This is a genomic window from Pseudoalteromonas aliena SW19 (assembly GCF_014905615.1).
Taxonomy (GTDB): Bacteria; Pseudomonadota; Gammaproteobacteria; order Enterobacterales; family Alteromonadaceae; genus Pseudoalteromonas; species Pseudoalteromonas aliena.
Map to the genome: position 1 here is coordinate 1 of NZ_AQGU01000029.1, position 57,671 is coordinate 57,671.

Below are 57,671 nucleotides of genomic sequence, written 5' to 3' on the forward strand. Positions count from 1 at the left end.
TATTTAACCACCTTTAAACTTCTTTATTTATACTAAGCAATATTAATGGTGTAAAAATATTATTAGATGTCTTCTTTTTAAAATGCATGTCGCTATAAATAGTTGTTTACAGCTAATTGAATGGACATTATACTATCTGCCTAACTTTGAGGAAGGAAAGTATGTCTATCAACAATAACGCGCTAAATACCTATCGGCTTTTAAAAGCAACTGCTGAGGTTGCAGAAAAGTCACTAGAAGGACGTATTCAACATTACCGCGCTCATCTTAAATCAGAAGAGAAAGAATTAAGAACATACACCCAAAAAGCAGCTGCAGACTTACTAGGTTGTAATAATCGCACCTTAAAAAGACGTCATGATAACGGTGATTTTGACGATTTAAACATAAAGCGCGGTGCAAATGGCCATTATGCTTACACACTTGTAAATATTTTTTCCATGGCTGATATCATGGATATCAAGCCCGATCACCGTACAAATAATGATAAACTCCAAGTTATTGTCATAAATTCACTCAAAGGCGGTTGTGGTAAAACAACCAGTATGGTTAATATTGCTGCAGCGCTTGCTACAACAAATATTAAGCGTTATCGCATTGGTATTATTGATTTAGATCCACAAGGATCGTCATCAAGTTTCTTCCCATCAAGTGAACACGACCCAATTACGGTTGGCGATTTAATGCGTGATTGCATTGACTTAGAGGAAGGTGAAACATGGCCAGAATTTGTATCAAATTCATTTTTACCTACTCATATTCCTAATATTCGTGTTTTACCTTCTGGTATGGATGACTTTTATTTTGAACACGAAACTGCCACTATACTCAAAGATTCCTCAAATTATGAACAAACTCGCCATTATCATAAGTTACTCGAAAAAGTAATTGAACCGGTAAAAGACGAGTTTGACATTTTACTTATTGACACAGCTCCAACACTTAACTTTATGTTTTATAATGCATTAATGGCATCTACCGCAATGCTTATTCCAGTCCATCCAGAAGCTGTGGATTTTGATGCTAATAACAAATATTTAAAACGTTTAGGTGAAATTTATCATACCGTTGCTGCGCTTGGTCATGAAGGCTGGGACTTTATGCAGTTTTTAGTAACCAACTACGTTAAAGGTAATCATTCACAGCGCGATATTGTCAAAGATGTGCGTAGTGCATTTGGTCGCCAAGTAATGAGTTATCCTATCAACCATAGTTCAGCAATTACAGCAAGCTCTTCATCTTTTAACACTATTTTTGATCAAAAAGCATCTGATAGCTTAGCGAGTCGTGAGTCACTTATGCGTGCCCAAGAAAACATAAAAGATGTTGTTGATGAGCTTGAAATGCTGATTCGCTCCAATTGGCAATCTACACAATCAAAATTAAATACCCCTAAGTAAGGATGTTAAATAAAAATGGCTAAAAAACGTAAAAATGACACCCGCTTAGATCCTTTTGCAACAGCTGTAGGTACTAGCAGCCTCGATGCACTCCTTGAACAAGCCAGTGCTGGTGATGTGATAAGAATGCCCGCACCTAGCGATCCTACTCGGCAGATAACACTTATTTGTAAAGTGATCCCGCATGCAGATATTGAGTCTACAACAGGTGTATATGGTAAAAATCGTCGTGTACAAGCGCTTCTAAATGAAAAGTCAGTGTCGGATATTCTTCCTGCAATATCTGACGATGGCCGTAATCAGCATCCTGCTCTACTTTGGGATCAAGGTGATACAAGCTTAGTTTTAGCAGGCTCTCGACGTCGCATGGCTTGTATTTTAGGGAATGCTGATTACTTAGTACTGAGCTCAAGTGATTTTACAGAGCAAGATGCTAAAATTTTAGCTGTGTCATCAGATCAATATATTGCGCCAAGTTTATGGGAACTAGGACAAGCTTATCAACAAACCAAAAATGAATTGATTGAGCAAGGTAAAAAAGGATCTTATCGTGAAATTGCAGCGATAGAAGGTGTATCTCATACAGCTATAGCTGATGCGATTAAAGCTTATGAGCAAATTCCAGCAAATGTTATAGCACTTTACCCAACAGCTAATCACGTAGGTAGAGAAGTTGCTAAAAAGCTTGCTAATGCAAAGGAGCGCGATTGTGAGACCTTTAATCAGTTAGTGGTTGATCTAGCAAGCAATAACGAAATTAATGCGATTACAAGCGATGACAAGCGCGCTATGGAAATAACTAAATGCTTAACTGCTGAGCCGCATATGGTTGTTAAACGTGAAGCTGTACTTGAAAATGACTTTGTTTCATTGCAACGAAACCTTAAAAGTGGCGACGTCTCTATAAAAATAAATAACAAAGTGATGACTGACAAACGATTAGATCAACTTACTAAGTTATTAAGTGCTTTTAATTAGTTACTTAGTAAAATAGCGATCTGTTGGGTTTATGTAGTTAGTAAAATATTGATCTGCTATATCATTAAGTTAGTAAAAATCTGATCTATATACGTTATTAATGCGTTTATTTAGCCTATTTTATAGCGTAGATCATTTTTTTACTAACTGGCTTTCTCTTTTTTAGCTCTTCGCCACATGTTTTAAAAAATGTTAGTAAAATTCTGATCTATAAAGCCCTCTAACTATTATATAAGTTGTTTTTATTTTTTGAATTGGCTGCATTTTACAATTTATTCAACAAAATCCATTCTAAATTTAGTTATAAACCGATTTTTTACCAACCAATCAACACCTACTAGTTTATATAGCGTTAATATTGCTTTAGCTCAAAGCACATAAGGCATATACTGGCAGAATTATTTTTAAAAACTAATCCTTAGAGTGACATGTCTGCTAACTTATCAAAAAATGATTTACTGGCTATTTTTGAAGAAATTAAAAATGAGCAGGCTACCCAGTTTCCTCTTTCCGAACGCTTTATAAATAAACTGTTTAGGCCTAACGTGCTTGCTAAAGGGAAAGAGTACTACAAAAATGGAAAAATCACTTGGTTAGAGCATACTTCTAACTTTTCTGTTGTTGATTCAACGGTTCTTGGTGATAACGGTACGCCGTTTAATCAACGTATTGAGATCAGTAAATTACCAACTGGTTACTCCGTTGACACACATTGCACGTGTAATATAAAAACGAAATGCCGACACCTTGCAGCAATTTTATTAAAACTTAAGATAGAGCACTCTGGTGAATACGGTGAGGATTATTTTATTAATGATTGGTTTAGCGAGTTAAGTGCACTTAAAAGTGCAGAGCAAGCAGTGCCATCTCAGGTTTTACTATTTGTCTTAGATATCGAAAATAATAAAGTATTTCTATCGCCTAAAATAGCCAATTACGATAAAGACCAAAATTACACATTAGGCCGTAACCTTACTGATCAACAACTCAATAGTTTTATAACCCCCAATGATTTACTCGAAAGTGACTTTAGGCTTTACAGTTGGATACGTTCGCAAAATGCTGTCGGAAGTATTGAGCTTAAAGGCCAATGGGGTTTTAATGCGCTGCAGCAGTTAATTGCAACTGAGCGCCTATTTTTACAACGCTCTCGTGTTGCTATTAAACCACAAAGCGGTCAAGCACTTAGTTTTAAGTGGCAACAAGAAAAAGACTTAACTCAGCTGGGTATTAATTTAGAGCAAAGTAAAAGCTGGGCACTGCTCAAAACAACCCCACCTACTTATATCGATTTAGATCATTTAAAAATTGGTCGTATACGTACACCTTTAAGTGCTGACGAAATTTCGCATTTACAAACAATGCCAGCGCTACATAGCGCAAACTTTGATCGAATATATAAACAGTTAGCTGATAACTTTGGTGCAGGCGTAATACCACATCCAACAAATTCGCAAACAGCGCTCCCTAAAGCTGCAAGTAATGCTGTGTTAAAAGTGACTATGGGAGAGCGAGGTTTAGCGCTTTCATTGTTATTTAAGTATAAAAACAAAAACTATTTAGCTGGTGAAGCGCCCGCGAGCATAATAAATAATGCATTTGAGAATACTGTTACAAATGAACTTGTAAATTTAGGTTTTGAGTTTTGTAAAGGGGGTTTACAAAGTGAATTTGTTTTCACTAAACAATCCCCTATTCACTTGCATTGGCTTACTTATGAAGTACTTCCAAGCTTTAAAGAGCGGGGTTGGAAAGTAACAATTAGCAAAATGACAGTGGCTAATCCACAAAGCGAAGTAACACTTTATGCTAATCGAGCCGTAGGCCATCAAATGCATTGTAAAGTAATACTTGGTGATGCTAAAGCCGCGTTACTTTTCACTAACGAAGATCTCGTCTATCAATCACTGAATCGTCAAAGTGAATTATTTCATTACTATCCTGTAGGTCGTCAGTTTGGGGTTATAAATAAATCAGCGATAAATTTACTATGTGAATTTAAGCAGCGTTTCGAGTTTGTAAAAACACGAGACGAATTTAATATACCGCTTTCGTACCTCCCTGAGCTTGTAAAACATACAGCCATAAATGTTGAGCTACATGACGATTCTTTAGATCTTTACTTACAAGAGTTAAATAATACCGATCATACTATGGCGAAGGTGTCGCTTCATGGCTTAAATGATTCAGTAGAACTTAGAGAGTACCAACAACAAGGTGTCGATTGGTTAAGTTTTTTAAAACGCCACAAATTAGGTGGTATTTTAGCCGACGACATGGGGCTTGGTAAAACACTGCAAGTTATCGCATTTTTAACAAGCACCTTTAACCGTCCGCAAGCCGGGCCAACTTTAATAGTATGCCCTACAAGTCTTGTTAGTAACTGGCAAAACGAAATAACAAAGTTTGCGAAAGGATTAAAGGTAACAACTATTTTTGGCTCTCACCGAAATGAGCCATTACAGCACCTTGCCCAGTCTCAATGCATATTAACAACATATCCGCTGTTGAAGCGTGATATAGCTTATTATTCGCCGCTGTATTTCGAAAATATAATTCTCGATGAAGCGCAATATATTAAAAATGACACAGCGCAAGTCTCGCGCTTGGTTAAGCGTTTGAATGCCGAGTTTAAATTATGTTTAAGTGGTACACCAATCGAAAACAACTTGCTTGAGCTTAAATCGTTACTCGACTTTGCTATGCCATCATTACTTGGTTCACAAGCTCATTTTAAACAGCATTTTCAAACGCCTATTGAACGCGAAGCAGACATACAAAGAGCTGAGCAATTAAAAGCGCTGATCATGCCCTTTATAATGCGCCGAACTAAAGCACAAGTGGCGCAAGAACTTCCTGAAAAAACAGAGTTAACTAAAGAGTTTGAGTTTGAACCTAAGCAAAAAGAAATGTATCAGGGAATTACGCAGGCTCTTGAAGAAAAGTTAATCGACTTATTTGCAGAGCAAGGCGTACAAAAAAGTAAACTCGCTTTTTTAGAAGCATTATTGAAACTCAGACAAATTTGTTGTCACCCTAAATTAATCGAGCCCGATACGCAGGCTGGCTCAGCCAAATTAGAATGGCTAGCGACCCATTTACCATTAATGCTAAGCCTTGGCCGTAAAGTTATTATATTTAGTCAATTTACCTCGGCACTCGACTTAATAGCTAAGCGCCTAGAAGAAATAAACATAGACTTTAGCTTACTTACAGGCCAAACACGCCATCGCGATAAAGTAATTGATGAGTTTACCAGTGGTAAAACATCGGTGTTTTTAATTAGTTTAAAAGCCGGTGGTACCGGTCTTAATTTAACGCAGGCCGATACAGTTATACATTTTGATCCATGGTGGAACCCTGCGGTAGAGAAACAGGCAACTGATCGTGCTTATCGAATTGGGCAAACTAACCCTGTTTTTGTATATAAGCTCATAATGAGTAACTCAATTGAACAGAAAGTATTTAAAATGCAAGAAGATAAGCAAGCGCTTGTTGACGCATTATTTACTGATAAATCAATGAGTTTTACTCAGTTTGACGAACAACAGATGTTGTCTCTGATTAAAAATTAAATTAATTTCAGAATATTCGAATTTTTATGAACTTAATTAAAAATAGGGCGTCTACTATTATGCTTGTTGATTAATTGCAGTTAATACAAGTATTCATGTTGATTTCCCCATTTAGTTACTAATTTTAGTAATGATTAAGCCAGTTCGTTTTGAACTGGCTTTTTTTATGTCTAAAACCTACCAATGAAATATTATTTTAAAATTTTTCATTTTTTATGAACTTAATTAAAAAAGGGGCGTCTACTATTATGCTTGTTGATTAATTGCAGTTAATACAGGTTTTCATGTTGATTCCCCTATTTAGTTACTAATTTTAGTAATAATTAAGCCAGTTCGTTTTGAACTGGCTTTTTTTATGCCTAAAACTCACCATTGAAATATTATTTTAAAATTTTTCATTTTTTATGAACTTAATTAAAAATAGGGCGTCTACTATTATGCTTGTTGATTAATTGCAGTTAATACAGGTTTTCATGTTGATTCCCCATTTAATTACTAATTTTAGTAATAATTAAGCCAGTTCGTTTTGAACTGGCTTTTTTTATGCCTCAAACTCACCATTGAATTATTATTTTAAAATTTTTCATTCTTTATGAACTTAATTAAAAAAGGGGCGTCTACTATTATGCTTGTTGATTCCCCTATTTAGTTACTAATTTTAGTAATGATTAAGCCAGTTCGTTTTGAACTGGCTTTTTTTATGCCTGTATTTCTTTGCTCCCCTACTTCTATTGATAGTTATTCGCTATGATGGCATGTCACTAAATGTTATAAGTTTATTGTTATGTTTATTCAAATACTCACTAATATTGATTGGTTAAGCGCAGGCGTCGGGGTTGCTCTAGGCGTTGTACTTTACGGCGTTGTATCAGTACAGTTGCGCAAAAAATTACAGCAAAAAATAAGCGAGCAACAACAGCAGCTTTCAATTTTACAAAATCAATTTGATAATAAAGCGCTACAACACACTACCCTGTTAGAAGATCATGAGCTGCTTGAGCACACTCACCAAGAGCAGCGCGATGAGGCGCAGCATTTTAAAACCCGGTTTAGCGAACAAGAAAAACAAAGCATTCAATACAACCACTTTTGGCGTAAAGCTGAAGGTGAATTAACAGCGCTTCGCGAGCAATACAACCAACGCGATGTTGAATATAATAATATGCGCACCACGCTTGAGCAAAAACAGCAAAACTTTACCGAACAGCTAGCGCAAATTGAACAAAGTAAAAATATGCTCAAAAAAGAGTTTGAAAACCTAGCTAACAAAATTTTAGAAGAAAAATCACAAAGCTTTAAAACTCTAAACCAAGAAAGTATTGAGCAACTACTAAAACCTGTACAAGGTGAGTTAAAAGGGTTTAGAGAGAAAATGGAATCAATACACGTTGAAGATATAAAGCAACGTACCGCACTTAAAACCGAGTTACTGCATTTACAGGCCAAAAGCCAAGCCATTACTGATCAAGCAGATAAGCTCAGTAACGCATTACAAGGGCAAAAAAAGACCCAAGGTAATTGGGGCGAGTTAATGCTTGAGAACGTGTTAGATAGCGCAGGTTTGCGCGCAGGTGTTGATTACAAGCGAGAGGTGTCGTTTAACACCGAAGATGGCCGATTGCGCCCCGATGTAGTTGTATACTTACCGCAAGGGCGGCACTTAGTTATTGATGCTAAAACATCGCTAAACGCCTATACCCGTTATGTAAATGCCGAAAACGAGTTAGATGCTAATCAAGCAATTAAAGAGCATGTAAACGCCGTTACAGCGCGTATTAATGAACTTGCTAGTAAATCATACGATCGCTTACCTGGTATTAACTCGCCAGAAGTTGTGGTTATGTTTGTGCCAATAGAATCAGCCTTTGTTGAGGCCCTTAAGTATCAAAGTGATATTTATCAACAAGCAATTGAAAAAAACATATTAGTGGCTACACCGACTACGCTGCTTACAAGTTTAAACATTGTTAAGCAGCTTTGGCGCTTTGAAGAGCAAACTAAATATTCAAAAGAGCTAGCAAATAGAGCTGAGCGTTTTTATAACAAGCTCAACGGCTTTTTAACCAGTATGGAAGGCGTAGGTAAACAGCTTGATAAAGCAAAGGAAAGCTACGATAAAGCATTTTCTCAGTTATATCGTGGCAAAGGTAACTTAATTAAACAAGCCTCTGAGTTTAAAGAACTGGGTGTATCAGTGCAAAAAGAGTTACCTAATGAGAGTGTTGAACGAGCTCAGCTAGAATTGGATTAACAATGTCAGCTTAAATGAGCCAGCACTACTAAAATCTTATTATAATTTTACTTAATATTTTACATAGCTTCTTCGCGCATATTTAATGTCTATAAGTATGCGCGAAGAAGCTCATTATAATAATTATTGATTGTCGGTAACATAAAAGCACGTAACGTTATGCAAGCTATTCATTGATAAAATTATACATATAATCCCTAAGACCTGTTTATCTTTTTAGGTTGAACTTTCAGCAGACTGTTTGGTCGTTTAGGTAACGCAGCATAAATGCCAAACATGCGCTGTTCTTGGGGTCGTTTTGGGGGCTATTTACTCTTCGTTACTTGGCTTTTACTTAGCCCGCAAAGCTTTTTGTGTTACCCGAAATATAATAGTGGCGTACTGGTTACTTTATATTTTATGCTGCTCAAATGTAATAAGTATTGCATATTGCATGCAATTTGTCGTTTAATGTAGCTATGCTTGCGATGAACGTTCTGATATTAAACGCAAACTTTGCTAAAGTAAGCACTGTTAAACATTCGTTTGTTGAACCCAATAAGCGTGTTGCATAACCCTTAAAATAATAGCAACAAGCACACACCCACTTTAGGATCTCACATGAAATTACTTAAAGCCTCAGGGCTCGTACTGTCCGTAATGGCAGGACTGTCTTTATCAGGTTGCTCTGTAACTAACAATAGCACATCGGTTGCAGCCTCAACCGAAATGAGCGCCCCACTTTCGCTAGAACAAATCTATAAAGATAAATATTTTAAAGCGCAGCGCAGCACATACTTTAAATGGTTAGACGATGGCACTGGTTACACAGTGCTTGAGGCGCGTGAAAACGAAAAAGATAAAAATAAAAAAGACGCTGCTGATAATAATAAAGCTGATGACGAAAAAGAACACGGCGTAAAAGGCAACGACATTGTTTTTTACAACGCCGATGGTACTGGCCGTAAAGTGCTGGTTAAATTTGAAAAATTATTACCAGAAGATGCAGACGAGCCATTTGCAATCGAAAGCTATCAATGGTCAAAAGACGGTAAATGGCTAATGGTATTTACCAATAGCGAGCAAGTTTGGCGCTCTCGTAGTCGTGGTGATTTTTGGCTATTAAATTTAGAAACTAACAAACTACAGCAGCTTGGCGGCGAACAACCTGAACCTAAAAAACTAATGTTTGCTAAGTTCTCCCCAGACAGCTCAAAAGTAGCGTACGTGCGCGATAACAACATTTATATGCAAGCGGTTGGCAGTAACGATGTAACTGCGCTTACAACCGATGGCAGCGCCACCATTGTTAATGGTAATTTTGATTGGGTATACGAAGAAGAGTTCACTATTGCTGATGGCTTTCGTTGGAGCCCCGATAACAAATCAATCGCTTATTGGCAGCTTGATACCAGCGACGTTAAATTTTTTACCATGATCAACAACACTGACGAGCTCTACCCTACTCTAAAAGAGTTTCCATACCCTAAAGCCGGCGAAACTAATTCAGCCGTGCGAGTGGGCGTTGTTAGCCTTGCAGATAAACAAACTCGTTGGGCTGAGCTTGAAGGCGATAACCGCGACCGTTACATTCCGCGTATTAGCTGGGCGGGCACTGGTAGTGAATTAATGATCCAAGATTTAAACCGCCTACAAAGCCACAATAAAATATGGTTATTTGATTGGCAAAAGCAGCAACTGACTAAAATTTTAGAAGACAAAGACGATGCGTTTATCGAATGGTTTTATAAAGCCAATTGGTCAAAAGACGGTAAGTTTTTTATTTGGCACAGCGAGCGCGATGGTTGGCGTCATCTTTATCGTGTATCGCGCGATGGCAAAACCATTATTGATCTAACGCCTGGCGATTACGATATTGTTGATATGCTCACTATCAATGAAGAAAAAAACGTCATGTACTTTATTGCCTCGCCAGAGAATCCTGGCCAGCGCTATTTATACAGCACACCACTTGATGGCAGCAGTAAAACTGTGCGTGTAACCCCTGCAGAGTTTGAAGGCTCAAACAGCTATTACATGTCTAAAGATGCCTCATGGGCGATGCACACGTATTCTAAATTTGGCACACCGCCAACAAAAGAAATCATTAAGGTGAGCGATCACAGCAATGTAAAAACCTTAGTTGAAAATAAAGAACTAAAAGAAAAACTGGCTGAGCAAAGCTTACCAAGCCATGAGTTTTTTAAAGTTAACGCGCAAGACGGCACTGAGCTTGACGGCTATATTATGTTTCCAGAGAACATGGATAAAAGTAAAAAATACCCGATTGTTTTTTACGTATACGGTGAACCGTGGGGCTCAACAGTACAGGACCGTTTTGAAGGAGACAGCTACTTATACAAATCGCTGCTAACGCAAAAAGGCTTTATTGTCGCATCGGTTGATAATCGGGGTACGCGTGCACCCAAAGGCCGCGATTGGCGTAAATCGATTTATAAAAAAATGGGCTCAATTACCGTGCAAGACCAAGTAGACGCCCTAGATGCTATGGCTAAACGTTGGGATGTAATAGACACCGAGCGCGTTGGCGTATGGGGACACTCAGGGGGCGGTAGTTCAACGCTTAACTTACTGTTCCGCCACGGTGATAAATACAAAGTGGGAATTGCCTCAGCACCGGTGCCAGATATACGTTTATATGACACTATTTACCAAGAGCGTTACGCGGGCAACCCAAATACCGATCCTGAGAGTTACGACAACACCTCGCCTATTACGTTTGCTAAAAACCTAACCGGTAAGCTGTTGCTTATTCACGGGACAGGTGATGATAACGTGCATTATCAAGGCTCTGAGCGTTTAATTGACGAACTCGTTAAGCACAATAAACAGTTTGAGTTTTTCTCATATCCTAACCGCTCACACAGTTTGCGTGAAGGCAAAGGCACAATTCTGCATTACCACACTATGATGGCTGACTTTTTTGAAAAGCACTTACTAGCTAAATAACCGCTTTAAAAAAGTTAAATACTAAAGCCGCACACTAATTGTTAGCGTGCGGCTTTTTTAATCAAAATGTAATGGGGGTTTACAAAGCGTAAGTTGGGTAGAGTGCAACGAAACCCGACAATAATAAAAAATGACTTATACACTCAATGTCATCTAAAATAGCGAAGGTTCACCATGTTATTAGCCAGTTTTCAATTTCGATAACATCATCACGATCAAACACCATTAAACTTGAATGAGAGCGAGCATTAAAAGTTATTTTTTTTACTAACTCATTTTGTATTGATGAAAAGTAAGCCGGGGGGGATAGAGAGTCAACATCTGAGTTAATTAACAATACAGGCTTTTTAGTCTCAGTTAATTTAGGCAATAAATTTGTTTCTTGAATGGTTACTCCTGCCTCAAACATTGCTTGGTTAACAATATTATCAATCTCGCTATGAAAAAAATGACTAAGCAAAGGCGATTTATAAGGTAAGTATTCCTTAGCTGCAACGTCAAAACTCATCATTGGGGCAAGTAAAATAGCAGCGTCAATATATTCTGATGATAATAAGTTACTTGCAGTAAGTGCTCCCATAGAATAGCCTACTACAACAGTCTGGTTATTTGTTTGATTTAAAAGTGGTTCAGCAAGCAGTTCATTTAAAATGCGGTGCTCTTTTGCTGCAAATACAAATGCTTCAGTTGATTCACCATGGCCAAAAAGATCTGGAATAATAACGTTCATACCAAGCGCTCTAAAATAGATAGCTGAAGCCATCATTGCTTCTTTACTGCTCCCATAGCCATGAAGCAATAAAGCAGTGCCTTCAAAACGATTAAATGTATCTGGTGTCATTCTGTGTGAAATTGTATTTTCTACATTATTACCAGTTGCATGAAGGTTGTAATAAACAGAGCTCCCTTGCGAAAATTCAGCTGCTTGATAAGGTTCAGCAGTCAGATATGTAATGCATTGAGTGGTACTAAAAGAGCAAAATGTATGTTTTTCAAAGCCAATGTCGCTAGGTTTTGCTTTTATAAACTCCGCTTCAGAAAGATAAATATCGGGGTTTGACATGACGTAACTTCCAATTGAAGTACAGCCAGACAAAGAAAATATATAAAGTGAAACTGCTAATAGTTTGGTGAAATTTTCCATTTTCGCTTCATTAGTTAAATTTGAATATCAATACTTCAATTAAGCAAATAACCTCCTATGGGGTGGAGGAGGTTTTAGCTTTTAGTTAGGCCGTTTTGATATTATTTTAAATTACCTTAACTTAAAAGTCTCTTTTATCCTCCTAAAAATACAAGCGCGAGATAAACTCCCGCCTACAGACATGTGATATAGGTGGTTTAATGTAGGCGGGGCTTATGCCGCGCAGAAATAGCTAATATTCTAGGTAGCAGCGGCTTTATGCCGCGTTTTTTAAAGGTGTAAGTATGAGCCGTTTTTTAAGGCTCATAATTTAACCCGAACTAAATAACCTTATCGAGTAAACATATTAATTGCCATTACAATTAGCAATCCGGCAAATATTTTTTTAATGGTTGAGACCGGTAAATAATGGGTAGCTTTAGCGCCTAGTGGTGCGGTAAACCATGAGGTGCATACAATACCCAATAAAGCGGGCAAATACACAAAGCCCGCAAATCCTTCTTTTAGGCTAAATAGTTGGATGCCTGAGCTGATATAACCCATTGAACCAAACAACGCTATCACAATGCCTGAGGCCGATGCGCAGCCTATGGCTTTTTTCATATCAACAGAAAAAAACGTCAGTAGCGGCACTAATACTGCCCCGCCACCAATGCCAATCATCGCAGACAAACCACCGGTTATAGTTGTTAAAACGCTCAGTAACCCTTTGTTTGGTAACGGGCGTGGGGCTGATGAATCACTCTTACCAGAAAAAATCATTTTGAGTGCAATTAGCACCACACTCACAGCAAACACTAAGCGCACTACATGCTCGGGTAACAATGCAGCCATAAAGCCACTAATAAGCGCACCAAAGGCAACGCCTGCCATAACCCAAGGTGCAATATCCCAGGGTACATTGCCATTTTTATGATGTGCAATAGCCGACGATGTTGAAGTAAATAAAATAGAGGCCAGCGATGTGGCAATGGCAACCACCACTACTTGAGGAGGAGGCAAGGCATTAAAGTGCAGCAATATCATGCTTAATATAGGCACAATTACCAGCCCTCCTCCTATTCCTAATAGGCCAGCTAAAAAGCCAACACCACTGCCAAGTATGGCGCAGTATATAATCAACACTATTAAATCACTCATTCCATTTGTCTCTTCTTATGTTAGGGATAGTTATGCTCTGCGGCGGTGAGTTACTTTTTAAAGAGCTTAATAAAACACCTAAGCTCACCAATGTTTTTTTGATTATATCAACAACCGTTTATGCAAATTGCACTTTAAGTACTTATCAGTATTGAATAATACTCACGTTTTGTATGAATAAATTACAACACCCGTAAAAACATCTAGAAATCTAGACTTCTAAATTTGTTTTTATGACGTATTTACTGTTAATTAGCCAAAACTATCTATTCGACCTAGTCAGAAAATGAATCTGACTCATGTTTTACCTGAAATAAAACCGTTTTTCTTCATGCTACATACCACGTATAAATTTATTAACTCTGCACAGCACCACTGCAGTTAAACCGTTCGTTCGGTTTTAACAGCCTGTAATGACTGATTGATAAAAGCAGCACATTCTTAGATTGAAAGGGTATTGCCATGAGCACTGATTTTACATTTACTATTAAGAGCACTAACTTGGATGAAAACTACCATCCATCAACCAGTACGCGTATTACCACCAATTTTGCTAATTTAGCCCGTGGTGAAAGCCGCCAACAAAACTTACGTAACACCCTAAAAATGATTAACAATCGTTTTAATGCACTCGCCAATTGGGATAACCCACAAGGGGATCGTTACACGGTTGAACTGAAAATCATCTCGGTTGATTTAGACATTGCAGGCAGTGGCGAAGCCTTTCCATCAATTGAGGTATTAAAAACCAACATTATTGACCGCCAAACTAACGAGCAAATAGAAGGTATGGTGGGTAATAACTTTTCGTCTTATGTGCGCGATTACGACTTTAGCGTATTACTGCCTGAGCATAACAAAAGCAAACCGAAATTTAGTATTCCCGATAACTTTGGCGACTTACACGGCAAGTTGTTTAAACACTTTGTAAGCTCAAAAACCTATAAAAAGCACTTTAAAAAGCCGCCAGTTATTTGTTTAAGCGTGTCTGATAACAAAACCTATCAGCAAAGTGAAAACCTGCACCCTATTTTGGGCGTTGAGTATCAGCCTAATGAGTCGTCGTTAACTGAGCAATATTTTAAAAAAATGGGCTTACAAGTGCGCTACTTTATGCCACCAAATAGCGTTGCACCGTTAGCGTTTTACTTTTTTGGTGATCTACTCAACGACTACAGCAACCTTGAACTAATTAGCACTATTAGCACTATGGAAACATTTCAAAAAATTTATCGTCCAGAAATTTATAACGCCAACGCCGCCGCTGGTAGCCGTTATAAACCGAATTTAAAAAATGACGACCATTCGTTAACGCAAATTGTGTATGACCGCGCAGAACGAGGTCAATTAGCGGTTGAGCAAGGCAAATTTACTGAGCAGCACTTTATTAAGCCTTATCAGTCAGTGCTGCAGCAGTTCTCGGCAAGTATCGCTTAATCACACAACAAAATTAAAGGCAGCATTTATTATGAAAAAACTATTACCCACATCATCAGCAGGCAGCTTGCCAAAACCGTTATGGCTTGCTGAGCCCGAAACCTTATGGTCACCATGGAAATTACAAGGCAGTGAGCTGGTTGATGGCAAACACGACGCCCTGCGTATTTCCCTGCACGAGCAACAAACTGCAGGCGTAGATATAGTCAGCGATGGCGAACAAACTCGCCAGCACTTTGTAACCACCTTTATTGAACACTTAAATGGCGTTGATTTTGAAAACCGTAAAACAGTTAAAATTCGCGACCGTTACGACGCCAGCGTACCCACAGTGGTTGGCCCTGTGTCTCGTACTAAATCGGTATTTGTTGAAGACGCCAAGTTTTTACGCCAGCAAACCAGCCAACCAATTAAATGGGCACTGCCTGGGCCAATGACCATGATCGACACCCTGTATGACGATCACTATAAAAGCCGTGAAAAACTAGCATGGGAATTTGCTAAAATACTCAACCAAGAAGCCAAAGAGCTAGAAGCCGCAGGGGTTGATATAATCCAATTTGATGAACCCGCTTTTAACGTGTTTTTTGACGACGTAAACGACTGGGGCATAGCCTGCCTAGAGCGAGCCATAGAAGGGCTAAAATGCGAAACCGCCGTGCATATTTGCTACGGCTACGGCATTAAAGCCAACACCGATTGGAAGAAAACCCTTGGCACCGAGTGGCGACAATACGAAGAAGTATTCCCTAAGCTGCAAAAATCGAATATTGATATTATTTCGCTCGAATGCCAAAACTCACATGTACCCATAGAGCTACTAGAACTCGTGCGCGGTAAAAAAATAATGGTAGGCGCAATCGATGTAGCCACCAATACTATAGAAACACCCGAAGAGGTGGCAAAAACCCTACGCGAAGCGCTTAAATATGTAGATGCTGACAAACTCTACCCCTGCACCAACTGCGGCATGGCCCCCCTACCCCGCGACATCGCAAACGGCAAACTCAACGCCCTAAGCAAAGGCGCAGAGCTAGTACGTAACGAGCTATTAGCAGCGAATGTAGCTTAACTTTTAGTTACAACTGCTGTAAAAAAAGCCACACCTAAACATAAGTTAAAGTGTGGCTTTTTTAATCAAAATGTCATGGGGGTTTACAGTTAAATTATAAGGTTAAAGGCAAAAGGTGTTAGGTTAAAGGTTTTAAGTTAGTTGAATATTGGTTGGGTAGAGTGCAACAAAACCAGCAAAAATAGTTAAATTTAACCGGGCCGCTAGGTACTATCGATTGAGTGGAAAGTGCCCCATTTGCATGCTGTCAGGATCTATAATTTCTGAAGTCAAGATTTGCCCCCTTTTGCTTAATAGTGTGGGTGAAGAGCAGGGGGCAGGTGATACTGATGGGCATATACTGCATAGCAGTAATGATGGTACTTCAAAAGACAGTAAATCTAGAGATGCCACAGAGAATGAAAAAAGCAAAATTGTTGTACGTGCTAAAGCTGAAAAAGCTAGAATAAATGATCTAGTTCAAGAGTTAAGATCTGAAACAGGTGAAAAGTATGAAACAGCAAAGAGTAATTATGGTTTTGTTGATAACAGCGAATTTAAAACTACCGCTGATCTCTTAATAAAAGATGCTGGGAAAATAGATGCAAAACTTAGTGAAATTATTAAAAACCCATCATCTATTAAAGTAATTGATACAAATGATGTAGGATTTGAAGGTACTTATAGTATAATTACTGTTGAGATATCAATGACTACAACTTATTTAAATGGTAGTTCAGTGAGTGGTCTTATACACGAGATTTCACATTCACTTGGCGGGGAGCACCCGAATGGAGGTTACCATTTTAATAAAAAGGAGATTAGTATTCGTGCTAATAATGCTCGGTATCGCCCTTTTTATACAGACACTCAGGCGTTAGACAGTCAAAGGTTAGATAGAGCTGCTCTATATAAAAATGTTTATACACTTGATTTTGTGCTCCAAAATAAGAGGTTATAAGTGATTGATAAATTAATACTGTTGGGGGGTGCTATTTTATCATCTCACACTATGTCTAGCATGGCTGCTGAACATAGTGTTGATTTGTATAATAAGGTCTATATTGATGTGACTTGTTCAGTGGTTAAAGGCATTGCTACTTTAAAGTTTCACAATATGACTGGCACCTATGTAAATATAGAAGGTGCAAATGACAAGTTCGGCATTTGGGAGTCGGATGCCATTAAAGTTGTTCAAAAGAAATCATATTCAGAGCATTACACACGTTGGGAATATGCTAGAAAGAACAAGTTTTCTAGTTATGAAGGTAATGACCCTATATCGAGTTTAGTCCTTGCTCCATATTCAAAGCGAGAGTTTGATGTTTTTTATGATAAAGAATTTGAATTAAAATCAGGCGACGAATACATGTTATACCTAACATTTTCTGCTTATATAAATAGTTATCCGCTCGACTTTAAAGTCTTTAGGTCCAACAGGCTTTTGACCTCAAGCGATAATTGCTACTGATAGAATTAAAATGAGGTGAATAGGGTCACCCATTAGAAAGTTCCGATCAAGCAGGCAGCTGTGTTTTCTTGATCTTTTTATTCAAAAAGCCAAGTGTTCTTATTATTTAAACTCAATTTAAATATGACTACGCACCTAGTAATGACGTCGACTGGTGTGAATATACACCAGTTGTAGTGGTACAGTGATTTTGGCCACCCATTAAGAAAGAAATGTTATGCTAATAAGCATACAAATTTGGGTGAAAAAATGACGAATTTAAAACGCGCAACGTATTCTGCAGCAATAAAATTAGAAACGGCTCAGCTTGTCGTTGACCAAGGTTATACGCAAGAAGAAAGTCGGACATCAAGAGAGCGGTGGTGATATCAAGTGGTCAGTGCAACATGGTTTTTAATCATATCATTAGGAGTTAAATAGTTTAATATTCTTCTTGGTCGATTATTTAGTTTATTAGCGATTTTATCTAAATAACGTTGGTCAAAGCCATGTAGGCTTGTCTTTTTGGGAAAGTACTGCCTTAATAGGCGATTTGTATTTTCATTTGTTCCCCTTTGCCACGGACTACTCGGGTCACAAAAGTAAACATCTGTATTCGTATTTTTAGTAAATCTTTTATGGTCTGCTAATTCCATTCCCCGATCCCACGTTAGTGTGTTTTTAAGTGCCTTTGGTAAACCATTAAATTTCAGAATAAGTGCATTTACTACATTTTTAGTATCCTTACCATTAACTTGTACCAAAGCTGTATACCGTGTTTTTCGATCAACCAATGTTGCTATATGTGAGTTGCTACTTCCTGATATTAAATCGCCCTCCCAGTGACCTAGAGTTTCTCGTGTTTCAATTTCATGAGGCCTTTCATGAATTGTTTTAGCATCAATAATACCTTTATAAATTCCCTTATTTGTTGAGCGTTTACCATGCCTCAACTTACGTTTTGAGCGAAGATAGCTAAGGACTGCTTTTTCGAAAATATAGCGTGATGGGATAAATAACGTTTTATAAATAGTCTCATGTGAGATATGCATTTCAGATGATGCTGGGTGTTTTATTTTTAACCAGCCAGAAATTTGCTCTGGTGACCAGTCATCTAGTAGCTTAGATTCAACCAAATCGCTAAGTGGATTACCTTTTTGCAATTTACATTGCTTTGGCCTTAATGCTCGCTCTAGCGCATTTTTATCAGCCGTAACTGCACGGTATTTGGCAATACCACCATTGCGTTTGATTTCACGGCTTACTGTTGACGCTGCCTTTTCTACATTACGAGCTATTGCCCTGATAGATAAGCCTGAAGCTAAACCTCTTGATATATCTTCTCGCTCTTCTAAAGAAAGAAACGATAATCGACGTTTTCGTTGCACTGGCGATATTCCACCTTTTAATTTAAGTACACCGAATATAGAACCAGCATGCCTATCAAGCGTCAAGCCTATTTCGCTAAGCGTTTTACCTTCACGCCATAAGAACCATGCTTTCAGCTTTTCAATATCACTTAAACCACGTTTTGATAAGTCAGTCATAACAACCTAATTAATAATCAATTATAAGGTGTTGCATTGACCTATTGAATTCACCACGCTCTCTTGATGTCCGACTCCCTGAACAATTCTCGTTAATCGAGAAGTTAAATCAACGAGAGCGTTATCCAATTAGTGTGCTATGTAGTGTATTCAATGTGCATCGCAGCAGCTATAAGTACTGGGCCATACGGGATACAACGCCGACACCTGAGCAAGTAAGGTTAGAGGCTGAAGTAAAAGCAATACATGCGATGAGTGGTGGTTCAGCAGGGGCACGGACAATCGCAGCGATAGCAACGAACAATGATTTTGAATTGAGCCGTTATCGTGCAGCTAAGCTAATGGTTAAATTAAAGCTTGAAAGCTGCCAAGTACCTCAACATTCATATAAACGCGGTGGTAATGAACACCTTGAAATTCCAAACCTGCTTGATAGACAATTTGATGTTGTTGAGCCTGATACCGTGTGGTGCGGTGATGTGACGTATATTTGGACAGGCAATCGCTGGGCTTATTTAGCCGTGGTTATTGATTTATTTGCACGCAAAGTGGTTGGCTGGGCAATGTCGTTGTCACCAGATACTAATTTAACACTAAAAGCGCTTGAACTCGCATATGAAAGCAGAGGGAAACCGACAGGACTGATGTTTCACTCTGACCAAGGTAGCCATTATACAAGTTTAAAATATCGCCAACGTTTATGGCGCTATAAAATCACACAAAGTATGAGTAGACGTGGAAATTGTTGGGATAATGCGCCAATGGAGCGATTTTTTAGAAGCTTTAAGACGGAATGGATGCCAAAGATTGGATATGGAAACTTTATAGACGCTAAATATAGCGTAAGTGATTACATAAATGGATATTACAACAATGTTAGGCCGCATCATTATAATGCTGGTTTAGCGCCAAATGAATCTGAGGTCAGGTACCAAGATTCTAAAACTGTGGCCAAATTTTATTGACCACTACACTTACCCAAAAAATAATAATCCCGTTCGATATCTTGCATTGCTCTATTAAGTTGCTCTTCATTTAACTACTTTTCATACCTAAAGCTCCAATATTTTTTAAGCTCTTGCAAATCAAAGGGTTCTTTATCTATCTCAGCCGATTCTTTGATAGCGGCATCTAGCATTCTTTTATTTTCTTTCTGATTCTTTTCCCTAATTTCCAACCATATTTTGTCTTGCGCCATACTAGATGCCCTATTAACTATATTTTTGAATTTTCACATTATAATAGACATCACTAATCTTCAATAATGTCCATTATTTTATCGTAATCTACACTGACAGGTTCAGGGTCTACTTGCTTAAAACTTAAATTACTCAGTAGAAAAGTTGAAACTGTATCATGCAGTTATTTTTATGCGTGTAATTCAGGTTTAAGAGTGATAATTGCTTATTTACTGGATGAAATAAAAGTAACGTAGTCGTAAAACATTAATTATTAACCTAAAAAGTAAATCTAATAATACAGCTTTGCTTGATGAATTAGAGTTGGTGCCTGGTTTGGCTGTGCAGGCTACTAGTGAGTGCTTGCATTCCTACTAGGTTAGCTAGACGCTTACGCAGCAAAGGCCAGCTTAATAAACTTAAAAAACATTCTTTCTTTTCCTTAAATGTGTAAAAACTAAATTTTGATCTGCTTTTTATTCGAAAGGCTTCTAATTTTATTTGCAATAGGCCTTTCAAAGAAAACGTACGATATATACGCAAAAAACACACTCAAGCTCAATGATAACAACAGCTTAAGTTCAGTATTTAAATTAAACTTATTAACCATTCCGATAATAGGCATATGCAATAAATAGAATGAATAAGACACTTTACCTAAAAAATCACCAATCTTATTTGCTAAAAAAATATTATTGTTTGGTACTAAAAAAACAACACAAAAGAATACTGTGCTCATAACAAATAGAACTTCATAACTAAGCCACATCTTTTTTTATCAGCCTCGTTAATAGGTGAAAACTCAGGATACAACAGAGGTATTAAACACAAAACTAATATAAACCAGTTGCTCTTCATATAACTTGGTACTTTAAGTGATTTGTAATGCAAACCAAATATAACGCCAATAAAAAAGTACGGGAACGTTCTTAAAGTACTAAAAAAGTTGTAAGGGATACTTTCAATTTCACCAAATAATCGAGGGAAATCAGCCAAATACCAAGACACCAAAAAGGCCACGATTAGTAAATATATATACCCTTTCCTATCGTCTACTAAAAACCAGAAAGCTACAAATATGATATAAAATTGTATTTCTGGTGGAATAGACCAAAGCACGCTTTCGCCGTGTGTAAACAAAAGGTGGCCTATTAACGAATTAAGGTCAGTTATGTTGTATAAAATGTCATAATTATTTTGAGTTAATAAATAAGAGCTAAAAACAATTACAAGGTATAAAGGTAAAACTCGTCCGGCTCTAGCTAATAGGTATTGTCCAATGTTTGCTCTGCTAAACTTGGTGTCTAAATAGAGAAGTGACATTAAAAACCCACTAAGAAGGAAAAATAACATTACGCCATAGGCTCCAGAACCACCGCCTAAGGAACCATTTAACCAATGAGTTATATCTGAAAAGTGGGTAACAAATACAATAAGGGCAGCTAAAGCTCTTAAAGAGTTTAATTTTCTAATTTCCATGAAGTTGATTTAATCCTTAGCTTATTATTTTTTAAGTTGTTCAAATTGAATTATCGGCTGTATGAGCTTAGATCTTATACAATACTACTGAGGTTTTTTACGTTTTAACCAGGCTTTAACGGGTACTATCCATTCTTTTCTGGGAATGAAAAAAGCGCCATGTTCTTTACCCGTTGAAATCGAAATTTCTTTATAAAAACTAACAGTACCAACACTCCTAGCAACTACATGGTCACACGAACCAACAGAATCAGACGTTTCAAATACTGAAAATAAATGACCATAAATATCTATTTCTGCTTTTTTAGCTAATCCGCTGGTACAAGCCGCTAAGATCACAAAGTTAATATCCATGTTTTTTAAATTGCTCGATGCAATTGCCGTAATAAAACCACCACGGGAAAAGCCAACTAAGGATATATTGCTTGCAGGTACGCCATTTTTTAGTAATTTAGTTACTTGCTTAGATAGCTGTTCAGCATATTTAAAAGGATGGGTTTTAGCAGGTCGATGAGTAGCAATTAAATGATAGCTTAAGTCAGCAAGTTCCTTTTTAATAGCTGGAAAATTATATTGCCCCCAGCGCTCATGAATAGGCGTGGGATCTGTGCCCTCTACAATAAGTCCGTGAGAATAGAAAACATATTTATCTGATGAGTTTATTTTGTCAGGGAGGCTCTCAAATACTTCACCACCATAGCTAAATGAACTAAAAAGTAAAAATAATAAAAATTTTTTTGAAACATACCATACCTTTATAAAGCTACAAGTGTGAAACTACACTATTTCAACCTTATTAAAGTATAACCCTTTAATATTATTTTCTTTTACTAATGTATATAAACTATTTTTCGCATCTGTTGTAAAATATTGAAGGCCGACTTCTCTTATTCTAAATAGCTCAGGATTATCAATAGCATTTTTTGTGAGCACCATTTTCTTAAATTTTCCTACCCTACTTGGCTTACCATTTCTTATATTGCGCATGGTGTGGTCTTCATTGAGCGCTTTGTCAAAACCGACTACATTAAATGCAAACCACTGCTCATCATTTAAATTACATTCAAGTAGCTCAATATTCTTACCAAAACCACTTAAAAATAAATGTGAAAATTTAGGTGATACAACAAAAGTTGACGCACCTAATCCAGCTACATCGGGTTTAGCTAAGTTTTGATGTGCAACACGAGGCTCAATTAACCAATCAACGCCTAAAGTTCTCCAATTATCTCTTATACTGCTACCATCAAATAGTAGAAGCTGACCTTTCTTTAACTGAATTATTGGCTCGAAGCCTGTTTCATTGAGCAGTAAAAGTTCATCAGGCTCAACGCTTACACTAAATACTTTGTTAAATTTATCTGACATCACACATTAGCCTGAGTTAAAAATTTAGTAATAGGGAATGTGCCGTTGGCAAGCTCCTCACCTATCTCTTGTAATGTTTCAATTATATCTTGCCGACCTAAGCCCTCGGCGATTGTCTCATTAAGTAAAAATCCAAAAATCGCCAGGGCCTGTTGACCTTTCGTGATTGATTTTGCAGCAGACTGTTTGATATTTAGGCAAGGCAGCGCCTATGCAGTGTGGTTATTCCCCATAAATAGGCGATAACGCAGCATAAATGCCAAACATGCGCTGCCCTTTGGGTTCTTTCTAGGGACGATTAACTCTTTGTTGCTCGGTTTTTACTTAGCCCACTAGGTTACAAACCTCGCGCCGCGATTAAATCGTCCCTAGATTGAACAAATTTCAATCCACAAAGGTCAACACGCCCTAGGGTCAAATCTTCGATTTCATACACTATAATTAATAACCGTTTTCGCTTATATCGGATGATTCAAAGTCTATCCCGAAAAGTTAAGCTAAAAAACAAAACTGACACTCACTTTAATTAATCTTTGAATGCTGTGCCACAAAATTTACTTTTAAATTAGAAGATAATCGCCAAAATAAGTTAGCTAAACAGCGATACGATTTAGGGGGACGATAATGAGCAGACATTTTATTGGGTGTTTCTTTTTTTAATTGCCATTATATTGATGGTAATTACAGAAATTTACTTAACCCTCATATTTAAAGAGTTTATATTATCTTGGTTATAAATACGGTATTTCCCTGTTCTAGAGACTTTCATTAACCCAAGTTCTTCATATAGCCTAATTGCTCTTTGAGTTGCACCAGATAGTTTAGATGCCTGATTAATAAACATTACATTTCCTTATTTTGCAGATGAGATTATGTGACACAGGTATAAAATAGGCAGCCAACTTACTCCACGATTGAGATAGACAATTACACTTTTAAAAGCTAAATAGCCAGCATCAAAATAACTATACTGTAACTATTGGTTGTAAAACTGACTAAATAAATAAAACTTACAAAGAGGCAATATTACTTTATGGATGAAAATTCAACGATTTAAAAACACCATATAGTGTGCTAACTTCAAGAATCAATTGAATAAATGGACTAATTAGTATGAAGTACAGGAATGTTTATCAGCTTATTGCGGCTTTTATTTTTGCGTCATTGTTTGCAGCTCCCGTTGTTGCTGTGCAAATAACAAATACGAGTAATGGCTATGAGCAACATACCCAAGTATTAGCCTCTAAAGCACTTGCACAAGAGCGAACTGTAACTATTCAACTCCCTAAAAGTTACCATAAAAATCCTGATAAAAAATACCCCGTAATTTATCGACTCGATGGTAAAGAAAACCTTGCTTATATGACGCCAGTTTTAGCGCATTTACATACCGCTTTTACTAAGGCCGCGCCTGAAGTGATTATTGTGGCAATTGAAAATACGGATAGGTTAAGAGACTTGTACCCAACTAAAAATGAGGAATCAGCAGGCCCCGTTGGTTTGGGCGGCGGCGCGGCAAGGTTTCTTGAATTTATTGAAACTGAGCTTATTCCATTGGTTAATGAGAAGTACCGTACTCATGATTTTAAAGTGATTTCAGGTGCGTCTGCTGCTGGCGTATTTGTACTTTATGCCTTTCAAACGAACCCAGATTTATTTCAAGCTCACATAGCTTATAGCCCCGCAGTGTGGTGGAATTACGGCGCTACGGCAAAAAGCACCAAAGCATTTTTTGCTAATAGCAAAACACTGCCTAATTATTTGTATATGAATATAGGCCAAGAGAGCGGCATAATGCGAGAACGCTACGACGATATGAATATGTTTTTAAAAGCGAATACTCCAAAGGCGCTTACTTTTATTAGTGAATCGTTTGATAACGTGCCTCATGGCCTTACATTTGCTGCGGGAGCATTTAATGCCTATCAAAAGCTGTTTTTACCGCTACAAATGCCAGTTAGTGCATACACAGGCGAAACTCATTCAATTGCTACATATTATCAGCGTTTATCTGCTCAACATGGTGAGAAAATTGCCCCTCAGGAATCAATGATCAGAGAGCTCGGCTATCATTTTGTAAATATAGGTGAATTAGATCAAGCCATAAAGATTTTTAAGTATGGGATATCTCTTTATCCAAATACAGCAGATGCTTACAATGGCTTAGCATATGGTTATGAAAGTAGCGGAATGTACCAAGAGTCTCTTGAACAAGTAAAAAAAGCATTAGCTCTTGTTGATAAAAATTACCTTGGTTACGATGTTTACCTAGCTCGTAAAAACAGACTTATTGCGCTGTTACAACAATAAATAGTGGCTAATGGTATACCAGTATAGTTTATAAATGTTCGCTTTTTGATGACGTGAGCATTTATAAATATGATTAACTCACCTTGTTTGAGCGTTTGTTCAAAATAAGTTAAGCTGCGAGTATATAAGCTAAATCTAACTTAATTTATTGCGGAGCAAACATGGCAACTACACTGGCATTTGACGTATACGGTACGCTAATAAATACTCATGGCGTACTTACGTTACTCGACGACATGATAGGCAACAACGCCCAAGTATTTTCAAATACGTGGCGAGAAAAGCAATTAGAGTACTCATTCAGACGTGGCTTAATGCAAAATTATGTTCCCTTTTCGCTATGTACAAAACACGCCCTCGATTATGCCTGCCTAGCGCATAAAACTGAACTAAGCGAGGAACAAAAAGTACAGCTGCTAGAGCGTTATAAAACCCTCCCCGCATTCGACGATGTAAAAGCGGGCCTTGAGAGCTTAAAAGCACAAGGCTATCGCTTATTTGCGTTTTCTAATGGTGCTGCCAGTGCGGTTCATACTTTGTTAGAAACAGCCGATATTAGTGATCTTTTTGAAGACGTTATCAGCGCCGATGATATTAAAACCTTTAAACCAAACCCTGGTGTGTATAGCCATTTTTTACGTGAAGCAAATTCAACGGGTGCTAATACTTGGCTTATATCAAGCAACCCGTTTGATGTAACTGGCGCAATATCGCATGGTATGCGCGCCGCGTGGATTAAGCGCTCTGACGGGGCTATTTTTGATCCATGGGAAATACAACCGACCACTATTGCAACCGACTTACTCGACTTAAAAGAAAAGCTAAAAAGCGTTAACTAACGGTAATTAGCATAAATATTTGAACTAATTTAACTCGTAAAATAAGCCCTCTGATTTAATAGATAAATAAGACTCTAGGGCGTGTTGACCTTTGTGGATTGAAATTTGTTCAATCTAGGGACGATTTAATCGCGGCGCGAGGTTTGTAACCTAGTGGGCTAAGTAAAAATCGAGCAACAAAGAGTTAATCGTCTCTAGAAAGAACCCAAAGGGCAGCGCATGTTTGGCATTTATGCTGCGTTATCGCCTATTTATGGGGAATAACCACACTACACAGGCTCTGCCTTGCCTAAATACCAAACAGTCTGCTGCAAAATAAATCACGAAAGGTCAACTCGCCCTAGTAATAACCTTTACACTTATTGTGCACGCACGATAGGTGTAAAGGGGGTTTACATACTAAATCTTTAGTAGCCCCAAATAACCTCGTATATTTAATTCTAGAAAGCTATCAATGCCATTAAAATTTAAGTTTTAGTGGTTTTTTGACAGGATTCAGACTGTTTTTTATTTTAAATAAGAGCATCAAATCATTTAAAAATAATTTTTATTTTATTTTATTTAGTTATATTTTTCATCCTCTTTATTTTTTACAAGTCACTGTTAAAAATAGATTTTATTGAAAGAGTTTAATATTTTTTAGAATATAAAAATACAGTAACTCATCCATTTTAACTATTGCAAATGAAAATTGTTACCATTAAGATCTCCGCACCCAAAATGAGTACCTTTAAGGATCGAACGTGTCCCAGTCACAAAGCCTGCAACTAAATGCAGTCGAGAACCAACCCCTTTTTGAGCAAAACGAATTACCCCCTCAGTTTAATTTAGAGCAGTTTATTAATTACCAAATAGCATCACTACAAGGGTTATCTGCAGTGCAGCAGGCTATGGCCAAAGCACAAAAGCCGTTTTCTGGAGTGTCGGTAAGTACATTGGCTAAAACACTTAACGATGTTGATTTGTCAAAACCACTTGCCGATTTTCCGGCAGTGCTTGACGAGCTAAAAAGTGTTTATTTAGATCATGCTGTGTACTTTCACCACCCTCGCTATATGGCACATTTAAATTGCCCTGTTACTTATCCTGCTGTTGTGGCTGAGCATATTATTGCTGCTATTAATACTTCGGTAGATACGTGGGATCAAAGTGCAGGGGCAACGCTGATAGAGCAAAAGCTAATAGATTGGACTTGTCAAAAAGCAGATTTTCCTAGTACCGCTGATGGTGTATTTACCAGTGGTGGCACACAATCGAATTTAATGGCAATGCTTGTTGCACGTGAGGTAGCCGTTGAACGCTATGCGCCAGGGCATGAAGTAAAACTGCAAGGGTTACCAGCAATTGCATCTCGCTTTCGTATTTATTGCTCTGAGGTGGCGCACTTTAGTATTCAAAAAGCCGCTGCGTTATTAGGGCTCGGTTACGACGCGGTTGTACCCGTTGCAACCAACAGTAAAATGCAAATGGATTTAGATGCACTTAAAACAGCGGTTTCAACTAGTAAGGCGCAAGGCGAATTACCTATTGCAGTGGTGATCACCGCTGGTACTACTGATTTTGGCTCTATAGATCCCATAAACGACATTGCACTTTTGGCTAAGCAAGAGCAGCTATGGTGTCATGTAGATGGAGCGTATGGTGGCGGATTATTAGTTAGCGAAAACCACCGAAATGCTTTAAATGGCATTGAAAAGGTCGATTCAATCACAATCGATTATCATAAATCATTTATGCAGCCAGTTAGTTGCAGTGCATTTTTATTAAGCAATAAGCGCTACTTTAGCCATATTACATTATATGCCGATTACTTAAACCCGTTGGCTGAGGCTGGTAACGGCGTGCCTAATTTGGTTGATAAAAGCTTACAAACCACCCGCCGATTTGACGCATTAAAATTATGGCTTACGCTACGAACAATAGGCGAAGCGCCTCTTGGGTATGCGTTTGATAAAGTTATCGGGCTTGCGCGCCAAACGCATATTGTATTGAACGATCATCCCGATTTTGAAGTTATTAATTATCCTGAACTTAGCGCCTTAGTATTTCGCTTTGCCCCCGCTGATTTACAAACTGACCCAGACTTACTCGATGCGTTAAATTTACACGTACGCAGCACTTTTTTAAAAACCGGCGAAGCCATGATTGCTCGCACTAAAGTTGGCGGGCGTCACTACCTTAAATTTACGTTACTTAACGCTTTATGCCAGCTTAGTGATATACGTGCCGTTATTGATCAAATAAGTGATATTGCTTGGCAGGCTTATAAACAGGAGCAAGTGTAATGAATACTGAACCTTACGATTTTATTGCTATTGGCTTGGGTCCATTTAACTTATCGCTGGCTTGTTTAAGCGAACCTCTGGGCGAAGTTAAGAGTTTGTTTTTAGAACAGCGCAGTCTATTTGATTGGCACCCAGGTATGATGCTTGAAGGGGTTACATTGCAAACGCCATTTATGTCGGATTTGGTGACGCTTGCCGATCCAACGAGCAAATATAGCTTTTTAAATTACGCTAAACTTAATCATCGCCTTTACCCGTTTTACATTCGTGAGAGCTTTTTTTTATTAAGACGTGAGTACAATTTATATTGCCAATGGGTGTGTTCTCAACTTTCAAATGTGGCTTTTGAACAAACGGTTACACAAGTACAATTTTGTGAGCAAAGTAAATGCTATACGGTAACTTGCAACACACTAAATGGCGTGCAAAGTTATGTTACTCGTCACTTGGTGCTAGGAACTGGCCCTGCGCCATATATTCCTGAGTGCGCCACGGCAAGTAACTCGGCTAATGTAATGCACAGTAGTGATTTTTGTCATCGCCTTGACGAATTAAAGCAAGCAAAGCGCGTAACAGTTGTGGGTGCAGGGCAAAGTGCCGCTGAAATTTATCAAACATTATTACAGCAAGCTGTACCCAATGGATTGCAGCTAGATTGGATTGCGCGTTCACCGCGTTACTTTCCGCTTGAATACACTAAACTGACGCTGGAAATGACCTCTCCTGAGTATGTAGATTATTTTTATAATTTAAAAACCGAGCAACGTGATTGGCTTAATCAAAGCCAAAAAAATCTGTTTAAGGGCATTAACGGCGATTTAATTAACAACATTTTTGACACGCTCTACGAGCAAAGCCTAGATGGCCCAATTACAACCACCTTTAAAACTAACAGCAAGCTCAGCGGCGTGAAAAAAATAGGTGAGCGATTACTTACAGATTTTTATCATCATGAGCTTGATCAACACTTTGAAATAGAAACCGATTATTTACTTTGTGCTACTGGGTTTAAATATTCTCGACCTGCGTTTTTAGATGGTATTTCTGAGCAGCTACCAAAAGATGCACACGGGCGCTACATTGTGAGTCGTGAGTATGCAGTTGATAAAGCGCAAAAGCAGATTTTTGTACAAAACGCAGAGCAACATACGCATGGTTTTGTAACGCCAGACTTAGGCATGGCGTGTTATCGAAACAGCATTATTTTACGTGAAATTTTGGGTTATGCGCCATACCAAGTAGAACAAAAAATTGCGTTTCAGTGCTTTGATTTAAGTGATGTTGATACTATTGAACAGCAAAAGAGTAATGCCGCATGAGTTTACGCATTGCCCTTATTTTGCTGACGCTTATTTCGGTTGTATGCGATACCTTGCTACTGCCGTTTTACCCGCAATTTTTTGCCAGCGAATTTGCTATACAAGACCCTTCCCTGATTGGTTTATTTGTAGCTAACTGCTGCGTAACAGTCATGCTTGCTTTACCTCTTTGGGCTAAAGTAGCTAAAAAATACCATGAGCTTGCCTTATGGCTAGTAACACAAGTTATTGCTGCCCTGCTTGGCGTGCTTTGCTATTTTGCAAACACGGCTTGGGAGTTTTGGCTTTACTACCAGTTAATGCTTGTTTTTAAAGCCAGTTATTTACTCATTTACCCTTTTGCACTGCGACTAGCGCAGCAGCGTCAGCATTTATCGATTATAGGTTTGTTTTCGGTTCTTATGCACTTTGGCGCTATTGGTGGCGCGTTAATTGGCGGCTATTTTTTAGGGTTAGGTGAGCCACGTTATGCGTTATTGCTAAGTGGTGCAGGCGATTTAATACAAGTACTTTTATGTGCCTATTTAATGGTTTCGTTAAAAATAGGTATACACCAACAGGCAATCGAATCTGAAAAACCGCGTACACGTACTCCTTACTTTATTTGGCAGTTTTGCTTTTTAAGTGTGGTGGTTTACTTTAGCGCATTTTTAATTCGGCCATTTTTTACAACCCATTGGCAAACATTAAGCGTGCAAAGTAGCCCATTTGAAAGCGCACTTGTTTATGCCATTCCTGCTTTTGCTGCGCTTTCTATGCTTATTTTTAATCACTTTAGACACCGTTTGCTATGGCCGACAATGAGCCGCAATTCTACGCTGTTGTGTGCAATGGCATTTGCAGCGCTTGGGCTTTACTTTCAGGCTCAGCAACAAGTGATGTTAGTTATTTTGGCTCGGGTTTTATATGGCATTGCGTTATTTCAAGTCATGGTGCTTTTAGAAGTAATGCTGTTTGCAAAAAGTGAGCCCGCGCATTATGGCAGTGACTTTTCTAAAGTACACATAGCGCAAAATGTTGGGGTTATTTTTGCCTCATTACTTGTGGGTGTAAGCGTAGAGCAGTTTTCTAGCACAGTGCCCTTTTACTTTGCAGCCATTGGCTTTACTGGGCTTGCATTACTTTTATTGTGGCGAGTTAAGTTTGCAGGTCGCACTGCACGTATTGCGTCTTAATTTTTCGGAGATTTTATGTATTTTTCATCATTTTCAACCACGCTTGAGCATACCGGCAAGGTAACCATACGTTTATTGCAGCCAACTGATATGTCAATTATTTGTACTTGGCTTAAGCAACCTTATGCGCACTTTTGGGGTATGAATAACCAAACAGAACAGCAAATGCGTAACGCCTATCAAGACATTATAAGTAATGCTCATCATCATGCATATGCTATAGAGCAAAATAATGAGTTATTAGCGCTTGTTGAGCTATACGATCCAGCGCAAGATAGTTTAATGAAAGCGGCTTACAAAGCGCAAAAACACGATGTGGGTATGCATATTTTACTCTCGCCAAATACTTCACCAAAACGCCATTTTAGTTTTGAAATGATGCAGTGCGTGCTACAGAGTATTTTTGCTAACAACGCAGCAGCGCGAGTGGTCGTAGAACCCGATATAGCGAATAATAAAATTCATACCCTAAATAAACGCTTAGGATTTGTGCATACGCAGCACATTCAGCTTGGCAAAAAGCAAGCTTATTTAGGGTTTTGCGATAAGGCTGCTTTTGACAGGCACACCCAATTATTTGCGCAAATGCTAATACCGTTAAATACTGATTATGTTAAGCATTCACATTGGCAGTGGGCTAATAGGCATTTGCAAAGCAAGGCATTAACGGAGCTTGTACATGAGCGCCTTTTAATAGCTGAGCAAATAAATCAAACGTGGCAAGTAAATGTTGAAGGAGGGTATTTTACCTTTAGTGGCCGCGCTATGGCGCTTAACCACATAGACATAGATGAACCAAGCTTATGTTTTTACAACTCAAGTAACGAGCAAAAGCCACTCGATGTACTTCGCTTTTTTAGTATGCAAGGGCCTTTACTTGGCTTAACGGGCGAGCGTTTGGCAACGTATCTTGAGGAATTGAATGCCACACTTGCCAGTGCATGCTTTAAACGTGAAAACAATACAACCAGTGCAGAGCAATTAGCGCAACAAGGTTTACAACAAATAGAATCAGCAATGAGCGAAGGGCACCCTGCTTTTATCGCTAATAATGGTCGTATTGGGTTTAGCAAAAGCGATTTTTTACGCTATGCACCAGAGGTTGGTAAGCACTTTAAAGTAATTTGGTTAGCAGCGCACAAAAGTGTGTGTACATTTGCGCATAGTAAATATTTTGCTGATTACGAGAGTCATATAAACGGTGAACTTGATTTAACTACTCGCGATCATTTTAGTGCCGCTTTAAAAAATAAAAACCTAAATTTAGACGACTATCTATTAATGCCTGCACACCCTTGGCAATGGCAAAATAAGCTAAGTGTTGTATTTGCCAACGAGCTGGCCAGTGAGCGATTAGTGTATTTAGGCCAAGGTGATGACTTGTATCAAGCGCAGCAATCTATTCGTACTTTATATAATAGCTCGCACCCGCACAAACCTTATTTAAAAGTGGCATTATCAATTTTAAATATGGGCTTTATGCGAGGGCTTTCTCGTGCGTACATGGCAGTAACGCCTCTTATTAACGATTGGGTGTTTGATAAAGTAAGTCAAGATACACAACTGAAGGCGACTAACTTTGTCGCCCTTAGAGAGTACGCTACGCTAGGCTACGCACACCACACGTTTGAGCAAAGCGCATTGGGTGATACCGCGTATCGAAAAATGTTTGCATGCCTTTGGCGTGAAAACCCAAATCATAACCTCAACAGTGATGAACAACTAACGACTATGGCGGCCTTATTACACTTAGATAATAACGGCCAAAGTATGGTCGGGGCATGGCTAGATCAAAGTGGTTTGAGTACAAACAATTGGTTACAAGCTTACTTTAATGTGTACCTTATTCCTTTAGTACATTGTTTTTACGCACATAAATTAGTGTTTATGCCGCATGGCGAAAACCTTATATTAAAGCTTAAAAACTCAGTGCCGGTAGGTGCTTACATGAAAGACATTGGCGAAGAAGTAGCACTGCTCAACAGTGATGAACAACTCCCTGAAGGCGTAAAACGTATTCATATTACTATGCCTAAAGAGCATGAGTTATTGAGTATTTTTACTGATGTGTTTGACTGCTTTTTTAGATATTTAGTGGCTATTTTAGTACGTGAAAAACGCATTACGGAGCATGAATTTTGGCAATGTGTATCGCAAAGTGTTAAAGCGTATCAGCATGCAACCCCTGCGCTAAATGAGCGATTTAAAGAGTATGACTTTTTTAGTGACGAGTTTGCTCATTCATGTTTAAACCGTTTACAGCTTGGAAATAATAAGCAAATGGTTGATTTAGCAGACCCTGCCGGTAGCTTGCAGTTTGCAGGAAGTTTAAATAACCCTGTGGCGTCTTCGCTTTATGGCTAAACACGGTACACTAGCGCACTTTTTGTTTAGTAGTAATGAGCCTGAAAATGGCCTTGTTCCTAGCTTAACATTGGTGCGTTTATTAGCTCAACGTTGTAAGGAGCACTACCCAAGTGCTCCTGATCAATTTGTAAGTCGACATTTATTTTTGCAGCTATGCTGGCAAAGTATTTACGCTTACACCTATTGGTTAACAAAAAAGCAAAGTCCCGTTATGCCCACACACACCTTAGTGCATTTACATGGCGCGTATTGTCGGGGTTTAAGTTTTAGCCATGCATCAACTGCGAATAAAAAGATGCAATTTGCTGCGCTTATCCGCTTTTTCACGCAGGTAGGGCAATGGATTAATACCGACCTAGCGCTTAGTCAAAAAGAGCAAGGGCGATTATTGCTCGACACATTAAATAACGCTATACAGCGCGCAAATAGCTTAGCTATAGCACACACCACACATATTACTTACTGCCATAAGCAATTACATTCACTTATTTGCCAAGGATTTGAACTCACTATTTTATTTGAGCCTCTACCTTTGCGTTTAACGTGTTGTCGTTATTATTTGGCTGGATATGACAAGTGCCAAACCTGTCCAAAAAAGGATTCTAAAAATAATGAACCAACGTCTTAAAACCATCGATCTTGCCCGTGGTGCGAGCGTTTTTATAATGATCATCGTGCATACCTTGTGGATGTTCGCAACACCAGATCTGCAAGGTAGCAGTCTATTTGGTACTGTTATTCATATATTAGGAAAAGGCACGGCGTCTTTCTTAGTCGCTATGGGGATCTCAATGGCGCTTTCGCGCAGGCAAGCGCCATGGCTTTTAGCAAAGCGCGGCGCTCAATTATTGTTACTTGGGTATGTTATGAACGCAGCTAAATTTTGGCTGCCTATTGAGGTGTTTAACACTATGCCTGAATCGTTTATTAATGCTTACGGATGGCAAAGCCCTTTAAATTCAGAGCAACTAAAATTTATGTTACTAACGGGTGATATTTTACAGCTTGCCGGTGTTAGTTTAGTCCTGTTTGCAGTGCTTAATATCGCGCGCTGGAAAACACATTGGATTGCCACTTTAGCTGTTGCGATTGCATTAAGTAGTGAGTTTGTTAGAGGGTCTCAATTTACGCTTTTACCCTATGTAAGTGATTTATTTTTTGCTAATAATTATCAAGTATACTTTCCGGTATTTCCATGGATAAGCGCCATATTGACGGGCTATGTTCTAGGGCGAATATATCAGCAAAAGCAAAAGGATGAGCAATACTTATACAAAGTATGTGCTTGGCTTGGTGGAGCTTTACTTATTGTTGGTGCTGCTTGGCTAGCCGTTGATTTTAAAGGTCAGTTTGGGAATTTCTTTCATTTAAACGGTGGGGGCATTAGTTATTTAATCGGTTTAAATTTATGTGCACTTGCGTTATTACAATACCTATTTGCCAATAAAAGTAGTGGACCTATTACACGTGCTCTTTTATATGCGAGCAAACATGTAACGGCTCTTTATGTTATTCAATGGGTACTTATTTGCTGGCTGATGGGAGTATTTGGTTACCATACTCTTACGCTTTGGCCAACGTTGTACTTGATGGTGCTTGTGAGTTTACTTACCTTTGCAGTACATAAACTCTATTTGCAAAGCAAACGCACTACTATAGGCGTTATGCAAAAAACTAAACGCACTGCTTAAAACTGTAAAGGGGCTTTACGGGCGCGACTTTAAGCGCCCTAGTTTGTTTTATCGATTCGATAACTGTGTGCATGCGCTTTGCCATTGGCCTATTGCGATGATGGCACACATAAATATTCTCGCTAATTGGGTTGGCTAAATGGTGCGTTTTTATAAGCGCAGGTTTATTAAATGCACTAACTGCATGAGCAGGTAAAACGGTAAAGCCTAGCCCTAAACTTACAGGTTCCAATATTAAACTTATTTGGTTAGAAAACCCCGTCTGCTTTATTTGATCAACATGTTCAAATTCACTGTAGTTTTCGCTAAGTAAAAGCTGTGCATGGTGTTTTGCATCGGGGTGGCCAATAAAGCCAAGTTCACATAAAACCTCCCACGTTGGGTTTTCAATATTTGCGGGGGTCACTAATAATAAAGCTTCTTCGCCTATTTTGTGGCTGGTAACTTCACTAAGCGTCGGCATTTGGGTTAGAAAACCTATATCGGCGCTATAGTTTGCCACGGCTTGCTCTACACTTGTGTTTGGTGCAAAGCGGTAATCAATAGTTAGCTTTGGGTGCGTAGCTTGTAGCGCTAATAACTGGCTGTAAAATTGTAGCCCACAACTCCCCGGTGATTGTATTTTTACCAGCCCGCTGTAAGGCAAATCATCTTTTAATTGTTGTTCTAAAAATTGCCATTCTTTTAATAACAAACTGCCTTGCTGATATAAGTTTTGTCCATGCACGGTGAGCGAAAACTGCTTGCCGTGGCGCTCAAGTAAAGCGCAGTTAACTTGTTGCTCTAGCTTTTTAATATGCTGGCTTACGCCAGACTGCGTCATAAATAAGCGTTCAGCCGTTTGAGTAAAGTGATTTACCTCAACCAAGGTGCAAAATGTGTTTAACCATGTCGGATTTATCATTACAAAACGTACTCAAAATGATGATTAATGATAATTTTACTTAATATTGTTCAATTCGTAAACTAACTCTATCAACTAGTCACAAGATAAGTTAAAGAGGAAGCATTATGAGTCATACATACCCACGTAGTTTTTCGCACATTGGTATTTCGGTCCCCGACGTTGAAAAAGCCGTTGAGTTTTACACTAAGGTTATGGGTTGGTACACAATAATGGAACCCACTTTAATAACCGAAGACAAAAGCCCCATTGGCGAAATGTGTACCGAAGTATTTGGTGAAAAATGGGAAAAATTCAAAATAGCGCACCTTTCAACAGGCGATCGTATTGGTGTAGAAATTTTTGAATTTAAAAACCAAGAAAACCCAAAAGATAACTTTGAATACTGGAAAACAGGCATCTTCCATTTCTGTGTTCAAGACCCTGATGTAGAAGGCTTAGCTGAGCGTATTGTAGAAGCTGGCGGTAAAAAACGTATGCAAGCCCCGCGCTATTACTACCCTGGCGAAAAGCCATACCGCATGATCTACATGGAAGACCCGTTTGGCAACATCCTTGAAATTTACAGCCACAGCTACGAGCTTATATACAGCGCAGGCGCTTATTAAGTCGCACCTAGCTTAAAAAGCATTTAGCTAAAAACAAAGGCCGCCGTATTTATTACTGCGGCCTTAGTTGTTTATTTGAATGATTTTAGTGATTAGCGCATACTTTTTCATAGAATGAAGTATCAATATGCTCTTTTAAATCAAATTGAAATTGGCTATCAAAAATATCACTGATTTGCCCCACCGCAAATAACTGTGCATGAACACTGCAATTTTTTGAAAGTATAATTCCTTCCATGCTAGCATGGAAGGTCGTTAGCTGCGTACTGCTGAGAAATTCAGGCGTATTTTCTATATCATCATGCCATCGCTTTTTAATAGGTGTTCTGTCGCCCTTGTTATTAACATAATAAAAGTGCCAATTAGGTGGGTTTTCTTCCCATACATCACTTCCCTTTGCTTGTGTTATTAAGACTCCAGATGATGGTACTTCAAAAATTGGGACACCATTTTCATACTTAGATGGCGAGCCTTTTGGCACGTTATAAATAATATAAAAAGTGCCAGTATAGCTTTCAGGTATTAGATAAATCGCAGGAGAGGATCTTTTTCGATTTGGGCAAATACTATCAAAAAACTTACCGTCTATATTCTCAATTTTTATTGCTTCGTGTATATCGAATAGGTACTTGCTGTCCGTTTGCTCTGAATCTGTTCCAACGGTAAAGTTTTGATAAATAAAATCGCACCCATATGCTGGCACTGTATGACCTAATCCTCCACCGTACATAGTTCTTATTTCTTCACCGCTTTCAGTCGAACCTCTTTTCAATGAAGAGTCTTCGCTTATAGGCGATCTCTCACCTGTATCACTCACGTAAAAATACTGTATTTGACTATTTTCAATCCAGCCCTCGTTAGCATCCATTTGTGTAACAAGGACACCCGATAGCGGTATTTTATATACGCGAGAATCGCCCTCGTATTTCGGTGGCTCTCCATTTGGTGCGTTAAATATTATGTATAAAGAGCCAACATAGTCTTCAGGTATTAAGTAAATTGCAGGTTCACTCTTTTTTACCTCAGTACAGGCTGAAAGTAACGCTATTATTAAGCTAATAAACAGTATTTTTAAAAGGTGGATATTATAAAATGATTTCATCGAGTCGCCTTTACTTAAGTAAGCCATTAAAGCAATATTCTAAACTCGCTTTTTCGAGCAGCATGCAATGGCCGCTGTTTGCTGGAATCGAAGTAAACCGATTATTCCAATCAGCTATTTTGTGAAAAGCTAATTTAGGATATCTATTTGCTTGTCTAAATAGTTCATCGCCGACAGTCCCCTTAAAACTACCATTGTTATTAAGCGGTAAACGCAGTGCGCTTGCAATCATCGGATAGTCCGCATTTAGAGATAAACTTAATGGTGGCGCGCCTTTTCGAACATGTATACCAAGTGAAATTGCTTGTCCACCTGGACCCACAATAAATGCTTCACAATTGGGAAAAGCATCGCCCGTGATATAAGTAACTATATCCATGTGACCGTTTACTGTATCAATGTCTATAATAATTTTATACTTAACATTTAAAGTTGGCACGTATGAAAAGTCTAATCTTTCTTGCATCTCTGGAGAGCCTGGCATCGCGTGATTAACACCTCCGTATTGGCCGTCTAAGCGATACTGATAAATACTATTATTAGTTAGAGGTTTGTCTTTGAGAGTAACACGCCCTTTTGGTGCTAAATTACCAGAATATATTCTTTTTTTATCTTCCCAAGGTGCTTTTGATGGATCTGATACTGTTACGGGAGTAACTGTAATTTTTTTTGTGGATAGTGTTAATTTATGCCAAATCCTTGAGGTTGTAGGTTTAATACCGCTAGGTTTAAGCGAAAACCCTCGATTATCCCCTTCAAACATTAGCCCTGACCAGCCAAAATCTTTTTCAGGGTGAAAAGAACGTATGTTAATTTCATAGTCAGCTAGCTGAATAGCCATAATCTAAATTCCATTTATAGTTAAGATAATATCCCGTTTCGAATATAGTAACATTCGTGTTGAATAAGGACAATATGATCCCCAGCACTAAAGTTGGACACAATACTAAGCAATGTTCTTTTGCTCAAAAGCTTCTTGGCTGGAATAGCCATTAGCACTATGCCTTTTGTAATAAACTTCAATGTATTTACCAGACAGCCACGCTAATTGAAGAAACAATACCGTCTCCTGATTTAAAAGCGCAAAATTTAGAGTGGGTGTCCAGTTAATTTTCGTTTTTGGTGAAAAATGGGAAAAATTCAAAATAGCGCACCTTTCAACAGGCGATCGTATTGGTGTAGAAATTTTTGAATTTAAAAACCAAGAAAACCCAAAAGATAACTTTGAATACTGGAAAACAGGCATCTTCCATTTCTGTGTTCAAGACCCTGATGTAGAAGGCTTAGCTGAGCGTATTGTAGAAGCTGGCGGTAAAAAACGTATGCAAGCCCCGCGCTATTACTACCCTGGCGAAAAGCCATACCGCATGATCTACATGGAAGACCCGTTTGGCAACATCCTTGAAATTTACAGCCACAGCTACGAGCTTATATACAGCGCAGGCGCTTATTAAAAGCATTTAGCTAAAAACAAAGGCCGCCGTATTTATTACTGCGGCCTTTTTTTCAGTTATAGCGCTTTTATTTTTACTAATCGTGAGGGTATACGGTGCCGTTTTTATTTATGATCGCGCTCCACTGCTCTATTATTTCATTTGCACTGGCAAGTTCACTTTCGCTAAGTTGCGGATACTGTCGCTGCTCAAACCACGCATAGCGATTATAAATATCATTATTATCGGTGATTTCCATAATTAATCGGTTTAGCGCGTAAGACTTTGCAAAACTTTTTTCACCAAGTTGCTGTGAATAATACACATTAGATAAAGAGATTAATGCTTTTTCACTACCATGTTGAGCAGCGTATTCTAAAAATACTATTTTTTGTTTATTAAAATTATCCCTTTTTTGAATGAACTCAGCGCGTTTTAGTGTCGAAAAACCTTGCGACTTCATAAAAAACTCAGCCGTTAGATTAACAAATGACTCTTGTGCGGCGACAAACCCATTTTTCGCTGCATCTTCTAAATACGCATAAAATTGGTGACGCTCAATACTATTAATGCCCTTACAATAATCAAACTTTTCTATTTTACTATCAGCGGCTTCGCCGACATCACTGTACTGAGAGATTTGTTCTAGCTCAGCTTGTAGAGCGTTGTCATCAATTGGTGCCGACAAACAATACCTTAAGTTTGTAGCGATGATATATTTTGCTTCGTTATCACCATCGTTTGCTGCCGCTTGTAAGCGTTTAAAGTGCTCCCTAAACTCCCCTTGAAGTTTCCATTGCGGTCTGGTCATAATAACTCGCTGATACTTACCTTCGCTTGATGAAAGGGCACTGTTAGTCACCTTTTTGTTGGTCAGTAAGTCAGTATTGACTGCTTTTTTAGGAGTTTTTTGAGGTAATACAGTTAAATAATTAGAGGTTTGCTCTGCTGAAGTCGGTGGATCCGACGCTTTATTGTAAAAATAACCGACAGTACATAACAGTAGAGAGACTATTAAAAATATAGATAGATAAACCCACCTTGGCTTATGCATGTTATTGTTTTTCAAGCCACTTACCTTAGCAAGACGAATGTAATTCTGGTAATGAAGATGTGTGTCATCCTAAATGGTTTTTAATAGAGTCGTGTATTCTAGCTTTAAATTTTTATCAGCTGTTTTTACCAATTAAGTTTTTTAGCTACTTTTTTAGCACCACGAATAAATGACTCAGGTTCATCTTTTGATAATATTCCATCTACAAATTCATTTGATGTAGTAACTACTCTGATAGTCGATTTTTCTGAATTGATGATTCTTAAAAACTCTTTCTGATTTATTGTGAAAGTCTTTTGTCCTGCGGCTCTTCCCATAAGATTTGTATCTGTAATTGAACTCTGAGCACTTGATTTAAGTTCTGTTATTTCACCATTAATATTAATTTTTACGGAAGAAGGTATACTTCCAATAGTTTGAACACTAAATAAAATTGTTTCAGAATTATTTTCACTCCACTCTATATTTGCCCAGATCAAAGATTCAGGGCTCGCCCAGATAGACTCCTTATACACTTTACCTGGTGACATTGTAATTCGTTTTTTTCCATCGAAAGTATCAACTTTAGTTTCGGTTGTAGCTGCACACCCAACTATAAAAAGTAATAGAAAATAAGTACTATATCTTTTTAAATATTCAGTCATTTGAGTAAATCTTTTTATTGTAAGTTAACGCCATTTTTGAGAAACAGCTAACGAGTCTGTCGATTAACTCATTTTCATTAATGGTTTAACCATAACTGAGTTCCTATTCTGGTTCAATCGATTACTGTACTTTTACGCAGAATATAAAAAGAGTTTGATATTGTTTTAATTGATATCTTAGAAGGTATAATTACTAAACCAGACAACCACGCTAGTTGAAGGAACAGTACAGCCCCCTGATTAAAAAGTGCAAAATTTAGCATGGGTGTATTGTTTATTGGTCTTTCATTACAGGAGGCGAACCGCTCATTACACTTCCTGCTAATAAAAAGCGCATGACGGGTGTTATGTGGGCTGGAGGTTAGAGCCCTCCAGCTACTCGGTTAGCAGTAAATTTTCATGGGTATATCTTTAATACCTGATTTTTCTCTTACTTCACCGGTAGGTGTGAAACCTAACTTAAGATATACATTCTTAGCATTTAAGGCCGAATTAACAGTAAAAACACCTTCATTGCCATTTTGATGACAAATATTTTTTGCGTGCAACCAAAGCTTTTTAGATAACCCTCTGCCTTGGTGAGAGTCTGAAACAAATAAATGATAAAGGTGGCAATTATTCTTGATACCTATTACTCCGATGACTCTGCTATCATATTCAACAACATGGTATTGATAGCCATCATTAATATACTGTTTGATAGAATCCGGTGCCATTGAAGCAAGCAATAATTTACCACCTTCATTCGAACAACTAGGCAAAATATACTTTTCAGCTAGTGTTGAAATTAGTAAACTAATTTGACTTGCATCGTTCTGAATAGCCTCTCTAATGGTCATGTAATTCCCTATGCTGCTAACAATTTATCGCGTTCGTGCATATTTCTGCCGATGTAACGCTCACTTTTCTACTTTATATAGTTTTAATAAATTACCTAAGATATTGCTATTACTGAGTTTTTAATTATTTTTAGGCAAAGCTAAATGGAACAAGATGTGTCCCTTGCTCATTTCCCTAAATATGTAAGCACACAACCGTTTGTTTATCCAATTAATTATTGCATTTAGTTAGGAACAATGTCGGCTTATCGCTTTAGCATGAAGACGTTATATAAATACCACCAAAAATCATAGTGCTGGGTAGCTCAACACGATCGTATTTTGTTTATTAAGTAACGATTACTCTAAAACATTTACGACGAGTTACTTTTGCCTGCGCTACGTGTTTCACCACGACAAACTTAGGTTATTACTGAGTTCCCTTGTTGCGCGCCGCTATTATTAAACACGGCTAATTTGCTTTTAAAGGTTTTTATTGAGTGGTTTTTATACTAGCGGGCATGTTTACATCACGTTAGTATGGAGCTCTATTAAGTTACAAAACGATAATTACATGACTTTAAAAACAAACGCATTAATTTATTTTTTAGCCTTTTGCAGTGGTTTTTGCATTATGGGGATTGAGCTTTTAGGAGGGCGAATACTTGCGCCTTTTTTTGGGAGCAGTGTACATATTTGGGGCAGCATAATAACGGTGTTTATGCTCAGTTTATCATTTGGCTATTTACTTGGCGGTAAGTTAAGTACTAAAAATGCATCGCTTACTAAATATGGTTTAATATTTTTAGTCGCCAGTATTATGGTGGTGCCTATTACGTTATTTTCGCAGCCAATAATGGAGTTTATATTCACGCATATTGAAGATAGCCGCTATGGTTCGCTGTTAGCTTCAACTGCATTATTTTTTATTCCAACCGTTATTTTAGGCATGATTTCGCCCTACTCTGTACGCTTACTGGTAACCGATAGTGATAAAAGTGGTCAAGTAGCGGGCCGTTTATACTTTGTAAGTACGCTTGGCAGTGCGCTGGGTACTATTATCACTTCTTTTTACTTTGTACTCGCGTTTGACGTAAATACCATTATTGGCGCTTTTGCTTTGACACTAGGGTCGTTAGGTTTGGTGGCTATGGTTATTAATACCTTGGCGAGTAATAAGGAACTTGCCCATGCTTAAATATTTTTTACTGCCGTTAATCGTGTTTTCGGGATCGACGTTTAGCAAAGTTATTCATGAAGAGCGCTCGCTTTACCGTAATATTATTGTTGAAGAAACTCGGGACCTACGTTGTCTTAAATTTAATACTAAAAGCAGTCAAACAAGCCAAAGCTGTATGTACAAAAATGACCCCGACAAACTTGTTTTTAACTACACTAAACTTACTTTTTCCAGTCTTTTAGTAGCCGATAATCCTAAGAATGTACTTATTATAGGGTTAGGTGGCGGTACGCTTTCTAATGTTATTCATGAACTATATCCAGAGGCAAAAATTCATAATGTAGAAATAGACCCCGCAGTGACTAAAGTTGCCCGCGACTACTTTAACTTTATAGAAAATGATTTGGTGACATCAAGCGTTCAAGATGGTCGTATTTTTATAAAGCGCGCTGCAATAAAAAAACAACAATACGATTGGATTATTTTAGATGCCTTTAATGGCGACTATATTCCAGAGCATTTACTCACTAAAGAGTTTTTTGAAGAAGTACAAAGTGTATTGGCCGACGGCGGTATAATTGCTGCTAATACGTTTTCTAGCAGTAAACTATACGAGCATGAATCGGCAACTTACCACGCTGTATTTGGCGATTTTATAAATGTAAGCCGTGAAAATCGCAGTAATCGTATTATTTTAGCGGGACTTAAAGCGCCTCCTACTAACGAGCAAATAAAGGCACGGGTTAAAATACTTGAGCTTCGTTTGGCAAAATACGGCATTGATATAAAAGCAATTAGCGAATTTATGTATTTTACAAAAGACGGTCAAGATTGGCCTGCTGATACCAAAGTACTAACCGATCAATACTCGCCAGCCAACCTACTTAATTTTTAAGATGCTTTATAAAGCTGTAAATAATAAATTAGTTACTTGAGCGCGATGTAAAATAGCACCGACAAGTATGGCGTTTATTTTTATTTAGGTGAGGTTTTATACCTCGCTTATATTTCTTACTACACATCTTTAATTCATTTTTAACTAATATATTTACGTTGTTTATTAAGTAGTGATATTATAGTTAGCCTGCTAACTAATTAAGCGCGCTATGGTTAAAAACATTCCATTTTATGAAACTCTTGATTTAACACTTTGCGGCAATATGGGCCGTGTGCATCGCTTATGCCGTGAGGCGGTAACTATTGCTGTTGAGCCTTTAGGGTTAACGCAGTCGCGCTGGACAGCCCTAATGCATATAAATATGCTCAAAGAAGGCGTTACTCAGTTAGCGCTGGCACAGAGTTTAGGCATAGAGATGCCGTCGCTTACCCGCACGCTCAAACAGTTAGAAGAGCAATCATTGATTGTGCGCCGTGTAGATGAGCACGATAAACGCAGTAAAAAACTTTATTTTACCGAGCAAGGTCGCAGTATTTTATTCACCTTAAATGAGCGAATAACTGATATTAAAGCGCAATTATATAGCGGTTTTAGCCATGCACAGTTAGATGCAATGGCATACGGTTTGGTAAAAATGGAAGAAAACGCTCTAAATTGCATTAACTCTCAAGCAAAGGCTAAAAATGACACCTGATCAAAAATTTGCCCGCTATGTAAGACTCTCCCTCATTGGGTTTGCTTTAGTGTTTATTTATTATTTAATGGCTGATATTTTTTTACCTGTAACACCTCAAGCGCGCGTATATCACCCTGTTGTGCAAATATCACCACAAATAAGTGGTCGAGTAACCAATGTGTTAGTAAGTAACAACCAACCTGTAAAGTCTGGTGATGTATTGTTTTACATTGACCCAGGTCCATATAATTTAGCGGACGAACAGGCTCAGCTGGCGCTTGACGATGCTAAATTACAAAACAAGCGACTCGATACAAATGTTAAAGCACTTGAAGCGCAAATAAGTGCAGCAAAAGCTAAACAACATGAGCAAAAATTACTAAAAAGTCGAGGCGAAAAACTCTACAAACAAAACTCTATATCAGAGCAAAAGCTTGAAAGCATTCGTGCTAATTATCAAGCAAGCAAATCCAATGTAGCAGCGTATGAGGCGCAATTAGCTGAAGCTATTCTAGCCCGTGGTGAGTTGGGTGAGCAAAATTTAGCAATGCGCCATGCTGCAAATCAGTTAGCACAAGCCGAGTTAAATTTATCGTATACGCAAGTGCGTGCCTTGAGTGATGGCATAGTTGCTAACTTACAATTGCTTGATGGTGCATATGCCGTTGCAGGTAAACCGTTATTAGCGATTGTGGCTAAAAAAGCGGACTTAGTTGCCGATTTTAGAGAAAAGTCACTTCTGCACATGAAGCGCGGTAGCCTAGCAAAAGTCGTTTTTGATAGTCGCCCAGGAGAGGTTTACGATGCAACACTTGAAACATTTGAGGCCGGTGTCAGTAATGGTCAATTAAGTGCCAATGGCTTATTAAGTACTACTGAGACTAGTAACCGTTGGGTGCGTGATGCGCAGCGTCAACGTATTCATCTAACATTAGTTAACAATCAAAGTTTAATTGAAAATATGCCAAGTGGTGCACGTGCTACAGTGCAATTACTGCCAGAGTCAGCTATTGGGCAGTGGTTTGGCGCAGCGCAAATTAGGTTTATTAGTTGGTTGCACTACATTTATTAATGGAGAAGGTATGACTCAAGTTGTTAGCCAAGGCCCACAATTAGATTCTAATGGCCTTCGCCAAGCACTGCGTATTGCCGGCGGATGCACTATTGGTTTTGCTATTAGTAAATTGATGAATTGGCCAAACGGTATATTTTTTACTGTTTATCCTATGTTGTTACTCGGCATGGTACCTACCTTAAGCCGTGGCGTTATTAACCAATTTATAGCGTCGGCGGCTTTTAGTGCATTTATAGTGCTTATAATACAGGGGCTATTTTCTCACTTGCCTGTCGTTATGACGCTACTTGTATTTGGCATATTTCGTTTTTTATTTCATAAAATGAGTAGCGGTAGCGCCTTTTTATTTGGTGCTTTAGGCGTGGTTAGCCTTTCAATTCAACTGCATTTTTCGAGCTATGTTGATCAAGGCAGTAGTATCTACCCGCTGATTTTAAGTAACGGTTTGGCTATTATTTTAACCGTAATTATTGCCGCGATAATGCATGGGGTGTTTCCAGATGTAACCGCACGTCCTGGGCGAGTAATGCCAGCTAAACCTAAAGAAAGCATCCGCCATGAAGTGCTACTTTGCGCCAGTGTGGCAACGCTGTCGTTTGTGGTTTTTCAGGTGCTTGATTTACAAGATTCAATTTCAGCACAAGCGGCCTCAGTACTGATTTTGTTTTCATTGTGTTGGAAAGCAGCAGGTATGGCAGGCTGGCAACGTGCAATTGGTACATTGATTGGTTGTAATGCCGCGCTGTTATCGCAGTTTTTTTTGTACAATCACACCGATTTTTTACTATTTCCGGTGGCTATATTGTGGATTTTATCGTTTGTATTTGCACGGTTTCATATTTTAGGTGGCGGTATACCTGGTATAGGATTTGGTGTATTAACCACATTTGGTATTTTATTTGGTCAGTCATTAGGCCCAAGGCAAGACTTAATTTACAGTGCGTTGTATCGATTTAGTTCGGTATCGGTGGCGATTATTTTAAGTTTATGTGCTGTATATGTTATGCATCATTTGCTTAATCGTTTTAGTGCAACGCGTCATCATACCTTTGATTAAATAAATTTTAATTATTAAGCCATTTTAAAAACTGCGTTTTTACACGCCAGCAAGCTGTGCGCCTACCAGTTAATAAGGTTGCAAATTTTGTAGACGTAGAGCTTGCTCACGTAAGAAGCAAAGCTTCTAATTATTGAGTTATTTTAAAAACTGCGTTTTTACACGGCAATAGGCTGCGTGTCTACCAGTCAGTAAATATGCAAATTTTGTAGACGTAGAGCTTACTCACGTAAGAAGAAAAGCTTCTAATTATTGAGTTATTTTAAAAACTGCGTTTTTACACAGCTAGCAAGCTGTGCGTCTACAGGTCAGTAAATATGCACATTTGTAGACGTAGAGCTTGCTCGCGTGAGAAGCAAAGCTTCTAATTATTGAGTTATTTTAAAAACTACGTTTATATTTCAGCAAGTTGCACGTCTACCAGTTAATAAGGTTGCAAATTTTGTAGACGTAGAGCTTGCTCACGTGAGAAGCGAGGCTTCTAATTATTGAGTTATTTTAAAAACTGCGTTTTTACACGCTAGCAAGCTGTGCGTCTACAGGTCAGTAAATATGCACATTTGTAGACGTAGAGCTTGCTCACGTGAGAAGCAAGGCTTCTAATTATTGAGTTATTTAAAGGCTTCGCGTTTACATGTTAAACTTTCACACTGCCACGCAATGCTTTATTTTGGCCGTGTTTGGTTTTTTTATCCATGCGTTTACGCTGAGAGTTTCGACTTGGCTTGGTGGCTCTTCGAGCCTTGTTTACTACTGTCGCGCTTAAAATAAGGTCTTTTAAACGTTTAAGTGCATCGTCTCGATTAAGCTCTTGTGTACGATGACTTTGCGCTTTAATGATTAACACGCCATCTTTAGTTATTCTAGAATCTTTTAAAGCGAGTAAGCGTTCTTTGTAAAAGTCAGGTAATTTAGAACGGTTAATGTCAAAACGTAAATGTATAGCACTTGCTACCTTGTTAACATTTTGACCACCGGCACCCTGAGAGCGAATAGCGGTTAGCTCTAGCTCCCACTCATCAATTGTGACTGTATTTGAAATTGTTAACATTGTATTCAGCTCTCGTTGTTAAAAATGCATTATATCACCTGCACATAGACTTAGGGTGAATCAACTAAAATCCTAGTACTTTCGTTAACTCCCATGAATTGTACTGTAAAATTCGCTAATGTATTGTTTTGTGTTGGCACATGCAGGTATTTAGTTTTTAATTGAACTGCCCTATTTATTTAGGGCTTTATAAAATAGCCCCCGATAATAGGAAATACCCATATGAAAAAAATACTCGTATCACTTAGTTTGTTAGCAATGAGCTTCTCTGGTTTTGCAAAAGACATCACCGAAGGTGATTTACAAAGCTACATGAAAGCACTACCAGCGGTAACAAGCTGGGCGAGCGCTCAAGATTCTTTAAAAGGTATTGATTTAGGAAGCATGTTAGGTGCATCTGCTGATCAAACAACATCAGAGCAAAGTTCGTTAGCTAACAGTGCACTAAGTATGATTAAAGAGTACGACTTGTATAAAAGTTTTGAAGGTGTGACGAGCCGTTACGGTTTTACACCAGAGCAGCTAATTACTGTTGGCTCAGAAGTGTCTATGGCTTACATTGAAAACCTTAAGTCGGGTTTATCTGACGAAAACAAAGAAACCGCTAATAAATTAATGGGTGGTTTTCAAAGTATGAAAAGCGTTAAAGATAAAGGCGCTAGTTCGTTAATGGGGTCATTGGGCAATGCATCAAGTGCCGCTAAATCGAGTGAGCCAGTCGTTAGCGAAAGTAATCTTGAGCTTGTGAGTGAATACATGCCGCAACTTAAAAAGCTTTTCGCTCTTTTATAAACTGTATTGCTTTATATAAAAAGGTGGCATTTGCCACCTTTTTGGTTTCTACCCATATAATATTTTTTAATAACAGCAAGTGATTACAAAGTTTAGGTTTTGCCTTAAGTGTTCTGCTCAGCCTAATTTAGCGAGTGTGTATCTGCTAGAAAATAATGTATAAATTAACGAACTAACTTGTTTGCATCTACACTTGTAACATGCTTATTTTTTTTGGTAATAACATGAAGCGATGGTATGTATTTATTAGTATATTATTGGTGAGTATTACGTATATTTCTTTATCTGCTTATGCAAAATCCAGCCAGACATTTAGTGCGGGGGTTATTGCTCAAGAGCAAGTTTTTCCAATTAAAGAGTTACAACTTGGTTACTATGCTCGTTGTATTTTAGTTTCCGCACAAAAAGAAGATGCTTTTTATTCGGCTTGTTATTTAAAAAAACAGCCTCAATCCAATTGGCTTGCTGAATCGGCGGGTGCGCGTTGCGAAATAAAGTGCACAACGTACCTCGATAAAAATGGTCACTCACAAACGACATACTTTACAGCTCAATAATACTAATCTTATTTAAAGTATGCTTATTTCAAGCGCTAAATAGCACGCTCATTTAAGGCAATTTGTATAAGTCGTTCCAATGTTTTTTATTGGTTTAGAGCTTTCGTTTATTTGCCGACTAGTTAAAGTGCTACATGCGCTCTGTGATTGTTGTATGTGTGGGCCTGAGAGTAATAAAAAATACTTTTTACCATTAGGGCGTGTTGACCTTTGTGGATTGAAATTTGTTCAATCTAGGGGCGATTTAATCGCGGCGCGAGGTTTGTAACCTAGTGGGCTCGGTAACTGCTCCTGCGTTACTCTAATGGCTTACATCCCTGTAAGAATAAGTAAAAACCGAGCAACAAAGAGTAAATTGCCCCTAGAAAGAACCCAAAGGGCAGCGCATGTTTGGTATCTATGCTGCGTTATCGCCTATTTATGTGGAACAACCACACACCACAGGCTCTGCCTTGCCTAAATACCAAACGTACTGCTGCAAAATTAATCACAAAAGGTCAACACGCCCTAATATTTCTGTTGATAGTGAACAGTGGAAAATCAGCTTTTATTAAGTGAGGTTTTATTGCTTTTTTAGAGGTGTACGCGGCGTATTGGCAAAATACAGCCCTTGCGTGTTCTTTTTTTGCTCTCCCCATGCGCCTATCAGTTGCCAATCAGTGGATGCATATCGTCTAGCATCGACCATAAAACTGCCATGTAATGCAGGCGTTGAGTAGACATGGTTAATTGTTTTTTGCGCGTCTTGGGTGTTTGCATAAGGGCCTGTCACCAAATAGTAACTGTCGCGGCTTTGATGTTTATATAATTTTAAAGGATGCGCTTGCCAGTCAACCTCTTTTGCTACTATTACTGCTGATTCAAACTTTTTAAATACACCAAGCTGAACAAAGTAAGATTTTTCTGATGGCTTATCAGCTAACTCTATTGAGTTTGTTGTATTGTCTTTAGGTTGTAGAACGATATCTTTTAAAATAATAGTATCACCCGTTTTAGAAGTAATAACGCGCTCGGGTAAGTTTTTAGCAACGAGATTTTTTATATTTAATGTATTTGCTTCAACTTCAATTTTGTAACTTCCGTGGCTTACATCAGAAAAATAATAATATCCGTCGTATTCGGTAGTTGTTGTGTATTCTTTGTCGCCATTGGTCTGCTTTAAAAAAACGGTTACGCCTGAAACAGGTTTGCTTTTATCATTATTTGCAAAATAAACAGTCCCTTCTACTTCATTAAAAATGACCATTGGTACATTAACTTTAGTCTGACCCCCTCGGTGAGCGTAGGTTTTTATTTTTCCAAGTACAGGCTGCAAATATGGATTTGGTAAAGTGCGTAAATCGACCTCTAAAACTTGCCCGCCATGACTGCTTGGCAGTAGTGTTTTGCCTGTATTGTTTGTGAATTTATTTCGCCATAAATAATTACCGGTAAAGCGTACGTCTTCTAATGCTTCATCACCTTGATCAAATATTCGATTTTCGTTCCAGTCAATAAAAGCAGATGCTTCAAGTTGTCCGCCGCTAAGAGCTCTTGGAGTGTCAAATACCATATCTAACTCAAGATGATCAAAGCTAAATGTGCCGTTTAAACCTAATGACACGCGCCAGTCTCCACGACTATCGTATTGACCTGAGACTTGAACATTAAAAATGTCATAGCGGTAAGTATATTGATGGCTTAATTGCGTGGTCGCTGATGAGTTGGGGTTATACGACAATTGGGTTTGATTGAAGGAATCTTGTGTTTGCGGCCAACGTAAATTACTGCGCAGACTAATTAGGTCTCCCCCATTTATAGGCAGCCAATCAAGTGTATTTGTCCATTTCCAAGAAGCAATATCGATAGATGAATAAAGCTGATTGGTTAGCTTATCTTCTTGGTCATTATAAAAAAGGCGTCCAGCCCATGTGCCACCAATGTGATTTTTATTGATACCAAATGAAAATGTATTTTTGTTTGATTTACTTTCACGGGTTTCGTTAAGCCATTTCATATTCCAATTTAAAGAGTCAAATGAATCAGAACGGCCATTTAAACTAACCGACAATCTATTTTTAAGTGCATTACTTTGTGGCAAAAACAATGCACTCGAAAAATCATCTAAGGCGGTATATTCTAAATTGACGTTGACGTCGTTATAAAAATCGCTAGAGAATAACCCCCTGAAGCCTGCATAATAAGCATTGCCAGCATTAAGCTGTTTGGTAGATAAGAGCCGATAGCTGCCATGCTCGGTAAGTATATTTAACCCTGATGATATATAGCGAGTGTGCTCATCAGTACCTAGTTGAGTGATTTGCGCATCATAGGTTAAATTTTCACTGATCCCATATGAAACACTGGCTTTAAACGTGTCACTAAATTTATTTTGAGTGCTTTGCTTGTTATTAAATACGCTTTTATCTGTTTCAAGTAACTCAACTTGGTAGCTTATTTTTCCTGGTGCTAGAGCATCTTGCCCTATTGTATATTTTTGAGTGCGTGTGATTTGCTCACCTTGTGGGCCAAAGAGCTTTATTTCAAAAATATTATTGCCGTAAAATGTTTCTATATCGATAAACTTAACTAAGTTATCGTCATTTGCTTGTGTGGTCGCTAAAAATTGCCCATTGCGGTATAGCTCAGCTTGCCAGCCGGGTAAAGCGGGTTCTTCAATGGTGATTGATGAAAAATTTTGTGCTGAGCGTGGATCGGCATTTGAGATATAAATGCCCCGACCTTGGCTTGAAGCTGTTGTGAGTTGATCTGATTGAGATTGAATATCACCTAATTGGTAATGAATGCGAGCTAATGAATGATCTTCATCGGTTAAGCTAAAGTCTTTGCTAATTTTAAAAAACGTATTATCACTGTTTTCATTTTTATTAAACCGAACCTCTGCTCGATGGTGAAATAAATCAAAATAGCTGTTGAGCCTAATTAAACCCTTATAACGTGCTTGCTTAGATGTGGCACTTGATGAAACCGTGTACTCAGAAATTGGGTATGTTAGTAAACGGTATTGATCTTCAATAAAGTGATCATATTGCGGGGCTATAACCTGCTTATGTGTGACAGTTGTGCTTTTTTTATCATTTGTGGTACTTAATAAATCACTCATAAAGGTGACTTGCATGAGCGAGTAATCAAATATTGAGTCGGTTTGTAAAAGCGTATTAATAACGGATAAGTCTACGTAGTAGTCGTAATCATCTTTAGCCCAAAAAGATACTGTTGGTGTTACCGGTTGTTCTGTTAGCAAAGTTGAACTTAGCGTTAGCTCAGTTGCGTCAACTGTTGCAGTTAAGCTATTTTCGGTAACGCTAAAGTTAATGCCCATCGTTGATTTAAGAACACTTATTGGTAGCAACAGCTTATTTGATGGCGTGTAGTAAGCTTCTAAGTCGGATACAACCGATCGGCCATTTACTTTTACATTTACGATCACGAATGCCTCTTCATCAATAGGCCATTGATGAAGAGGCATTTGCTCATTAGCGAATAATGTTTGAGGCATAACAACACAGAGCAACAAACTAATTAAAGCGCTATAACGCAAGGCGTTTAGCTTAAACACGTGCTATTGAATATTAACGGGTATTGCTAACTCAATATTGCCACCATATTGGGGATTTTCTGTGTATTTAAGTGTCAGCGGACCGACAACAGGCTGTTGCAATGATATATAGACTTTACGACGCGATAAAGGCGTATAAACAGCTACGTTTGTTACTTCTCCGACAGGTAAGTTATTGCTATCTGTCAGTTCAAAGTTGCCATATAGTGAACGATTACCTGTTAGTGTTTGCCAAAACATAATGGTCGGTCGACCATTTTGGCTAATTAGCTGTGGGTTTATTAATTGTGAGTCAGCTTCTAACTGACCATGGCGCACAATAACCGGTACGCTGTAAGAAATTTTAGGGCGTATAGTTATACCTACGGCATTAGGATCGGGAGCTTCAGATGCAACTATTTTAAGTACTGCTCTGTATTCTCCTGCGGGTAATTCTGCTTTTTTTCGCACCGTCATTCTTATCGCTTGCATACCTTTTGGTGCAATAGAACCACGGCGTGGAGAAAATCGTAACATGCCAGCTGCAGATCGCCCTTCTACTTGCTTAGGCGTTGCATCGATTAGTGAGCCTTCTTCGGTCATATCTTTGTGCGTGAGACTAAGTTTAAAATCGAGATTTTTATCAGAAGTGTTTCTAATCATTAATGAATTATTTTTAGTACGTCCATCAAAATATAAACGATATTCAGATAAAGAAAGGTTTGCACTGCAAATTTGAGGCAATAGGAGGGTTAGGCAAAACGTTGCCCAACGAAAAAATTTAAAACTCATGAGACAACTCAACAACATGATAAAAAAAATGTGGAGCGTTATGCTCCACACAATTTATATTATTAATAACCGAGGGCTATAACAATATAATAAATAATATTACTGGAAAGATACATCAACCGTGTAATCTACAGCATAAAGATCGCCCGCTGTAAGATCGGCTGCTACAGTCATAGCGCCATAAACACCAATTACGATATCTGTTGCGCTTGCATCAGTAGTAAATGGAGAAGCAACAGTATTTGCAGTTGTTACAGATGTAGTACCATCAGTGGCAGTCGTTACTGGCGCAAAAGTAAGGTTTGCACTTGTGCTACCAGATACAGTGATGTTCATTGCTGAATTTGGAGCCAAACCAGAAACGGTTACGCCACCCAATTGAATGTTTGCATCTGAAGCGTCACAATCGCCTGTTACTGCACCGGCATTATCCATTGTACAAGTTGAACCCGTTGCTAAACGAATTTTACCAAAATGAACAGCGTTATCTTCTACAAAAGTTGGTTCGCTCCAGCCATTTACACTTGCTTGTAATGTTTCGCTAGATGCTAGTAAAGAAGTAGATGTCATTGCTAGTAAAGCGGTTGCTGCAAAAATTTTTTTATTCATAATTTATCCGTTATTTATATAATTATTATACTTACTACTACCTCCTTGTATTCCATATGCGGACTTAATTAGATAAGCGGCTGTAATCCATTAACGCTAACTTAACTTTAATGAATACAATATTCAATTTATTTGTTAACTAATTGTACTTATAAATTAGTTATTAATAGTAAAGTATTAACAAACGAATGTAAAAATGTTTCGTATCTATTTATTGACTCTGTTTTACAGAGTAATTTAAAGTTAAAAAGGAGCTATTGCTTTAACATTCTCGTGAACACTAAATAATGAGCTGCAAAAAAGTATGCTTTGAATGAGGCACTTTGATTACTCAATATTATGCAGAGCAATGAAAACGCACCTGTACTCAGCTTTTATTTAACAGTTTGAAATGCCCTAAGGTGTAAGTATTGAGATCACTCTTTTACTAATTTCTGGCAACACCTCTTGGGCAAACCACGGATTCTTTTTAAGCCAAATATTGTTGCGCGGACTTGGATGGGGGAGTACTAAATAGCTTGGCCAATACTCACGCCACGATTTTACTAACTGCGTTAATGGCTGTTTTTTAGTATGGGGTAAATGGTATGCCTGAGCATGCTTGCCAAGTATTATTGTTAGTTCAATATTTGGCAGTTTAGCTAATAATTTCTCGCGCCATGCGGATGCGCATTCTTTGCGAGGGGGTAAGTCCCCCGACCTTCCTTTCCCTGGGTAGCAAAAACCCATAGGTAAAATTGCAATATTGTTTTCATTATAAAATTCATCATTTGTGAGCCCGAGCCATTCTCGTAGGCGATTTCCGCTTGCGTCGTTAAATGGAACCCCTGTTTCGTGAACTTTTATCCCTGGGGCTTGGCCTGCAATTAAAATACGTGCATTTGGGTTAAATTGTATTACAGGGCGAGCGCCTAAAGGCAAGTGAGGAGCACAGATCACGCATTTACTAACTTGTTCTAATAATTGGCGGGTATTCATGTTTATTTGGCCTTAAATGCTCAATATTTGTTCTAAATAGCCGTTTAGAACAAATGAGTTGGTAAAAAATCGGTTTATTTTAATTTAAACGGGCATTAGTTAGTAAAATCGTGATCTTTAACCGCTACCGAGCTGTAGGCCTTTAAAAATCTATTGTTTATCAGCCCATACAGCAAATTCGTTGCCACTTGGCTCTGTAAAGTGAAAGCGGCAACCACCAGGAAACTCAAAAATGGGTTTTAAAATTTTACCTCCATGTAACTCTACTTTTTGATACGTGGCGTGAATGTCGTTACTATAAAAAACCAATAGTGCAGCGCCATTTTGAGTGAGCGATTTAAGCGGTGCGCTAAAAAATCCACCATCAAGCCCTTGGCCGCTAAACGCCGTATATTCAGGGCCGTAATCGGTAAATTGCCAATTAAATACACGGCTAAAAAAAGATTTAGTGGCTAATAAATCGCATGCAGGAAATTCAACATAATTTAGTTTTTCATTATTGTTCATCGTTATTAAAGCGCTTATAAATTAATGGTAAACCACCTTAAACCTTAGTGGGCTGCTAATCAAATATCCCCTTTATATTTGAGATCAGTATTTTACTAAGCTTGAATCGTGAAAGCTTAAATGTTGCAAATGAGAATAACTATCTTTTGTATTTATAAGCTATATAATAGCGCCTAAATTTTTACTCTCTGTATTTAAGGGACTAACTCATTATGCAGGCACAATCGCTTAGCGCGCAGTTTTCACAAATTTTCAAACGTTCTTCTAGCTTTAACTACCAGTTTTTAGTGCTATCACGCTTTTTTATTGCCATTGTAGGCGGCTATTTTTTTACAGCAGCGAGCACGTCTTTGTTAAGTTTTTTATTACCGCTGACTAAATCGGATGCGGTGTTGTTATGTGTATCGTTAAGTATTTTGATTTATGCACTCGTTTTTATTTATGCATTTTATGTAAAATCTTTAAAAACAGTTTGGATCAGTATTTTACTAAGTACGGGGACACAAGTTAGTTTATTAGTAGCATTAAAGGACTGGCTATGAAAGACAGTTTTTTTCGGTCAATGACTTGGTTGCATACGTGGGTAGGGTTACTGGTATGTTGGTTACTCTATTTAATATTTTTTTCTGGAACACTTAGCTTTTTTAGAGACGAGATAAGCTTATGGAACCAACCAGCTATTCATAATGTGCAAACTCAGGCACAACGTATTGAAGCGCAACAACAGCAAATAATTACAGGGTTTGATTACTTAGCTACTCAAGGGGCTAATTCACAAAGCTGGCGTATTACGCTTCCAGAGTCGCGTATTCCTTATCTAGTATATGGCTATGCAAAACCAAAAGAGCTAGGCCAGCGCCGCAGTAAATTTGAAAACACCCAGTTAGACCCTAATACAATGCAAAAGCTTGAGCCATTTATAGAGACCAAAGGCGGTAACTTTTTTTATCGTCTACATTTTGATTTACATTACATTGATGTAATAACCGCGCGATGGCTTGTGTGCTTTGCAAGCTTATTTATGCTAATTGCGATTATATCGGGTGTAGTTATTCATAAACGTATTTTTAAAGATATGTTTAGTTTTAGACGTAATAAAGGCAGCCGCACATGGCTGGATGCTCATAATTTAAGTTCTGTGCTTGCCCTACCTTTTCATTTAATGATTACCTACACTGGTATGATTACACTTATATTTATGTTGTTCCCCTACCCTGCGCAAACGACGTATGATAACGGTATGCGCGATTTTTTTAATGATGTAACGCCTCGCAATACCATTACAGATAAAGCCAAAGGCGGATCGGCAATGGTACCAATACAGCGTATTTTGGATCAGGTTTATACTAAGTGGCCAAATGCTGATATTACCCGTGTACAAGTGAGCAATCCTAATATGGCGTCATCAACAATCACAGTATTGGTTAGTACAGGTAAAACATTACGGGATCAAGCCCCACGTTTAATATTTAGCGGCGCTACGGGAGATCTCGTTGCTAAAACTAATGATGACTTAACGGCCAGTAAAGTGCTTTACGAATCGTTGAACTCGCTTCATACCGGTCGTTTGGCCGATCCACTATTGCGGTGGCTCTATTTTTTAGGCGGTGTTGCTGGCTGCGTAATGATTGGCTCCGGTTGTATAATGTGGGCAAAGCGCATACGCGATCGTATGAAAGCCGATGCAAAACCGTCACTAGGTTTAAAGCTGGTTGAAGGATTAAACTTGGCTACATTAATGGGGTTACCATTGGCTACCTGCGCATTCTTTTTAGCTAACAGAATACTAAACCCAGAAATTACAGCGCGTGCTGATAAAGAAGTACTCGCATTTTTCTTAACGTGGTTAGCAGTTGCTGTTATTGCGTTATTAAAGCGTGGTAAAGGTCAGTGGCAAATTATGGCGGTTATAAATGGTATAGCGTGTTTAAGCGTACCTGTTGTGAATGCGCTTACCACCAACGGCAATATAGTTAGTTATTTACTGCATAAGCAGTGGGCTTTATTTACTTTTGATGCTGTGTTTTTGTTATTTAGTATATTGTTTTTTATACAAACCGAAAAATTACGTACTCATAAACAACCTACAAAACGAAGCAATCACATTGTAAATAAAAAGCGAAAGGATCAAAATATATGATTGATTTATTATCCTTTAGCCTTTGTTTGTTTGCTTTTAACTGTTTTGCATTGGCTAAATTCAATCATTTTAAAGATGTATTTAAAAAACGCCCCACTGAGTTACAGAGTAAAAAGCTGTTACTAATCGCTTGGATCAGTATTTTACTAAGTTTAGTGTTTTGTGTAGTAACGCAAGGAAGCTACGGGGCTTTGTTGTTTTGTGGATTCATGAGCTTGAGTGTACTGATTATAATGGTTTTTTATAATTTTTTAGTAGGCTACGTAAAGTTGTTTAGTGTTTTAAATAGCGTATTAGTTGTACTAAGCGGGTTGTATTTAGCGTT

49 protein-coding genes and 2 pseudogenes (1 of these 51 running past the window's edge) are annotated in these 57,671 nt (G+C 38.2%); 30 read left to right on the forward strand and 21 right to left on the reverse strand.

Going from position 1 to position 57,671, the window contains the following annotated elements:
* The first annotated feature begins 161 nt into the window (after positions 1-161).
* From PALI_RS16475 to PALI_RS16495, 5 genes are all read left to right on the forward strand, one after another.
* A complete protein-coding gene (locus PALI_RS16475; protein WP_182703235.1) occupies positions 162-1,400 on the forward strand; it encodes an AAA family ATPase in 1,239 nt (412 codons plus the stop codon).
* A gap of 15 nt (positions 1,401-1,415) precedes the next feature.
* Positions 1,416-2,378: a transcriptional regulator gene (locus tag PALI_RS16480; protein WP_193156748.1), complete on the forward strand. Its 963-nt coding sequence runs from the start codon at positions 1,416-1,418 to the stop codon at positions 2,376-2,378.
* Positions 2,379-2,806: 428 nt separating this feature from the next.
* Positions 2,807-5,953 carry a DEAD/DEAH box helicase gene (locus tag PALI_RS16485; RefSeq protein ID WP_193156749.1) on the forward strand — a complete coding sequence of 1,049 codons (3,147 nt, stop codon included), beginning with the start codon at positions 2,807-2,809 and terminating at the stop codon, positions 5,951-5,953.
* Positions 5,954-6,737: 784 nt separating this feature from the next.
* Positions 6,738-8,204, forward strand: a complete 1,467-nt coding sequence (rmuC, locus tag PALI_RS16490; protein WP_193156750.1) for a DNA recombination protein RmuC — start codon at positions 6,738-6,740, stop codon at positions 8,202-8,204.
* 600 nt (positions 8,205-8,804) lie between these two features.
* Entirely contained in the window at positions 8,805-11,153 is a 2,349-nt protein-coding gene (locus PALI_RS16495; protein ID WP_193156751.1) for a S9 family peptidase, read from the forward strand.
* Positions 11,154-11,322: 169 nt separating this feature from the next.
* On the opposite strand, the gene PALI_RS16500 is transcribed toward PALI_RS16495, so the two are convergent.
* A complete protein-coding gene (locus PALI_RS16500) occupies positions 11,323-12,297 on the reverse strand; it encodes an alpha/beta hydrolase (RefSeq protein ID WP_193156752.1) in 975 nt (324 codons plus the stop codon).
* A gap of 330 nt (positions 12,298-12,627) precedes the next feature.
* A complete protein-coding gene (locus tag PALI_RS16505; protein WP_193156753.1) occupies positions 12,628-13,437 on the reverse strand; it encodes a sulfite exporter TauE/SafE family protein in 810 nt (269 codons plus the stop codon).
* 462 nt (positions 13,438-13,899) lie between these two features.
* Here PALI_RS16505 and PALI_RS16510 point away from each other — a divergent pair, with 462 nt between their 5' ends.
* The 4 genes from PALI_RS16510 to PALI_RS16525 all read left to right on the forward strand — a co-directional run bounded on the left by PALI_RS16510 (position 13,900) and on the right by PALI_RS16525 (position 17,396).
* On the forward strand, positions 13,900-14,874 hold the full coding sequence (locus tag PALI_RS16510; RefSeq protein WP_193156754.1) for a DUF1852 domain-containing protein: 975 nt from the start codon (positions 13,900-13,902) through the stop codon (positions 14,872-14,874).
* A gap of 31 nt (positions 14,875-14,905) precedes the next feature.
* Complete coding sequence (locus PALI_RS16515) at positions 14,906-15,946, forward strand: methionine synthase (protein WP_193156755.1); 1,041 nt, start codon at positions 14,906-14,908, stop codon at positions 15,944-15,946.
* A gap of 241 nt (positions 15,947-16,187) precedes the next feature.
* Positions 16,188-16,886 carry a hypothetical protein gene (locus tag PALI_RS16520; protein ID WP_193156756.1) on the forward strand — a complete coding sequence of 233 codons (699 nt, stop codon included), beginning with the start codon at positions 16,188-16,190 and terminating at the stop codon, positions 16,884-16,886.
* A complete protein-coding gene (locus tag PALI_RS16525; RefSeq protein ID WP_010388776.1) occupies positions 16,887-17,396 on the forward strand; it encodes a hypothetical protein in 510 nt (169 codons plus the stop codon).
* A 368-nt stretch (positions 17,397-17,764) separates the two neighbouring features.
* Here PALI_RS16525 and PALI_RS16530 read toward each other — a convergent pair whose 3' ends face one another.
* Positions 17,765-18,922, reverse strand: a complete 1,158-nt coding sequence (locus PALI_RS16530) for an IS30 family transposase (RefSeq protein ID WP_193154361.1) — start codon at positions 18,920-18,922, stop codon at positions 17,765-17,767.
* A gap of 56 nt (positions 18,923-18,978) precedes the next feature.
* Between PALI_RS16530 and PALI_RS16535 the strand changes: the two are divergent.
* A pseudogene (locus PALI_RS16535) lies at positions 18,979-19,887 on the forward strand (IS3 family transposase); the annotation flags it as partial.
* 74 nt (positions 19,888-19,961) lie between these two features.
* Here PALI_RS16535 and PALI_RS16540 read toward each other — a convergent pair.
* From PALI_RS16540 to PALI_RS16560, 6 genes are all read right to left on the reverse strand, one after another.
* Positions 19,962-20,120: a hypothetical protein gene (locus PALI_RS16540; RefSeq protein ID WP_193156757.1), complete on the reverse strand. Its 159-nt coding sequence runs from the start codon at positions 20,118-20,120 to the stop codon at positions 19,962-19,964.
* A 437-nt stretch (positions 20,121-20,557) separates the two neighbouring features.
* A complete protein-coding gene (locus PALI_RS20275; RefSeq protein ID WP_319025372.1) occupies positions 20,558-20,869 on the reverse strand; it encodes an acyltransferase family protein in 312 nt (103 codons plus the stop codon).
* The gene (locus PALI_RS16545) at positions 20,836-21,579 is read right to left on the reverse strand and encodes an acyltransferase family protein (protein WP_264299777.1); all 744 of its coding nucleotides are present in this window, start codon (positions 21,577-21,579) and stop codon (positions 20,836-20,838) included. Before PALI_RS16545 ends, PALI_RS20275 begins: the two co-directional genes overlap by 34 nt.
* Before the next feature lie 84 nt (positions 21,580-21,663).
* Positions 21,664-22,338, reverse strand: coding sequence for an alpha/beta hydrolase (locus tag PALI_RS20365; RefSeq protein ID WP_193157030.1), 675 nt, complete (start codon positions 22,336-22,338; stop codon positions 21,664-21,666).
* Between the two features lie 18 nt (positions 22,339-22,356).
* The gene (locus PALI_RS16555; RefSeq protein WP_193156758.1) at positions 22,357-22,947 is read right to left on the reverse strand and encodes a hypothetical protein; all 591 of its coding nucleotides are present in this window, start codon (positions 22,945-22,947) and stop codon (positions 22,357-22,359) included.
* Positions 22,948-23,638: 691 nt separating this feature from the next.
* Positions 23,639-23,791 (reverse strand): MerR family DNA-binding transcriptional regulator, encoded by a 153-nt coding sequence (locus PALI_RS16560; protein WP_193156759.1) that lies wholly within the window; start codon positions 23,789-23,791, stop codon positions 23,639-23,641.
* Between the two features lie 269 nt (positions 23,792-24,060).
* Between PALI_RS16560 and PALI_RS16565 the strand changes: the two genes are divergently transcribed.
* From PALI_RS16565 to PALI_RS16600, 8 genes are all read left to right on the forward strand, one after another.
* Positions 24,061-25,257, forward strand: a complete 1,197-nt coding sequence (locus PALI_RS16565) for an alpha/beta hydrolase-fold protein (RefSeq protein ID WP_193156760.1) — start codon at positions 24,061-24,063, stop codon at positions 25,255-25,257.
* A gap of 161 nt (positions 25,258-25,418) precedes the next feature.
* The gene (locus tag PALI_RS16570; protein WP_193156761.1) at positions 25,419-26,096 is read left to right on the forward strand and encodes a haloacid dehalogenase type II; all 678 of its coding nucleotides are present in this window, start codon (positions 25,419-25,421) and stop codon (positions 26,094-26,096) included.
* Positions 26,097-26,839: 743 nt separating this feature from the next.
* Entirely contained in the window at positions 26,840-28,381 is a 1,542-nt protein-coding gene (locus PALI_RS16575; RefSeq protein WP_138584643.1) for a pyridoxal phosphate-dependent decarboxylase family protein, read from the forward strand.
* Entirely contained in the window at positions 28,381-29,700 is a 1,320-nt protein-coding gene (locus tag PALI_RS16580) for a lysine N(6)-hydroxylase/L-ornithine N(5)-oxygenase family protein (protein WP_138584644.1), read from the forward strand. Before PALI_RS16575 ends, PALI_RS16580 begins: the two co-directional genes overlap by 1 nt.
* Positions 29,697-30,875: an MFS transporter gene (locus tag PALI_RS16585; RefSeq protein WP_193156762.1), complete on the forward strand. Its 1,179-nt coding sequence runs from the start codon at positions 29,697-29,699 to the stop codon at positions 30,873-30,875. The genes PALI_RS16580 and PALI_RS16585 overlap by 4 nt, the downstream gene beginning before the upstream one ends.
* Positions 30,876-30,890: 15 nt before the next feature.
* The gene (locus tag PALI_RS16590) at positions 30,891-33,239 is read left to right on the forward strand and encodes a GNAT family N-acetyltransferase (RefSeq protein ID WP_193156763.1); all 2,349 of its coding nucleotides are present in this window, start codon (positions 30,891-30,893) and stop codon (positions 33,237-33,239) included.
* The gene (locus PALI_RS16595; RefSeq protein ID WP_193156764.1) at positions 33,232-33,870 is read left to right on the forward strand and encodes a (2Fe-2S)-binding protein; all 639 of its coding nucleotides are present in this window, start codon (positions 33,232-33,234) and stop codon (positions 33,868-33,870) included. Before PALI_RS16590 ends, PALI_RS16595 begins: the two co-directional genes overlap by 8 nt.
* The gene (locus tag PALI_RS16600; RefSeq protein ID WP_193156765.1) at positions 33,854-34,933 is read left to right on the forward strand and encodes a heparan-alpha-glucosaminide N-acetyltransferase domain-containing protein; all 1,080 of its coding nucleotides are present in this window, start codon (positions 33,854-33,856) and stop codon (positions 34,931-34,933) included. The genes PALI_RS16595 and PALI_RS16600 overlap by 17 nt, the downstream gene beginning before the upstream one ends.
* Here PALI_RS16600 and PALI_RS16605 read toward each other — a convergent pair.
* Complete coding sequence (locus PALI_RS16605; protein ID WP_193156766.1) at positions 34,917-35,837, reverse strand: LysR family transcriptional regulator; 921 nt, start codon at positions 35,835-35,837, stop codon at positions 34,917-34,919. The genes PALI_RS16600 and PALI_RS16605 overlap by 17 nt on opposite strands.
* A 107-nt stretch (positions 35,838-35,944) precedes the next feature.
* Between PALI_RS16605 and PALI_RS16610 the strand changes: the two genes are divergently transcribed.
* Positions 35,945-36,445, forward strand: a complete 501-nt coding sequence (locus PALI_RS16610) for a lactoylglutathione lyase family protein (protein WP_007583656.1) — start codon at positions 35,945-35,947, stop codon at positions 36,443-36,445.
* Positions 36,446-36,530: 85 nt separating this feature from the next.
* Here PALI_RS16610 and PALI_RS16615 read toward each other — a convergent pair whose 3' ends face one another.
* Positions 36,531-37,547, reverse strand: a complete 1,017-nt coding sequence (locus tag PALI_RS16615; protein WP_193156767.1) for a DUF6843 domain-containing protein — start codon at positions 37,545-37,547, stop codon at positions 36,531-36,533.
* A 10-nt stretch (positions 37,548-37,557) separates the two neighbouring features.
* Positions 37,558-38,388: a hypothetical protein gene (locus PALI_RS16620; RefSeq protein ID WP_193156768.1), complete on the reverse strand. Its 831-nt coding sequence runs from the start codon at positions 38,386-38,388 to the stop codon at positions 37,558-37,560.
* Between the two features lie 265 nt (positions 38,389-38,653).
* Between PALI_RS16620 and PALI_RS16625 the strand changes: the two are divergent.
* Positions 38,654-39,001 (forward strand): annotated as a pseudogene (locus PALI_RS16625) (VOC family protein); the annotation flags it as partial.
* Positions 39,002-39,077: 76 nt separating this feature from the next.
* On the opposite strand, the gene PALI_RS16630 reads toward PALI_RS16625, so the two are convergent.
* The 3 genes from PALI_RS16630 to PALI_RS16640 all read right to left on the reverse strand — a co-directional run bounded on the left by PALI_RS16630 (position 39,078) and on the right by PALI_RS16640 (position 41,517).
* Complete coding sequence (locus PALI_RS16630; protein WP_182703021.1) at positions 39,078-40,049, reverse strand: hypothetical protein; 972 nt, start codon at positions 40,047-40,049, stop codon at positions 39,078-39,080.
* A gap of 110 nt (positions 40,050-40,159) precedes the next feature.
* Positions 40,160-40,678, reverse strand: a complete 519-nt coding sequence (locus tag PALI_RS16635; RefSeq protein ID WP_182703020.1) for a hypothetical protein — start codon at positions 40,676-40,678, stop codon at positions 40,160-40,162.
* A 383-nt stretch (positions 40,679-41,061) separates the two neighbouring features.
* On the reverse strand, positions 41,062-41,517 hold the full coding sequence (locus PALI_RS16640) for a GNAT family N-acetyltransferase (RefSeq protein ID WP_077535380.1): 456 nt from the start codon (positions 41,515-41,517) through the stop codon (positions 41,062-41,064).
* A gap of 553 nt (positions 41,518-42,070) precedes the next feature.
* On the opposite strand from PALI_RS16640, the gene PALI_RS16645 reads away from it, so the two are divergent.
* The 5 genes from PALI_RS16645 to PALI_RS16665 all read left to right on the forward strand — a co-directional run bounded on the left by PALI_RS16645 (position 42,071) and on the right by PALI_RS16665 (position 46,382).
* On the forward strand, positions 42,071-42,694 hold the full coding sequence (locus PALI_RS16645; protein ID WP_077538782.1) for a fused MFS/spermidine synthase: 624 nt from the start codon (positions 42,071-42,073) through the stop codon (positions 42,692-42,694).
* The gene (locus tag PALI_RS16650) at positions 42,687-43,571 is read left to right on the forward strand and encodes a spermidine synthase (RefSeq protein WP_193156769.1); all 885 of its coding nucleotides are present in this window, start codon (positions 42,687-42,689) and stop codon (positions 43,569-43,571) included. Before PALI_RS16645 ends, PALI_RS16650 begins: the two co-directional genes overlap by 8 nt.
* Before the next feature lie 211 nt (positions 43,572-43,782).
* Positions 43,783-44,268: a MarR family transcriptional regulator gene (locus tag PALI_RS16655; RefSeq protein WP_193156770.1), complete on the forward strand. Its 486-nt coding sequence runs from the start codon at positions 43,783-43,785 to the stop codon at positions 44,266-44,268.
* Complete coding sequence (locus PALI_RS16660) at positions 44,258-45,322, forward strand: HlyD family secretion protein (RefSeq protein WP_193156771.1); 1,065 nt, start codon at positions 44,258-44,260, stop codon at positions 45,320-45,322. The genes PALI_RS16655 and PALI_RS16660 overlap by 11 nt, the downstream gene beginning before the upstream one ends.
* Before the next feature lie 10 nt (positions 45,323-45,332).
* Positions 45,333-46,382: a DUF2955 domain-containing protein gene (locus PALI_RS16665; RefSeq protein ID WP_193156772.1), complete on the forward strand. Its 1,050-nt coding sequence runs from the start codon at positions 45,333-45,335 to the stop codon at positions 46,380-46,382.
* Between the two features lie 637 nt (positions 46,383-47,019).
* Here PALI_RS16665 and arfB read toward each other — a convergent pair.
* Complete coding sequence (gene arfB, locus PALI_RS16670; protein WP_193156773.1) at positions 47,020-47,433, reverse strand: alternative ribosome rescue aminoacyl-tRNA hydrolase ArfB; 414 nt, start codon at positions 47,431-47,433, stop codon at positions 47,020-47,022.
* A 222-nt stretch (positions 47,434-47,655) separates the two neighbouring features.
* On the opposite strand from arfB, the gene PALI_RS16675 reads away from it, so the two are divergent.
* Both PALI_RS16675 and PALI_RS16680 read left to right on the forward strand, forming a co-directional pair.
* Positions 47,656-48,225 (forward strand): short-chain dehydrogenase, encoded by a 570-nt coding sequence (locus tag PALI_RS16675; RefSeq protein ID WP_138585912.1) that lies wholly within the window; start codon positions 47,656-47,658, stop codon positions 48,223-48,225.
* A 224-nt stretch (positions 48,226-48,449) separates the two neighbouring features.
* Positions 48,450-48,782, forward strand: a complete 333-nt coding sequence (locus PALI_RS16680) for a hypothetical protein (protein WP_193156774.1) — start codon at positions 48,450-48,452, stop codon at positions 48,780-48,782.
* 562 nt (positions 48,783-49,344) lie between these two features.
* On the opposite strand, the gene PALI_RS16685 is transcribed toward PALI_RS16680, so the two are convergent.
* The 5 genes from PALI_RS16685 to PALI_RS16705 all read right to left on the reverse strand — a co-directional run bounded on the left by PALI_RS16685 (position 49,345) and on the right by PALI_RS16705 (position 55,206).
* Positions 49,345-52,281, reverse strand: a complete 2,937-nt coding sequence (locus PALI_RS16685; protein WP_226894573.1) for an SdrD B-like domain-containing protein — start codon at positions 52,279-52,281, stop codon at positions 49,345-49,347.
* Positions 52,282-52,344: 63 nt separating this feature from the next.
* Positions 52,345-53,112 (reverse strand): fimbrial biogenesis chaperone, encoded by a 768-nt coding sequence (locus tag PALI_RS16690; RefSeq protein WP_193156775.1) that lies wholly within the window; start codon positions 53,110-53,112, stop codon positions 52,345-52,347.
* 99 nt (positions 53,113-53,211) lie between these two features.
* On the reverse strand, positions 53,212-53,721 hold the full coding sequence (locus PALI_RS16695; RefSeq protein WP_077535386.1) for a hypothetical protein: 510 nt from the start codon (positions 53,719-53,721) through the stop codon (positions 53,212-53,214).
* Positions 53,722-54,117: 396 nt separating this feature from the next.
* Positions 54,118-54,699 carry a uracil-DNA glycosylase family protein gene (locus PALI_RS16700; RefSeq protein ID WP_193156776.1) on the reverse strand — a complete coding sequence of 194 codons (582 nt, stop codon included), beginning with the start codon at positions 54,697-54,699 and terminating at the stop codon, positions 54,118-54,120.
* A gap of 150 nt (positions 54,700-54,849) precedes the next feature.
* Positions 54,850-55,206: a VOC family protein gene (locus PALI_RS16705; protein ID WP_077535388.1), complete on the reverse strand. Its 357-nt coding sequence runs from the start codon at positions 55,204-55,206 to the stop codon at positions 54,850-54,852.
* 212 nt (positions 55,207-55,418) lie between these two features.
* On the opposite strand from PALI_RS16705, the gene PALI_RS16710 reads away from it, so the two are divergent.
* The 3 genes in view from PALI_RS16710 to PALI_RS16720 are tightly spaced (each overlapping or abutting the next) and all read left to right on the forward strand, a layout consistent with a single transcriptional unit that may run on beyond the window.
* Positions 55,419-55,748: a hypothetical protein gene (locus PALI_RS16710; protein ID WP_193156777.1), complete on the forward strand. Its 330-nt coding sequence runs from the start codon at positions 55,419-55,421 to the stop codon at positions 55,746-55,748.
* A complete protein-coding gene (locus tag PALI_RS16715; protein ID WP_193156778.1) occupies positions 55,745-57,346 on the forward strand; it encodes a PepSY-associated TM helix domain-containing protein in 1,602 nt (533 codons plus the stop codon). Before PALI_RS16710 ends, PALI_RS16715 begins: the two co-directional genes overlap by 4 nt.
* Positions 57,343-57,671: the 5' portion of a DUF3325 domain-containing protein gene (locus tag PALI_RS16720; protein WP_193156779.1), read on the forward strand. It continues 7 nt past the right edge of the window; the window shows 329 of its 336 coding nt (coding positions 1-329); the start codon lies at positions 57,343-57,345; its stop codon lies beyond the right edge, outside the window. Before PALI_RS16715 ends, PALI_RS16720 begins: the two co-directional genes overlap by 4 nt.

Bases quoted from the DNA above. Each gene is read 5' to 3' on its own strand.
- PALI_RS16480 (WP_193156748.1), top strand. From the start codon at position 1,416: ATGGCTAAAAAACGTAAAAATGACACCCGCTTAGATCCTTTTGCAACA.
- PALI_RS16705 (WP_077535388.1), bottom strand. From the start codon at position 55,206: ATGAACAATAATGAAAAACTAAATTATGTTGAATTTCCTGCATGCGAT.
- PALI_RS16580 (WP_138584644.1), top strand. From the start codon at position 28,381: ATGAATACTGAACCTTACGATTTTATTGCTATTGGCTTGGGTCCATTT.
- PALI_RS16685 (WP_226894573.1), bottom strand. From the start codon at position 52,281: ATGCCTCAAACATTATTCGCTAATGAGCAAATGCCTCTTCATCAATGG.
- PALI_RS16635 (WP_182703020.1), bottom strand. From the start codon at position 40,678: ATGACTGAATATTTAAAAAGATATAGTACTTATTTTCTATTACTTTTT.
- PALI_RS16605 (WP_193156766.1), bottom strand. From the start codon at position 35,837: ATGATAAATCCGACATGGTTAAACACATTTTGCACCTTGGTTGAGGTA.
- PALI_RS16590 (WP_193156763.1), top strand. From the start codon at position 30,891: ATGTATTTTTCATCATTTTCAACCACGCTTGAGCATACCGGCAAGGTA.
- PALI_RS16495 (WP_193156751.1), top strand. From the start codon at position 8,805: ATGAAATTACTTAAAGCCTCAGGGCTCGTACTGTCCGTAATGGCAGGA.
- PALI_RS16665 (WP_193156772.1), top strand. From the start codon at position 45,333: ATGACTCAAGTTGTTAGCCAAGGCCCACAATTAGATTCTAATGGCCTT.
- PALI_RS16595 (WP_193156764.1), top strand. From the start codon at position 33,232: ATGGCTAAACACGGTACACTAGCGCACTTTTTGTTTAGTAGTAATGAG.
- PALI_RS16690 (WP_193156775.1), bottom strand. From the start codon at position 53,112: ATGAGTTTTAAATTTTTTCGTTGGGCAACGTTTTGCCTAACCCTCCTA.
- PALI_RS16620 (WP_193156768.1), bottom strand. From the start codon at position 38,388: ATGGCTATTCAGCTAGCTGACTATGAAATTAACATACGTTCTTTTCAC.
- PALI_RS16610 (WP_007583656.1), top strand. From the start codon at position 35,945: ATGAGTCATACATACCCACGTAGTTTTTCGCACATTGGTATTTCGGTC.
- PALI_RS16640 (WP_077535380.1), bottom strand. From the start codon at position 41,517: ATGACCATTAGAGAGGCTATTCAGAACGATGCAAGTCAAATTAGTTTA.
- PALI_RS16565 (WP_193156760.1), top strand. From the start codon at position 24,061: ATGAAGTACAGGAATGTTTATCAGCTTATTGCGGCTTTTATTTTTGCG.
- PALI_RS16650 (WP_193156769.1), top strand. From the start codon at position 42,687: ATGCTTAAATATTTTTTACTGCCGTTAATCGTGTTTTCGGGATCGACG.
- PALI_RS16695 (WP_077535386.1), bottom strand. From the start codon at position 53,721: ATGAATAAAAAAATTTTTGCAGCAACCGCTTTACTAGCAATGACATCT.
- PALI_RS16710 (WP_193156777.1), top strand. From the start codon at position 55,419: ATGCAGGCACAATCGCTTAGCGCGCAGTTTTCACAAATTTTCAAACGT.
- PALI_RS16510 (WP_193156754.1), top strand. From the start codon at position 13,900: ATGAGCACTGATTTTACATTTACTATTAAGAGCACTAACTTGGATGAA.
- PALI_RS16530 (WP_193154361.1), bottom strand. From the start codon at position 18,922: ATGACTGACTTATCAAAACGTGGTTTAAGTGATATTGAAAAGCTGAAA.
- PALI_RS16515 (WP_193156755.1), top strand. From the start codon at position 14,906: ATGAAAAAACTATTACCCACATCATCAGCAGGCAGCTTGCCAAAACCG.
- PALI_RS16540 (WP_193156757.1), bottom strand. From the start codon at position 20,120: ATGGCGCAAGACAAAATATGGTTGGAAATTAGGGAAAAGAATCAGAAA.
- PALI_RS16660 (WP_193156771.1), top strand. From the start codon at position 44,258: ATGACACCTGATCAAAAATTTGCCCGCTATGTAAGACTCTCCCTCATT.
- PALI_RS16615 (WP_193156767.1), bottom strand. From the start codon at position 37,547: ATGAAATCATTTTATAATATCCACCTTTTAAAAATACTGTTTATTAGC.
- PALI_RS16655 (WP_193156770.1), top strand. From the start codon at position 43,783: ATGGTTAAAAACATTCCATTTTATGAAACTCTTGATTTAACACTTTGC.
- PALI_RS16700 (WP_193156776.1), bottom strand. From the start codon at position 54,699: ATGAATACCCGCCAATTATTAGAACAAGTTAGTAAATGCGTGATCTGT.
- PALI_RS16715 (WP_193156778.1), top strand. From the start codon at position 55,745: ATGAAAGACAGTTTTTTTCGGTCAATGACTTGGTTGCATACGTGGGTA.
- arfB (WP_193156773.1), bottom strand. From the start codon at position 47,433: ATGTTAACAATTTCAAATACAGTCACAATTGATGAGTGGGAGCTAGAG.
- PALI_RS16545 (WP_264299777.1), bottom strand. From the start codon at position 21,579: ATGGAAATTAGAAAATTAAACTCTTTAAGAGCTTTAGCTGCCCTTATT.
- PALI_RS16520 (WP_193156756.1), top strand. From the start codon at position 16,188: ATGCTGTCAGGATCTATAATTTCTGAAGTCAAGATTTGCCCCCTTTTG.
- PALI_RS16570 (WP_193156761.1), top strand. From the start codon at position 25,419: ATGGCAACTACACTGGCATTTGACGTATACGGTACGCTAATAAATACT.
- PALI_RS16645 (WP_077538782.1), top strand. From the start codon at position 42,071: ATGACTTTAAAAACAAACGCATTAATTTATTTTTTAGCCTTTTGCAGT.
- PALI_RS16475 (WP_182703235.1), top strand. From the start codon at position 162: ATGTCTATCAACAATAACGCGCTAAATACCTATCGGCTTTTAAAAGCA.
- PALI_RS16555 (WP_193156758.1), bottom strand. From the start codon at position 22,947: ATGTCAGATAAATTTAACAAAGTATTTAGTGTAAGCGTTGAGCCTGAT.
- PALI_RS16600 (WP_193156765.1), top strand. From the start codon at position 33,854: ATGAACCAACGTCTTAAAACCATCGATCTTGCCCGTGGTGCGAGCGTT.
- PALI_RS16500 (WP_193156752.1), bottom strand. From the start codon at position 12,297: ATGGAAAATTTCACCAAACTATTAGCAGTTTCACTTTATATATTTTCT.
- rmuC (WP_193156750.1), top strand. From the start codon at position 6,738: ATGTTTATTCAAATACTCACTAATATTGATTGGTTAAGCGCAGGCGTC.
- PALI_RS16585 (WP_193156762.1), top strand. From the start codon at position 29,697: ATGAGTTTACGCATTGCCCTTATTTTGCTGACGCTTATTTCGGTTGTA.
- PALI_RS16680 (WP_193156774.1), top strand. From the start codon at position 48,450: ATGAAGCGATGGTATGTATTTATTAGTATATTATTGGTGAGTATTACG.
- PALI_RS16505 (WP_193156753.1), bottom strand. From the start codon at position 13,437: ATGAGTGATTTAATAGTGTTGATTATATACTGCGCCATACTTGGCAGT.
- PALI_RS16485 (WP_193156749.1), top strand. From the start codon at position 2,807: ATGTCTGCTAACTTATCAAAAAATGATTTACTGGCTATTTTTGAAGAA.
- PALI_RS16675 (WP_138585912.1), top strand. From the start codon at position 47,656: ATGAAAAAAATACTCGTATCACTTAGTTTGTTAGCAATGAGCTTCTCT.
- PALI_RS20275 (WP_319025372.1), bottom strand. From the start codon at position 20,869: ATGTGGCTTAGTTATGAAGTTCTATTTGTTATGAGCACAGTATTCTTT.
- PALI_RS16560 (WP_193156759.1), bottom strand. From the start codon at position 23,791: ATGTTTATTAATCAGGCATCTAAACTATCTGGTGCAACTCAAAGAGCA.